Origin of the sequence: Leucobacter sp. G161, from assembly GCF_001482305.1 — a bacterium.
Taxonomy (GTDB): Bacteria; Actinomycetota; Actinomycetes; order Actinomycetales; family Microbacteriaceae; genus Leucobacter.
Map to the genome: position 1 here is coordinate 57672 of NZ_LOHP01000046.1, position 57671 is coordinate 115342.

The following is a 57671-nucleotide window of genomic DNA, read 5'->3' on the forward strand; positions in this document are numbered from 1 at the left end:
GGCTGCGCGGCATGCGTGAGAGGATCGGCGCGGTCGGCGGCAGCGTGTCAGCCGGACGGCGCGAACGCGAAGGATTTATGGTGCGCGCCCGGGTCCCGCTCGCCGAGCGCGCGGAACCCCCAACACCCCCACGAGCAGAACGGACTCAGCCGTGACAATTCGCGTGCTCCTCGCAGACGACCAGGCGCTCGTGCGCTCAGGGTTTCGCATCATCCTCGAGTCCGAGCCCGACATCGAGGTGGTCGGAGAGGCCGAGAACGGCGCGCAGGCGGTCGAGCTTGCGGCACAGCTCAGCCCAGACGTCATCTGCATGGACGTCGAGATGCCCGAGATGAACGGCATCGAGGCTTCCAGGCGGATCCTCACAGCCCCCACCCCGGGTACAGCGATTCTCGTGCTCACAACGTTTGGACACGACGCGTACCTCTTCGATGCCCTCGCAGCCGGCGTCAGCGGGTTTCTGCTGAAAACCTCGCGGGCGGAGCAACTCATCGACGCTGTCCGGGTGATCGCGCGCGGCGGATCACTGCTCGGCCCAGAGGTCACCGGGGCGGTACTCAGCCGTGTCCGTGGCGCTGGAGCAGCAGCCGACACCGGCACCGACAGCGCTGCGGCCACCGGCGAGTCCCTCACGCAGCCAGGCGGCGCGCTCGATGAGGCTATCGATGCCGCCGGGCTCACCCCGCGCGAGCGCGCGGTGCTACTCATGCTCGCGAAGGGGCACACCAACGCGGAGATCGCCGGCAAGCTATTCCTCGGCGAGGCGACAGTCAAAACCCACGTCTCGAATGTGCTGCAGAAACTCGCCGTTCGTGATCGGCTGCAGGCCGTCGTGTGGGCGCACACCCGCGGCTAGGCGGGCGGGCGCTGGGCCGTTACGTTAGGCTGCGGCCTTCAGCTCGGCAAGATCCACGAACACCGCGGTGTTGAAGGCATACGCTGCGCGCACCTCTTCGATCATGCGCTGCTGCTCTCCCTCGTCGAGGGTTTCGCCGAGGGCATCGAGGCCGTCGCGGTAGTTCTCCTTGAACGCCTTCAGGTCGCCCAGTGACGCGAAGTCATAGAACGCGACCCCTGCGCCGTCGAAACCGTGCTGACGAGCAACGCGCCGCGCAATGATCTGCCCACCAGAGAGGTCACCGAGGTACCGGGTGTAGTGGTGCGCGATGATGCCAGGCAGCCAGCCCTCTGCAGCGACCTCGCGGATGCGGGCCGCGTACGCTGCCGATGCGGGAACGGGGCGAATCTCGTCGCGCCAGTTCGCGCCGAGGAGATGCTCAAGGTCGACCTCGAGCGTGCCGAGCCGCACGAGTGCTGCAGGGTGCAGGCCGGCGTACGCCGGGTCGGATGCAAGCTGCGTCGCCGCCTCCTCGAGCGCCTCGTACATGAAGAAATGCTGAGCGACGAGGTCGATGTAATCCTGCTTCGAGGCGACACCACGCATGATGTCTTCCATGAAGTTCGCGCCCTCGCTGCTCGAATGATCGGACCACGAGCTCTCGCGGACGACGCGGGAGAACGGCTTCGGGCCGTCCGCCGCTTCTTCGGCCGCGTGCGGGTTGTGGCCGTGCGGGCTGCTTCCGGCGTGCGGGTGTGCCTCGCCGTGCGCGTGGCCGTGGGCGGCGGCCTCGGCCGGCTCGTGTTCGTCGCGCGCGGGCACGCCAAGTGTCGCGCATGCCGCCTTGTACAGTTCGACGACCTGACGGCGAACCTGTGGCCGGTCAGCGATCGGCGCACCCGGCCAGTCGACCCGGAGCTCGTGCTCACCGGCTGCATCGGTGACTCGCCAGACGCCTGCCTGTTCGTCAAGGCCGGTCATGGTGCTCGCAGTTGCGTTGGGGTAGCCAAACGCCTTCGCGATGAGCAGATTGTCATCGAGATGGTCGTCGTTCATGTGGCCCGTAACGGCAGCGATCACTGCGGCATCAAAATTCATCACATCTTTCATTCTACGCTCCCGGCACGCTCAGCGACACTGGGAGTCGCACAGAGTATCATCGAGAGATTCGTGCTCCCGCGCGCCTGCGGGTCGAGATTGGCGGTTTCGTGTTTTCAAGAGTCAAACGAGTTGGACCCATTGCTGCGCTCAGCATGCTCGCAGTGGTCGGACTGACGCTCACTGCGTGCACCAGCAGCAGCTCCGGAACGGGCAACTCGGACCAGAACACCGTGGCCCCCGAGCTCGCAACCGCAATCGATGAGGCCGTAGCGAATGCGCTGAGCCTCAGCGGATCTACCGAAGCCGTGGTTGGGGTCTGGCAGGGCGACGACGCCGCGTACGTTCGGGGCTACGGTGAAGGCGTCACCGCTGGCACCACGTTCCGCGGCGCGCAGGCATCGCAGCCCGTGATGTGCGCGCTGCTGCTCGAACTCGTCGATCAGGGCCAGATCAAGCTCGGCCGTCAGGTGTCCAAGGATCTCCCCCGTCAGGCCGGGATCGCGGACATCACCTACGGACAGCTCTGTGACCAGACCTCGGGTCTCGCGGACTTCAAGGGCGGCTTCACCGAACGCTTCACGAACAATCCGTCCCGCCTTTGGCCCGAGCAGGAGCTCATCGCGAACGGGCTTGCCCGGTCGCCGCTTCCCTGGCCAGGGAAGAATGTCTACCTCTCGGATACGAATGCGGTGGTGCTCGACCGGGCGATCCGGCTGAACTCGCGGGGCGAGACCTACGAGCTCCTCGAGGCGAATGTGTTCCAGAAGGCTGGCATGTCGGCGAGCTCGTATCCCGACAGCTTCAGTGAGACCGAGATCCCCTCGGGGAGCATGCACCCCCTCACCTATCCGCTCGCCGGCGATGCAGCCGTATGCGAGGCTGGCGTCACCGAAATCGCGGAGCTCTCTCCCTCGATGATGCGCGGCGCCGGAGCCACGCTCACCACGGTGACCGACCTCAAGGACTTCTACACGACGTACCTCGCTGGCGGCTTCGGCGGCGAAGGCTCCAAGGAGCTCGTCGCGAGCTTCCAGCCCGCGAAAAACCCCGAGCGCGATGAAGCAGGCGAGCCGACCAGCGAGCCCGACACCGCCGGCAATCAGGTGGGATTCGGTATCGAACAGGTCGGCCCACTGCTGGGCAGGAGCGGCGCGATGCCAGGCTCGATCACCGCAGCATACGCTGACCCCGCTTCCGGTCTCACGGTCGTCGTGGCAATGAACAATTCGTCGGCAGGCGCCGGATTCGCCGGGGCACTCGCCTTCCAGCTGTCTGCACTCACGGGCGTCGAGCTTCCCTGGAGCGCTGAAGACCAGGCAGCACGACTCGCCGAGATGGCGGTCTGCCAGCCAGCAGCAGAAGGATAAGTTTCACCGGCGTGCCGTTCCCGTTCGGAGCGGCACGCCGGATTCTGCTACGCTCATACGGGTCGGGATGCATCCCGATCAGCCCCACCCGGGGCCGTCGTCTAATGGTAAGACATCAGCTTCCCAAGCTGAGAACGCGGGTTCGATTCCCGTCGGCCCCTCCATCTGCAGGCCTCGCACCTGCGCGGCCACTCCAGCTCGTCCCAGGAAGCGCGACGTTACACTTGTCGCCATGACCTCCCGCCACGGCACGTTCGAGACCTCCCTCGGTACACTGCTCTTCGTGGCGGAAGCCAGCGCACTCGTCGGTGTGTACTTTCCGGATCACCGCTACCCGCCCGATCCCAACGACATCGGCGATGATCTGGGACAGGAGCCCCGCGACGTGACGCTCTCGGCCGCCGCGGAACAACTCACCGAATACCTCGCCGGAGACCGAACCGAGTTCGACCTCGAACTCGCCCCACGCGGCGACGATTTCTCGCAACGGGTGTGGGACATGCTGCGCGCGATCCCGTTCGGCGCGACAACAACCTACGGCGCCCTCGCGGTCGGCCTCGGCAATCGCGCACTCGCGCAGCGCGTCGGTCAGGCCGTCGGGCACAACCCGATCAGTGTCATCATCCCCTGCCACCGGGTTGTGGGCGCAGACGGATCGCTCACCGGATACGCCGGCGGACTCGACCGTAAGCGGCAGCTCCTCCGGCTCGAGGAGCCCGATCCCTCGGCAGCCGGTCGGCTGTTCTAGTTCGCGGGTCCACCCACGCGCGGCACGAGGGGCGAGTGCTTCGTCACCCACGAGTACATGGCGACAGCCGCCGCTGCGGAGGCGTTGATGGACCGGGTCGAGCCGTACTGGGTGATCTCGACCACGGCCTCGGCGGCGTCAATCGCCTCAGCTGACAGCCCGGGCCCCTCCTGACCGAAGAGCATCACGCATCGTTCCGGCCAGTCAAACGTCTCCATCGGCACACACCCGGGCACGTTGTCGATAGCGATGATCGGGATCCCTTCCGCGCGCGCCCAGGCAACGAGCGATTCGACGTCCTCGCGGTGCTCAACGTGCTGGTAGCGGTCGGTGACCATCGCGCCTCGCTTGTTCCACCGGCGACGGCCAACGATCTGCACGGTATCGGCGGCGAAGGCGTTCGCGCTGCGCACGATCGACCCGATGTTCATGTCGTGCTGCCAGTTCTCGATGGCGACATGGAACGGGTGCCGCTGTTCGTCAAGGTCGGCGACGATCGCGTCCATGGTCCAGTACCGGTAGCGGTCGACGACGTTACGGCTGTCCCGTGCGCTAGGAGCTCGGGGTCGTAGTGCGCCTCGCTCGGCCACTCGTCTGGGCCGCCTGGCCACGGCCCAACGCCAGCCGTGGTGCGCTCGGGGTGCGTGTTGGTGTCGGGCTTAGGGGTGTCGCTCACTCGGCCATTCTTCCAGGCTTTCGGGGTCGCTATTCGCAGCCAACCCCATCACCGTCCCGGTCGAGGTGCCTACCGTAGCCAGGGTCGCCTGCGTACACCGGAGCTGCACCCGCGTTGCGAGCAGCGGTGCAGTTGTCGAAGTACGCCGCGGCAGGTTGCGGCGCCGGGGCGGCGGGCGCCTGCGCTTCGGGGGCGGCCTGCTTCGGGGCCGCAAACGGGATGGGCTCCGGGACAGCGGCTGCCTGAGCCTCAGCTGCTGCGGCTGCCGCTTCGAGGTCACGAACCTGCGCTTGAAGCTCCTCGACCTGGGCGGTGAGCGCTCGCACGTTCTCCTCCCGATCGCTGAGGGACTCAGTGCGTTCGTCGAGTGCACTCGTTGCCACCCGCAGGTCCTCCACCGTGGACGTGTGCTTGGCCTCGAGTGTGGCAACGTCGGTTGTCAGCGACTGCTCGGCGAGTCGGAGTTCGCTGATCTCAGTGTGAGCGCCGGTCGCGGAGGCCCCTGCTCCCAACGCGAGGCCGACAACCCCCGCAAGGATCGGGATCCCGAGGGTCTTCAGTGTGTTTCGCTTGCCGGGCCGATCTTCCGCCACATACGGCGTCCCATCGTGGAACTGCATGCGCCATACTCCTTCGCGAGCACGCCGCGCGAGATGCCCGGCAACCGAATCTCAGGCTCACAGTAGAGACATTGCAGAGAAAAAGCTAGCGAGCGTTGAAGGCCTGACCCATCCGTTCGATGGCTTCCCGCATCAGCGGCCGGGGCATCGCGAAGATAAACCTCGCGCATCCCTGCCCTGCGTCACCGCAAGCGGCCCCGTCGGTGAGGCCAACGCCAGCGTGCTCACGGAAGAACTCTCCGGGGCGTTCGATGCCGACGTCGCGGAAGTCGAGCCAGCCCACGTATGTCGCCTCGGGCACGGTGAAGTGCACGCCGGGGAGGTGTTCGGCGACAAGTTCGACGAGCTCGTCACGGTTGCCTTGCAGATAGGCAAGCGCCTCACCGAGCCACTCGTCCCCCTCGGCATAGGCAACCGTGCTCGCAATGATTCCGGGCGTTGCTGCCCCGCGACCTGCCCAGTGCGCGATCTCGTTCATGGTGCGGAGGTCCGCCTCGTTCGACACCACGAGCTGCGCGCACTTCAGCCCGGGGAGATTCCACGCTTTTGAGGCCGCCGTGCCCGTGATCGTGTGCCCAGCGGTCACCTCGTTGATGGTCGCGTAGGGCACCAGCTCTGTCCCCGGGTAGATGAGCGGCGCCCAGATCTCATCGGAGAACACCCGCCCGTTGTTACGCTCGACGACCTCGCTCACAGCGAGGAGTTCTTCCTCGGTGAACACGCGCCCGAGCGGGTTGTAGGGATTACACAGCATGAGAATGTTTCCGCCAGCATCGAATGCCGCTTGCAGGCCGTCGAGATCGTACTGCCAGACGCCATCTATGCGCAGCATCGGCACCTCGATCACCTCACGCCCGAGCGCTCCCGGCACCGTCAAGAACGGCATATAGGAGGGCGTGGGCACGATGATCTTCGAGTCCGGGGTGGAGAAGTGTTGGATCGAGACCTCGAGCGCGGTAATGACGTCTGGGACCTGGAACACCTGCTCTGCTGTCACGTTCCAGCCGTGATGGCTGCGGAGCCTGGTCGCAGTCGCTTCTTTGAGTGCAGCGGTGAACCGGGGCGGCGTATACCCAAAGGCCCCTTCTGCGACTGCCGCGTGCAGTGCCTCCGTGATGACCGGCGCGACCCCGAAATCCATTTCAGCGATGAACGCACCCATGACGTCTGGGTCTGCCCACTTCGTGCCGCCGAGCGCGCGTAGGTCTTCGGCTGTTGTTGCGTCGATGCGCGAGGCAAATGACTCGATACTCATGAGCGTTGTGTCCTTCCACAGAGCTGGAGCGTTCGACCCATTCTCGCGGATGAGTGAGCAAAACGCTCGATCGTGTTACGCCACGTTGAGCGGGACCGACGCGCCTGCGATCTCTGCATATGCTCTCGTCCACCTGGCGCCCCGCTTGACAGCCGGGCGCGGTCACCGTAACTTAGCGTTATGCATACTTTCGTTCGCACCCAGTCCGCCTCCGAGGTGAACTTTGGGATGACCGGCATGATGATGGCCGGTCGCGACGGTATGCGCTGCCGAATGTGCAACTAACTGCCACACACGTTTCACCGTTTCTGGCACCCAGCACGATTGGGCTCGCGCGATCCACTGATCGCCTCTCTCGCCCTACCCCTGGGATTGCCGCAACTCATTCGCAGCAACGCTCCGCACGGAGCACCAAAGGACTTCATCATCATGGCTATCACCGCTACCCCTACCCAGCAGCGCTCGACCGAGAGCGAAGTTCGCGGCTTCGCCCTCTACGTTGGTCTCTCCGAGGAGAAGCTCAACTCGACTGACCCGTCCATCGGGGCCGTCGTCAACGAGATTAAGCGACTCGTCGCGCAGCTCGCCCCGAGCGCAGAGACCTACGCCGCCGTGGCGCTCGCCCCCGAGGGCACCGGCGGGCGCGACGTCGACGTTGTACGGCTCGCACTCGGCGACCCCGCTGCGGCGCACGCCCACCGCAAGCCCCAGGCCTCCGACCCTGATCGTGCCGCGAGCGGCGTCGTGCTGGATCTGTCCCGCAAGCGCGTGCTGCTCGACAACGTTCCCGCGAACCTCACGTTCCGCGAGTTCGAGCTCCTCCAGTTCCTGGTGCTCCGCGAGGGACGCACCGTCGGGCGCGACGAGATCATCGAGACGCTGTGGGCTGACGCTGAGGGCGAAGAGATCCCGAGCGCGCGCACGATCGACGTCCACGTTCGTCGCCTCCGGGTCAAGCTGGCCCACTACCAAGACATTGTGCGCACCGTGCGCGGCATCGGATATCGCTTCGACCGCCACGCAGACGTCTCGATCCTTCCCGCGTCTGCGCCGAGCCCAGACTTTATCTAGGACGCGCAAAGCACACGTTGTAGTCTCGGAGTATCGCACTGTCGATTCATCGACTGATGGGTCGCAGCCCAGCGTGCACGCAGCAACACAAAGGAGAAGGCTCCGATGACTACGCTTCCCCCCGAGGACAACGAGCAGCCGACAGGGCTGCCCGAGGATCCTTCGACTCCAGAGCCGGCGCAGGGAGCACCTGAGTCTCCCGAGGTCCCGCCCGCTCCTCCCGGCTACGCTCCGCCGGCACCGCCGTACGGGGCACCGCAGCAGTCCGGTCATGCCGGGCCGCCGCCGGGCTATGCTCCCCCGCAGCCGCCCCAGTTCGGCAGCCCGCAGCCGCCTCCCGGCTACGGCCCGCCACCCGGGTACGGCGCTCCGCAGCAGCCGGGCTACGGTCAGCCGCAGCAGCCAGGATACGGCCAGCCGCACGGCTACTACCAGCCGCAGGGCCGCCCCGCCGACCCGATGCCGAACCTCACCGCGAGCTACTGGCTGTCGGTGTTCTTCCTGTTCATCCCGGCGCTCATTTTCTACCTCATCGAGAGCCCACGCGCGACTCCGCAGGTGCGTGCGCTGCACGCAGCAAACCTGAACTTTACGCTCATGCGCACCGCACTGTTCGTCTTCGGGTGGGTGCTCACGGCGCTTCCGCTGATCGGCCCGACGATCCTGGGGCTCGCGCACCTCGCGGGCTTCATTTTCCACATCATGGCGGCCGCGAAGGTGAACGAGACGTACCGTCGCGGCGGCGGCGACCCGTTTATCTTCAACCTGCCGATGGTGAAATAGCCGCGGTTCAACCGTTGCTTACGGCGCGGGCGGGCTCTGGCCCTCCGCGCCGTTTCGCCGTGCTGCGCGCCGCGCACGCCAGGCGTTCCACCGTTCCCAGAACCTCGCGAGCGCACGCCGCAGCCAGCCAAGGATGCGGCGCGCCCAGTGATACTCGGAGCCGAGCACGGTGAGACCCAGAAAGACGACCAGCCAGCCGGGCCCGGGGAGCGGGACGAGGATCAACCCCACGATCGCGATGACCGCTCCCAGGACGGTAATGACCACCCGATAGAGCAGGTCAAGCCACGGCCGCCGGCGGATCGCGGCACGCCAGCGGGCCATGAACCGTGCAATGGGTCGCCCCAGCCGCCTGGCCCGATCTGCGTCGTCTTCTGGTCTCGTCACGTTGAAAGCGTACAGCGGCAGCGCTGGAAGAACCCCCGCGTTTCAGGGCTTCATCAGGGTCACATCAGGGTCGACTCAGGGCCGCGTGCCTCACCCTACGCAGCCGGCGCGACCAGGGCAAACGGGTAGCGCTGAGAGCGCACCAGCGTGACCGTTTCGTCGCCCGCAGCACCCGTTGCCGCATCGATGCCGCGGAAGCGATCCCCGGTTTCCCGGTCAGGGTCGGCGGACACAACAACGCGTCCATGCGCGTTCACGAGCGCCGCGCCATCGACCCCCCGAATGCTCGGCAACAGGCACTCCTCAATGCGCGAAATGAGCACGTCTGCGCAGGCAACTCCCCAGAATGCGCCGTCGACCATGACGGGCATCGATGAGGTGAGGGTGATCTCGTTCGAGCACAGGTAGTCTACGAACGGCCCGGCAACGTGCTGCGCGCCGGTGTGCTTCGGCACGCGAAACCACTCGAGGCGTTCGAGGTCGATCGCTGCCTGGCCGGGGCCAAAGGTCGAGGATGCCAGGAGGTGCCGGTCGGATCCCTGCCACCAGGCGAGCGGATTTCCCTCGCCCATCACCGCGTCACTTCCGCAGAATCCCGCGCCGTACAGCGGCCGATCCTCCGTGTCGAGCACCCGGAAGGCGCCGTCGCGTACGAGCGCCGTGAGTGCGGTTCCGGTGAGCGGAAGCTCGGCGGACCGAAGCTCCTGCGCTAGCTCGGGAACCCAAGCGCTCAGCGGCGCGAAGACCCCGTCGAAGAAGTCGTCGACGATCGCAATACCGTCTGCCAATTGATTCGCGTCACTGCTCATCTCGATTCTCCCGTTCGCGTCGTCTGCGTCGCGCCTCAAGTGTGCCACGAAGATCAGACTCTCGTGAACCCGCGAGCAGCTCTGCGCGGAAGGCGATGAGCCAGCGTACCGAACCCCGCACGCTTTCGCGCACCGCGGCACGCGCCAACTGAACGTCACCGGCTTGCGTCGCCTCCACCTGAGCGACGAGCGCCGCGTGGGTGAGCTCGCGCGCGGCGTCATCGAAATCCTGCAGCGCCAGGAGCGGCGTGAACTCCGTTTGTAGCCTGACGTGCTCGTTCGTGAGCCTGACCGATTGGCTGAGCGCAGCCAGCTCGAGTTGCAGCTCTGTGACGCGGCGACGCCACTGAAACGCCGGTGCCCGGCGAGATTCTGCCAGCACATCTGCGACGATCTGCAACTCTTCGCTCGTTGCGCGCAGGCACGCGTATTCGGCGCAGGCTGCGGACACTACTTCGTAGTGGACGCCAAGGTCGGCGAGGGCAACACGGGATTCGTCAGCGAGGGCTCGTGCGTTCACTTCCTCGACAGCGGCCTGGCTTGGGCGCACGAAGCTTCCCCCGTTGCGGCCGCGCTTGGTCTCGATGAGATCGCGATGCCGCAGCTCACTCAGGGCCTCACGCACTGTGACGACCGCAACGCCGAGCAGCGTCGAAAGCTCGTTCTCACTCGGCAACCGCTCGCCCTCCGTGAACGCCCCGACCGAGATCGCCTGCACAAGCCGCGACACGACCATGTCGGCGCGCCCCTCCTCGCCGATCGGCGCGAAGGCCGCGGTGCGGAGCCGGCTCGGGGTCGCACCTGGCACTGCTGTGGTCAAGGGCGCGCCTCCGTTTCAGGGGCCGAGAGTGGGCCCACACTCCTAAGCGTAATCAAAACGTGACGACGAAGATGGATTTGCGCTTAAAACATCTAATCCCCTATGTTAATGTTCTAACCGACCTGATCGACAACGACGTTGAGGAGCAGTGGCGACATGGCCCACACCCCAAGCACCGAGCACACGAGCGCAGTTTCCCTGCGCGGCGTAGAAAAAACCTTCGGCGAAGTCACCGCGGTGAAGGATCTCGACATCGAGATCCGCGCCGGTGAGTTCTTCTCCATGCTCGGCCCCTCCGGCTCCGGCAAGACCACCGTGCTCCGCATGATTGCGGGCTTCGAAGAGCCCACCGCGGGCGAGATCCTGCTCCACGGCAGCGACGTCACCCGTTCGGCCCCCTTCGACCGCGAGGTGAACACGGTCTTCCAGGACTACGCGCTCTTCCCGCACTACACGATCGCCGAAAACGTCGCTTACGGGCTGAAGGTCCGCGGCCTCGCAAAGGCTGAGCGTGAAAAGCTCGTCACCGAAGCCCTCGAGCAGGTGCAGCTCGGTCACGTCGCCGGCCGCCTCCCCTCGCAACTCTCCGGCGGCCAGCGCCAGCGCATCGCGCTCGCCCGCGCCCTGATCCTCCGCCCGAAGGTGCTGTTGCTCGACGAGCCGCTCGGCGCGCTCGACAAGCAGCTCCGCGAGCACATGCAGGTCGAGCTCAAGCAGATCCAGCGCGACGTCGGGATCACCTTCATCTTCGTCACCCACGATCAGGAGGAGGCGCTCACGCTCTCCGACCGCGTCGCGGTGTTCAACAACGGCAAGATCGAGCAGGTCGGCTCGCCCCGCGAGGTCTACGAATTCCCCCAGACCGAGTTCGTTGCCGGCTTCCTCGGCGTCACGAACCTGCTACCCGCAGAGCTCTCCGCTCGCCTCCTCGGCACGTCGGCGACGCACAGCCTCCGCCCCGAGCGCGTCCACATCGCCGATGCAACCGCGCCCGTCGAACCCGGCGTCATCGCGCTGCCCGCCACCGTCGCAGAGACCGTCTACGCCGGCGCGCACACCCGATACCTGCTCGACACCGCAGACGGCACGCGCATCATCTCGGAGAAGCAGAACTCGCACACCCCGCGCACCGAGGCGAGCATTCGCCGCGGCGACGCCGTGAGCGTGCGCTTCGAGGCGAGCCACGCAACCGCGATTCCCACGGCAGCCGCGAAGGCTCCGCAGCACGCGTAGCTCAGCTCCGCGCTGCCTCCCGCTCCACGTCCAACCCCGCTTCACCCTCACCACTCATCCCCTTACAAAGGAGTACCGATGAACAAGAAACTGCTCGCAGCACCGATCGCCATGGCGGCGGTGCTCGGCCTCGCCCTCACCGGCTGCTCGTCAGACAGCGGCGCACCGGCCGGCGACGGCGGCCTGCAGATCGATGTCCCCGAGATCCCGGCTATCGAAAAGCTCGGCGAGAACGAAAAAGAACTGAACATCGTCGCGTGGTCGGGCTTCGTTGAGCCTGCCTGGGCTGACCAGTTCACCGCCGACACCGGGTGCGTCGTCAACCGTAAGGTGGCAGCGACCTCAGACGAGATGGTGCAGCTCATGCGCACCGGCGAGTACGACCTCGTCTCCGCCTCGGGCGACGCGAGCCTCCGGCTCATCGTCGACGGCAACGTGCAGCCGCTCACCACCGATCTCATCCCGAACTTCTCCGACGACATCGTCGAGGGCATGAAGGGCCAGCTCTACGACACGCTCAACGGCAACGTCTACGGCATCCCGATCGGTCGCGGCGCGAACGTGCTCCAGTACAACAGCGAGGCCGTCACCGAGGCACCCGACAGCTGGGACGTGGTGTGGGAGAAGGACAGCCCGTACGCCGGCAAGATTGCGGCCTACGACAGCCCGATCTACATCGCTGACGCAGCGATCTACCTCATGGAGCACCAGCCAGACCTCGGCATCACGAACCCCTACGCGCTCGACCAGGAGCAGCTGCAGGCCGCCACCGAGCTGCTCAAGCAGCAGAACGAGATGGTGTCCGAGTACTGGTCGCCCGCGACCAACGTGACCTCCTTCACCGGCGGCAACTCGGTGGTCGGCACCTCGTGGGAGGTGCTGCGCAAGGCGACGCAGGACGAGAAGTTCAAGAGCGTCCTCCCCAAGGAGGGCGCGACCGGCTGGTCTGACGCCTGGATGCTTGCAACCGACTCGAAGAGCCCGAACTGCGCGTACGCGTGGATGGACTACACCTCGGCACCCGATGTGAACGGCGCGATCGCCATGAACTTCGGCATGGGCCCCGCCAACGGCGCGTTCTGTGAACTCAACGATGAAGCGAAGGCGCACTGCGACTACTTCAACGCCACCGACGAGGAGTACTACAAGCAGGTGTGGTGGTGGACGACCCCCATCGACCAGTGCCTCGACGGCCGCACTGATGTGCAGTGCACGAACTACCAGGACTGGACCAACGCCTGGGCCACCGTCAAGGGCTAACCACCCAACTGTGGGGCGCCCGCGGGCGCCCCACACCCCCTTCTCTCTTCCCACACTCTGTCAGCGAGGACACCCGTGAGCATTCAGTCAGCTCTTCAACGCAAGCCGCGGCCCATCTCGACCGCGCTCCACCGACACCCGAAGGGTCGACTCGCGTCGCTCCTCACGCTTCCGATGGTGTGGCTCGTCGGCGTCTACATTCTGTCGCTCGCGATCATGCTCGTGACAGCGTTCTGGACGACCGATCCCTTTACTTCCCGCGTGAAGCCCGGCTTCACGCTCGAGAACTTCACGCAGCTCGCCACCGTGCCCGCCTACGGCATGACCGCGCTGCGCACGCTCGGGATCGCGCTCGCGGTCACCCTCATCTGCGCGCTATTCTCGGTGCCGCTCGCGGTGTTCATGTCGCAGGTCGCTGGCCCGAAGCTCCGCGCCGTGCTCGCGGTGCTCGTCACACTCCCGCTCTGGGCCGGCTACCTCGTGAAGGTCATCGGCATGCGCCTCGTGTGGACAGAAAACGGCTTCTTCAACTGGGCGCTTGAGCCGCTCGGCATCTCCGGCCCAGGCCTCGGCGTGGCCACCGTAACGCTCACCCTCGTCTACCTCTGGTTCCCATACATGGCGATCCCGGTCTACACGGCCGTCGCCCAGATTCCGCCGAACCTCTTCGATGCGGCTTCCGACCTGGGTGCCCGCGGCTTCCGCACGATCCGCACCGTCGTCGCACCGCTCCTGCTGCCTTCGCTCATCGCAGGATCCATCTTCACGTTCTCACTCAGCCTCGGCGACTACCTCTCGGCGATGTACGTCGGTGGATCCACGCAGATGATCGGCAGCATCATCGCGCAGAACATCAACCTCAACCCGCCGCTCGCCGCCGCGTTCTCGTTCGTGCCGATCGTGCTGGTCATCGTCTACCTGGGGGCCGTCCGTCGCACCGGCGCCCTGAACAACCTCTAAGCGCAGGAGCCTGCAATGCTACGACTGAATCGCGGAACCAAGATCGCGCTCGGCGGCGTCGCCGTCGTCGTCCTCGGGTTCCTGTACATTCCGATGTTCGTGATCATCATGAACTCCTTCAACTCGGGCCGGGTCTCCGGCTGGCCGATCCCCGGCTTCTCGCTCGAATGGTGGGGCAAGGCCCTCACGAACCCGGCAATGCACGCCGCCTTCATGAACTCGGTGATCGTCGCCTCGATCGCCACCGCGTTCGCCCTCGTGCTCGGCACGCTCGCGGCCTTCGCGCTGCAGCGCTTCAAGTTCTTCGGGCAGCACACCGTGAACCTGCTCATCGTGCTCCCGATCACCCTCCCCGGCATCGTCACCGGTGTCGCGCTCTCGAACACCTACCACCAGGTGCTCAAGCCGATGGGGATCCACGTCGGCTACTGGGGCATGATCATCGCGCACGCGACGTTCTGCGTCGTGATGGTGTTCAACAACGTCATCGCCCGCCTGCGCCGCATGAACCCGAACCTCGAGGAGGCCTCGGCAGACCTGGGTGCTGGCATCTGGCAGACCTTCCGGCTCGTCACCTTTCCGCAGTTCCGGCCCGCCTTCATCGCGGGTGGCCTGCTCGCCTTCGCGCTCTCGTTTGACGAGATCGTCGTGACGATCTTTACGGCGCCACCCGGCACGGAGACACTGCCGCTCTGGATCATGAACCAAATGGGCAGACCCAACGAGGTCAACCAGGTGAACGTCGTCGCGACGCTCATGATCCTGCTCTCGCTGATCCCCGTCTACTTCTCGCAGCGGGCGCAGCGCGCGGACACGTAGGCTCGCGAAGCACGGGAGCGGGCGGTGTGAGTTTTCGGACTCACACCGCCCGCTCCCGTCGTTAGTTGACTTGAATCAACCATCCCTTATATAGTTGACCGTCATCAACTTTCGTAAGGACCCCGTCACTCAATGAGCCGCACCACCCCCGCCGCCACAGCAGCAGACCCGACAGAGCCACTCGCCGGTCGGGCAAAGAACCTCGCCCTAGCAGGCATCTTCCTCGCGAACTTCGTATCCATGCTCGCGATGAACGTCGTTGGCACCTCAATGCCGATCATCATCGCCGACATCGGCGGCACACAGGCCTCCTTCACCTGGGTTGTCACCGCCACCATGCTCGCGAGCGCGATCGCCACCCCCATCTGGGGCAAACTCGCCGACCTGACGAGCAAGAAGGTGCTGCTGCAGCTCTCGCTCGTGATCTTCATCGTCGCTTCCGCGATGGCGGGCTTTGCTCAGGATCCGACCTGGCTCATCACCTTCCGCGTGCTCCAGGGCATCGGCGTCGGCGGCCTCGGCGCCCTCGGCCAGATCGTGCTCGCCGAAATCGTCAGCCCGCGCGAGCGCGGCAAGTACATGGGCATCCTCGGCGCGATCATGGCGGTCGCCACGGTCGGCGGCCCGCTCCTCGGCGGGCTCCTCACCGACACGATCGGCTGGCGCTGGAACTTCTACGTCGCAGCCCCCATCGCGATCGTCGCGATCGTCATGCTGCAGCGCACGCTGCACCTGCCGACACTCAAGCGCAAGATCAAGATCGACTACTGGGGCGCAGCCCTCATCTCGCTCGGCTTCTCAAGCATCCTCATCTGGGTCACCCTCGGCGGCCAGAACTTCCCCTGGTGGTCCTGGCAGACGGCCGTCATGGTCGGCGGCGGCGTCATCGCACTCGTCATCGCGGTGTTTGTCGAACTCAAGGTTGAAGAACCCCTCATCCCAATGACCCTCTTCCAGAACCGCACGTTCACGATGGCGGCAATCGCGTCGATCGCGGTCGGGCTCGCCATGATGGGCACCGCCGTGTTCCTCGGCCAGTACATGCAGCTCGCGCGCGGCCGCTCGGTCATCGAGTCGAGCCTGCTCACGCTCCCGATGATGGCCGGCGTGCTCATCTCGTCCACGATCGTCGGGCAGATCATCACCCGCACCGGCAAGTGGAAGCGCTACATGGTCGTCGGCGCGGTCGCCCTGCTCGCCGGCCTGCTGCTCATGGGCCAGCTCCGCCACGACACCAACTACTGGTACGTCGGCATCTCGATGGCGATTCTCGGCGCGGGCGTCGGCATGACCATGCAGAACCTCGTGCTCGTCGTGCAGAACACCTCGTCCCCCACCCAGATGGGTGCCGCGAGCTCCGCCGTCACGTTCTTCCGCACCGTCGGTGGCACGGCGGGCATCTCGGGCATGGGAGCGCTGCTCTCGTACCAGGTCACCGAGTACATGAAGGAGGGCCTCGCGAAGCTCCCGCCGAAGGATCTCGCGGGAGCCGAAGCGCTCGTCGGCGGCACGCTGCCGAAGATCTCGGACCTCACCGAGCCGATCCGGAACGTCGTCGAGTCGGCCTACGGCCACGCGATCGGCAACATCTTCCTCGCTGCGTCACCGGTCGCGGTCATCGCCCTCATCGCGATCATCTTCCTGCCGAACATTCCGCTCGACACGAAGAGCAACGCCGAACGGATCGCCGATCTGCAGGACGCCGAGGCTGATGTGGCTACAGTAGACGGGGCCGCTTCAACCGGGGCAGCTGCCAGCCGGGAGCACACCAAGCCCGTCGATCGTGTGCTCGTCGACACGACGGGACCGATCCTGCTCCCGAATCATCGCCCCGGCACCGACCGCGGAACCGAACGATAGGACGAACGATGGCTTCCTCACCATCCGACGAAGACATTATTTCCGGAATCATCTCGGAATTCTCCGAAGCGTTCGCGTTCTCGCGCACCCGCTGGACCCGCTACGCAAGCGAGGTGAGCCATGAGCTCAGCGGCATGAGCATGATCGTGCTGCAGATTGTGTACCGCCGCGGCCCTATCACCGCGACGGGCATCGGGCACTGGCTCGAGATGGACAAGTCGCTCGTCAGTCGCCACGTCGCGAAGCTGCGTGAACTCGACCTCATCGAGGCGAACGAGTCACCCGAGGATCGCCGCGTGCAGCTCCTCACCACGAGCCCGCATGCCGGAGGGCTCCTGGGTGGGGTTCGCGAGCGCTGGTCGAACGCTTATCGGGAACGGCTCGCAGACTGGAGCGACGCAGAGCTTGAGTCGCTCCGTGCCGGGCTGCATCGCTTCAACGCCTCCGCCGAGAACACCCCAGCAGACGGCCCGGCCGCCCGCTGCTCCCGGCAGGCAAGCGAGGAATCTCAGGGCGAGTAATCCCGCGTCCGGCGTTCCCGATTTGCCACGTATTGCCGTTGAGCGCCGCCCGCAAGCGGCAATACGAAGCAAATCGACAGGGCCGCGGTCACCTCAGCGAAGCTGGGAGAACCGCGGCCCTGTTGCGTGTGCGAGCTACTTCTGCAGTCGCTTGCGGATCCAGCCCGAGGCGAGATCCACCGCGACGATGACGAGCAGAATGATGATGAGGTACGTGAGCATCTCGTCGAACTGGAACGTCTTGATCGCCTTGTTGATGAGCAGGCCGATGCCGCCGGCACCGACGAGGCCGAGCACGAGCGACGAGCGCACGTTCACGTCGAAGCGGTAGAGCAGGAGGCCGGTGAGCTGCGGCAGCACGTTCGGGATCGTCGCGTTCGCGACCACCTGCCAGCGCGAGGCACCGGCGGTGCGGAGCGCCTGCTCGGGGCCCGGATCGATGTCCTCCATCGCCTCGGCCCACAGCTTGCCCATGACGCCGGTGTTGTGGCAGATGAGGGCGAGCACACCCGCGAACGGGCCAAGCCCGACTGCGGTGACGAAGATCAACGCGAACACGATATCGGGCACCGCGCGGAAGAACGACAGGATGCCGCGGGCGATCTGGTACACGAACGCGTTCGGCGTCGTCGTACGGGCCGCGAACACGGCGAGCAGCAGCGCCGTCGGAACCGACACCGTCGTGCCGAGCAGGCCGACCCAGAGCGTCGTGAGCGCGCCCTCGAGGCCGCGGGCGAGTACGTCGGAGCTGAGGTCAGGCGGGAACGCCTCGGAGATGAAGTTCATCATGCCCTTGGCGCCGGTGACGAGCGCGTCGGGGCGGAAATCGGTGGCCTGGAAGGCAAGCAGGTGCAGCAGCACGAGGACGACGATGATCGTGCTCCACGAGCCGATCCGCGTGATCGTCTTCGGGTCGCTCGGCACGGGGAGGCGTGCTGGGGCCGGGGCGAAGTCGTCCACCGGGTCGGCTGCGTGTTCGGGAGTGCGCGCGGGCGCAGAGGTGGGGGTCACTGATCGTCCTAGAGGTAGAGGGCCGCGAGTTCGGTGTCGTCGAGCTCTGCCGTCGGGCAGTCAAAGACGAGGTGACCGTCGCGGAGGCCGATGACACGGTCTGCGTAGAGCCGAGCGAGCTGCGGCTGGTGCAGCACGGCTGCGACCCCGAGCCCCTCTTCGACGGCGAGCTGCCGCAGCAGCCGCATGACATCGTCGGCGGCGCGCGGGTCGAGCGCCGACACTGGCTCGTCGGCGAGGATCATGCGGGGGCGCTGGCACAGGGCGCGTGCGATGGCGACGCGCTGCTGCTGGCCGCCCGAGAGGCTGCCGGCCTTGTCGTGGGCGCGGTCTGCGAGCCCCACGCGCTCGAGGCAGGCCATGGCTTCTTCCTTGAGCTCGTCGCCGAACAGGGGCGGGATCGAGCGCCAGGCCGGAAGCCGGGAGAAGCCGCCGGCGCACACGTTCTGCAGCGCGGTCCGGCGGGGCACGAGGTGGATCTTTTGGAACACGGTGGCGGCCGCCCGGCGGGCCTCCGCCTTGCGTGCCGAGCTCGCCTCGTTGAGGCGAACCCCGGTGATCTCAATGTCTCCGGAGTCCGCCTCAATGAGGCCGTTCACCGCGCGCAGCGTTGTCGATTTACCCGAGCCGTTCGCTCCGAGGAACGCAACGACCTCGCCTGCGTGGACACGCATGCTCATGTCATTGAGAACGACTCGGCCGCCGAAACTCTTGGATATCGCGCGGACGTCGAGGAGTACTTCTGGCTCGACGCGCTCGGTCTCGGGGGCGCTCGTGCTGGTCGCGGTGATCGTCATGAGGTTTAGACGTCCTTCTCGGTGAGGCCCATGGTCTCTGCGAGGTCGAAGAGGGGCTGGTAGGTCTCGTTCGTGACCGGGATCAGGGGCCCGGCGGGGTCGACACCGAGGAAGCCGCTGACGGTCTCGACGTCCTTCTTGTCGAGGCTGAGCAGCGCCTCCTTGACGGCATCCTTGAACTCCTGCGGCATGTTGCCGCGGACGGTGATCGGGTCGTTCGGGATCGGCTCCGACTCCCAGATCTGACGGAACTTCGACTGATCGAAGGTGCCCTCTGCGGTCGCGGTGGCGAGCGTCTGCGAGTTAATCTGCGCGGCGTCGACGGTGCCGTTGACGAGTGCGAGCAGCGCCTCCGGGTGACCGCCGGCGTAGTCCGCGGTCACATCGTCGGTGATGCCGGCGTCAGCGAGCGCCGAGCTCGGGATCGCGTCACCCGAGGTCGAGCCAGGGCTGCCGAGCGCGAGAGTCTTGCCCTTGAGATCCTCGATCGTCTGCACGCTCGAATCCTTCGGCACCCAGATGCCGCCAGTGTAGGTCGTCGGCTTGCCCTCTGCGTCACCGAACGACACCAAGGCGTTGGCGTCAGCACGCTCGTTCGCGAATACGAACCCGAGCGGGCCGAACTGCGCGATCTCGAGCTGGTCGTTCTCCATTGCGAGAACCTCTGCTGCGTAGTCCTCGGTGATGGACACCTCGACCTCGCAGTCGAGCTTCTCCGAAAGCGCCGCCGCCAGGGTCTGGTAGGCGGGCTCAAGGCGATCCGGATCCTCGTAGGGGAGGATGCCGAAGCGAATCTTGCCGTCCGGGCAGGTGACGCTAGCCGCGTCACCCTCGGGTGCAGCAGAATCGCCGGCGGTCGAACAGCCTGCGAGGCCGAGGCCGAGCAGGATCGCCGCTGAGGCGGCGAGGGTAGTGGTCTTCTTCACGATGCTCCTTGGATGTGTGGGGTAGTGAACGTCGATAAGCGGGTGGATTAGAGGTCAGCGATCGTGCGCGCGCCGAGTGCGGGCCCGATCGTCATGCCGACGCCGGTCGTGACGCTCACGACCGAGACGCCAGGCAGCGGGGTCTCGCGCAGCAGGTCACGATCCGCGCTGGTGGCGTAGATCCCCTGCCAGCGCTCCAGCACCTCGAGCCGTTCGGTGCCGAGCAGCGAGGCGACCTCGCCCAGCAGCAGCTCGGACCAGCGTTCGTCGAGGAACGGGGGTGCGGCATCAAAGGTGCGGTGCGAGTCGCCGACGAGCAGGGTGCCGTCGGGCTGCTGCGTGAACATCACGTTCGCGTCGATCTCAAGCAGATCCGGGCGGATAGCCTGCATTTCGGTGCGGAGCGCCTCCTGCGCCGGGCCCTCGAAGGCGCCGTAGCGCAGCATCGACGTGCCGGTGAGCACAGCCGGGCCGAGACCCATGACGTGCGGCGTCTTCACCCGCGCCATCTGCAGCACGCACTCGCGCACGTCGCCCGCGAGCTCCGGGAAGAGCCGGCCGACGAGGTGGCCAGTGGCGATCACGATGTGATCCACAGCGACATCGCCCCGGTTCGTTTCAAGCGTGAGCCTGGGCTCCTCGCTCACCCCGCGCACGGTGGTGTTGAACCGCACCTCTCCGCGCTCGTGCGCATCAACCCAGGCCGCGATCTTCGCGACGGCCGTGCGCGGGTTCGCGGTGATGTCGCCCGCGAGCCGCAGCCCCGAGCGGATCCCGGTGGGTGCGGTGACACCGAGCATCGCCGCAGCCGTCTTCCCGTCGAGCATCTCGCTGCCGGCCGGCGCCCTGAGTGCGGCGAGCTCCTCGAGCACGCCCTCCTCCGCCTCGGTGCGCGCCACCGCGAGCGTGCCGGAGACGCGCGCTTCAACGCCCACTCGTTCGGCGAGCGAGCGCCAGATCGGGTTCGCCTCGCGAGCAAGTTCGCCAAGCTCACCCGCCTGCACCGAGGTACAGACGTGACCGAAGTTGCGGATGCTCGAAAGCACGGCGGCAGCGTCCTGTTCGACGACCGTAACTCGGTAGCCGGCGTCGAGCGCTGCGACCGCGTGGGAGAGGCCCACGATGCCGGCGCCGACGATTGCGATGTGCGTTGTCATGGTTCAAGCATGCAAAGCCGAAAGAAGTCATGACAACTTTTTTGACGCCTGTTCGCGGAGCGTTCACCTTCGAAACCAAGCCACCCACAACGCTTACCGAACGTTCACCTTTCGGGCACCGTGCGGCCGCCAAAGCTGTATTGACAACTTGTACGCTGTCGAGCATGAGCCCAAACCAACCGCTGCACGTGCAGCTCTACGACGAGATGGCGAAGCGCATCCGGACGGGTGAGTGGGAGACCGGCGACCGCGTTCCGAGCGAGAAATCACTCATTGCAGAGTTCGGTACCTCTCGCGGCCCGGTGCGCCAGGCGCTCGCCGCGCTCCGCGCAGAGGGCGTCATCACCGGCGGCCGCGGCGCACCCCCGCGCGTCCAGCGGGCCGTCCCGACCCAGTCGTTCAGCACGTTCCTCTCCTTTACCGAGTGGGCCAAGAGCGCTGGCTTCACACCCGGGCAGCACGTCGTCGAGGTCGCGAAGCGCCCCGCGAGCGAGCAGGTCGCCAGGCAGCTTCGAGTGAACCCAGATGACACCGTCGTCGAGATCGTCCGCTTGCGCACACTCGACGGCGAACCCGCCCTGTTTGAGCGCACGAGCCTCGCCTACCCGATTGGCGTGCACCTCCTCACTGCAAACTTTGACGACGGCAGCATCTACCAGTCGCTCGCGCAGCACGGCATCGTGCCAACCCGAGCACGCCACCTCATCGACGCGGTCGCCGCTCACCCGCTGGACGCCGAATGGCTGCGGGTGTCACCCGGGTACCCGCTGCTCCGCGACCGTCGCCGTTCGACCGCCGAGGACGGCACAGTCATCGAGTACGCCGACGACAGGCATCTGCCGAGCATGACCACCTTCGCCATCGAAAACACCGCAGCACATCGTTCATCCCTCACCCGCGGGTTCGCGGGCGAGATCAACTCCGCAAAGGACACAGCATGATTACTCTCGCCGCATTCGACATGGCAGGCACTACCGTGAACGACGGCGGCGCCGTCTACGACGCCCTCGAGAACGCCGTCACCGAGACCGGCGTCACCGTCACCCCCGAAAATCTGCAAATCTGGATGGGTGTCGAGAAGCGCGAGGCCATCACCGCGCTCATTGAGCTCGGTGGCGGTGTCGCCGACGACGCAACGGTTGCGGAGACATTCGATCGCTTCCGCGCGCTCCTCGACGAGTACTACACAGCCCAGCCGCCGACCCCGATCGACGGTGTTCCTGAGGCAATCGCTCAGCTCCAGGCCGCCGGCATCAAGGTAGCGCTCACCACCGGGTTCTCCCGCGATGTCGCCGAGAGCATTCTCGCCGGGATGGGCTGGACTGTGTCGGCCGACCCAACGGCTGCCCCCGGTGGCGTGCGCGTCGACGCCCTCTCATGCGGCGACGATGTTGCGGCAGGGCGCCCGGCGCCGTACATGGTCCACCGCGTGATGGAGGCGACCGGCGTCATCAACGTCGCCGATGTGCTCGTCGCCGGCGACACCGCCGTCGACGTCCAGTCCGGTCTGAACTCGGGCGCAGCGATTTCGATCGGCGTGCTCAGCGGCAAGCTCGATCGCGCGAGCTTGGAGAAGGAGTCGCCGACCGCGGTGCTCGACTCGGTCGCCGCGATCCCCACCTACCTGGGTCTGTAACCCGACAGTCTGGCGCGCCCCGGCGCAGCCGGCCCGCCCGGTGCGTGGCGGCGCCGACCGCGCGCCGCACCCCGGCGTCGACCGCCGAAAGGACATGTCCTCAGCGAGGTGGGGTCTTATCTGCTGCAGAGAAGACCCCACCTCGCTGAGGGCATGTCTTGTGAGCGGAGACGGGGAAAGGCAGCCGCCGACCACTTACTCAGTCGTTGGGGGCGGCTCGCGACAAGACAGCGCCCACGAGCAAGCCTGCGCCTACGAAACCGAACACGGAAGCCGCCCCTCCTGCTGATGAGATCCCCGCTGCAATCAGCGGAATTCCGGTTTGCCCGATACGGTTTCCGAGCAAACGGAGCGACGCCGCCATACTCCGCTCATCGACGGAAGTAATGAGCGTCATCCATGACATCGTCAGTGGCTGCACCGTACCAGCGGCCAGTCCGTAAAGGACACAAACTGCCAAGATCGCAGTTGCAGGAAGGGGGAACATCAGACTCAACAGCGCGATTCCGGCAAGCGCACCACCAGCAACGAGCACGAATCTACGCCCAAATCGTCTCGTCATCGGAGAAAGCGTCAGACGGGACACCATGGTTGCGGCACCGCGAGCAACCAGCATCGCGCTCACCCATCCAGCAGAGATACCGAGCCCCTCAGCGAGCAACGGCAGATACACAATCGCCATATCAAGCGAGGTGAGCACGATTGAACTCGCAAAGAGCGCGGCAGGCACCCCTGGGCTGCGCAAGAGCGAGAGCACTCCCCCGGTCGATCGAGAGTTATGCCCAGCGCCACTCGCGGGGATACAGGCTGAAAGAACCAGAATCACCACTGACACCAGCAGGCTCAGCAGAGCAATCGCCAGCATCTCCGGTGAGGAGTCGCCCGTGGTCTCTGCGACAGCCGGCGAGCGGATGAGGAGCATGAGCGGGCCGAGCATTTGCCCTGTCGAAGTCGCAAGAGTGTAAATTCCGAATGCGAAGTCGAGTCGACGGCCTGGCACGACGCTCATCACCCAGCTCTGCTCACCGATGACAGAGAACAGCACTCCGCAGCCTAGGAACGCAGAAGCCACGATGAGACCCACCGGGTTCGTGCCGAATCTCAACACCGCGATCACCGAGAGCAGAAACGCCGCCGCCCCGATGAGCATCGACACCCGTTCACCAAATCGGTGGACAAGTCTGCCGGAAGGTAGCGCAAGCAAAAGTGGCGGTAGCGCGAACGCGGCAGCCGAGTACCCAAGCCACACGCCGTCTTTGCCGAGCGCGAGTAGCTCATACGCGATCGCAGCGCGGAGGCCGTAACTCACTACTTGCACCAGCGTCGCGTGCACGAGCAGTAGGCCGTGTGCGGACTTGCGAGCTGGACGAGACGCCAGATTCACGCGCTTCCCCTTTCACCACGAATACGGGCCGTGGGTGGCTACCGAATTTCGGTTTCCGCCCACGGCCCGGGTATCGCATCTGTCTTCGCTCCGCGTTAGCCTGTGTAGTCGAAGATCTGCATCCAGAGTTTCGCATCTGCCTCGAGGTTCTCAAGCGATTCCTCAAGAGTTGACCGGTACAAGAAGCCCGAATCGAGCGAGGGGAGCTCTACATCACCAATCGTCGGGCTCGGTGCGAGCTCATTGACTGGGTAGTCCCCAATCGATGCTGCGAGCGACTGACCGTTAGCTGACAGCAGCCAGTTCACGAAGACAGTCGCCGCGTTTGATCGCGAAGTGGACTTGGTCTGGCCGAGATAGAACGGGTAAGCCGCTGCACCCTCCTCAGGCATTGCAATGGTGATGGGAGCACCGGCGAGGATTGCCGAGTAAGCGGTCCCAATTGGCACCATACCTACGCCGATCTCGCCACGAGCCAAAGCATCCGTGAGGTTAGCCGATGAGTCGAACACTCGAGGATCGTTTGCTGCGAGATCCTTCATCCACTGCTCGCCAAGCTCGTCAAACTGGAAGCGAGTGAGGGCCGCCGTGCTTCCGCCCGCGCCGACCTGCACAAGACCAACCTTGCCGCTGTACTCCGCTTCCGTCAGGTCAGCCCAGTTCTTTGGAGCATCAGCATCTGGGATTACCTGATTGTTGTAGCCAAAGCTGTATACCCGGTCGAAACTGTTGTAGTACAAACCGTCATCGAAAACTGCACCGTCGATGAGGGAACCCGAGACATCATCGGTCAGCTCTGTTGGCTGAAACACTTCGTCTTCTGCGAGTGCCACGATGAGGTCTTCACCCGAGATTCGAACGAGGTCGGCACCTAGCTTTCCTGCCGCGTTCTCACTGAGAATACGTTCCTGAAGCTTGTTGGGCGCAAGTCGGACGATTTCAACAGGGATATCGGTGAGTGCAGTGAACGCGTCGGTAACTTCCTTCTCTGAAACTTCGCTTGCCCCGGTGTAGAACACAAGGGTCCCTTCTTGCTTTGCGGCTTCAAACATTTCCGCGGTTGCGACGAGTTCCCCCTCGATCACAAGATCTCCTCCAGATGCAGGATCGGCGGGTGCAGTGTCGTTACCTCCGTTCGAGCAGCCTACGAGCATCAGGCCAACGGCTGTGGCAACAGCCAAGCCTCTAATCATTCGTGCTTTCATTGCATTTCCTCTCTGAAATGTGGTCTGAGATTGGAGAGTTGTTGGTGGGGTCATACTTTTCGCTGCCGATCTTCGCCGAAACGTCTCGCGAGCCATGCGAGCAAGAAGATCAGGACGCAATACAGCACGCTCGTGGCGGCGCTTGCTTGGAGAATTCCGTTCTCGTAGTTGTCGAAAATCAGAATCGAGAGCAGCCGTGTATCGGTCGTGAATAGGAAGAGCGGCACTGTCAACTCACGCATCGACAGCATGAGGAGCAGCAGGAACGTCGAGGTGAGAGGCACCCGCAGTAGCGGAACAGTGATCCGCCAGATTGCGCGGATCCGATTAGCTCCGTGCATCACCGCACTATCCTCAAGATCTTGGTGGATCTGCAGAATGCCTGAGCTCGCGCCTTGGAAGCCCTGGGGCATCTGAGCAGCAGTGAACGCAATCACCATGACAACCAGGGTTCCGTACACCGGGAGCGGAATGAGCAGCCAAGTCCAGAGCAGCCCCAGGCCGAGAACAATTGCGGGCACGGCAAGAGGGATCATACTGATGTAGCCGAGGCCTGCTCGGCCAGGAATGCGACTTCGGTTGACGACATAAGACACGATGAAAGCGAGCACGGTTCCGATGAGCGCCGCCGAGATCGACACCACAAGCGAGTTCATAGTCGCCTTGTGCGCAGTCGGATTCGTGAGCACCTCGACGAATGCGTCAAGGTTCAATGCGCCGGCTTGAATGGAGCCGATCACACTGCCCACGTATGGCGAGTCGTGCATAGCAACAAATAGAAGCGCCCCTATGGGCAGCACAGCCGTGATCACGAAGTAAGTGATGCCGAGTACCAGTGAGGGGATCCGGAACCATCCCAGATACACCTTCGCAGGCTTCAGCCCCTTACCTGAGACGGTCGTGAAGGTGCGCTTTGAAACAACTCGACGCTGGATCGCGGTGACGATGAGCACCACCAAGACGAGAGCGATAGCTACCGCGGCTGCTTCATTGCCACGCGACGGTGCCGAGTTCATGAGCCGGAAGATGTAGGTCGGGAGGGTATCAAGCCCGCCGGCGGATCCAATCATCTGCGCCACAGGAAAGTTCTCCACTGTGAGTGTGAAGATCAGAATCGCCGACCCGAGGATGGCCGGAGTTGCGAGCGGAAACGTAACGCGACGAAGCACTTGACCGGGCGTTGCACCGTGAACGCGCGCGGATTCTTCGAGGTCGGGGTTCATGAGGCTAAAGGAAGCATGGATGAGCAGAAATGCGTACGGTGCATAGTAGATGCCGAGCAGCATGATGAGGCCGGGCAGTGTGTAGATGTTCATAAAGGGCGCGAAGCCGAGATCGCGGGCGAGAATGTTGAGCAGTCCCGCGTTGGGTCCGCCCAGCAGACCCCAGGCCAACGCTCCAACGAAGCTGGGTAGGAACATCGGCACCAGTCCCGCGAAGTACAAGAAGCGACGAGCGGGAGCATTGGTACGCGCCGTCACAAAGGCGAGGAACCCGCCGCAAAGCAACGCCACCACGGAGCCGCCAATTCCAACAATCAACGAGTTTCCCGCAGCGCGCATTGCGCCAGGTCCGAATACCGTTGCAAAGTTCGACAGCGTGAAATTTGAGAGTGAAATGTTTCCGGGTCGCGGCGTCTCAGTCGTGAAAGCCGAGAGCACGACCAGTGCGACTGGAAGCAGAATAAGAATGCCGAGCACCCCGTAGAGCGCGATGACTCCCGCGATTTTGCGCGGTTGTGCCTGGGCCGATGAGGCTGGGCGACGGCGGGATCCCCTGCGAGTGGTGATCACGCCGGTCGCATCCGACGGCGTTGTCTGGCTGCTCATCGGACCGTCTCCCGATCCGTGTTCGCGAGCTCCGGCACCTCGGTGGGAAGCACCTGTACGGCTTCCACGGGGAGATGGACTCGCACGAGCTCTCCCTCACGAGTGCGGTTCGCCTGCTGCTTCGTGCCGAGCACGTCGAGTTCGACCCCCGGAGCAAGACGCACGCGGAACGTCGCAGTTGCCCCAAGAAACTCGCGGGCTACGATCTCCCCTTCAAGGGTGTTTGGAGCCGCCGCAGGGGCATCGTCTCCGATAAGGACGTCTTCAGCGCGGATGCAAGCGCGAAGCTCCCCGGCGCTGGCATCATAGGGCCCGACCTTGATTGCGAGATCGCTACCTGCAAAACCGACGCTTTCGGGGTCGATCGCGCGTACAGGAATGATGTTTGACACACCAAGGAAGTCCGCAATGGAGGCACTCAAGGGGCGGCCGTAGATTTCGTCAGGCCGGCCAATCTGCACGATTCGACCAAACTGCATCATCGCAATGTGATCCGCGAGCGCGAGAGCCTCTTCTTGATCGTGAGTCACGTACACGGCAGTAAGGCCGAGTCGATGTTGCAGTTCGCGGAGATCGGTACGAAGCCGATGACGGAGGCGGGCATCGAGGTTTGAGAGAGGCTCATCAAGCAGCATCACTGATGGCTCCATGACGATCGACCTCGCCAGTGCAACCCGCTGCATCTGGCCGCCCGAGAGCATGCTCGCGCCTCGATCAGCAAAACCGTCAAGACCTACCACGGTGATTGCTTCGTCAACACGACGGGCAATTTCTGCCTTAGATACCCTCTTCATGCGAAGCGGGAACGCAACGTTCTCAAACACACTCATGTGCGGCCAGATCGCGTACGACTGGAACACCATTCCGATGTTGCGCTTGTGTGAAGCCTTGTTGATACCCCGTTCAGAGTCGAAGAGCACCTCGCCATCGACTGAGATTCGTCCTTCATCTGGCGTCTCCAGACCTGCAATGCACCGCATCGTGCTGGTCTTGCCACAACCAGACTGTCCGAGCAGAACCAACGCCTCACCCTGCTCGATTTCAAGACTTAGGTTGCGGACCGCTACAGAATCGCCGTAGCTGAGGGTGAGGTTTTCGATCTTGATAGTCATGCGTGAGCTCCTTCGCTGCTGTGCGCTGGGTCTGCCTCGTGGAGCAGTTGTGCGAACCACTGGATGGTAGCGGCACTCATCCAGGTGGGTTGACCGAGTTCGTCGAGATAAGCCTGTGCATCTTCGACCTCGTGCGCCCTCCGCTCTGCATGCAACCGTGAGCCGTCGATCAGCCTCTGGATAAGCACGTTCGCATCGCCCGACAGCTCCAACACGATCTGCTCACGCAACCACGTGTCTGCACCAGCACGCTCCGCCGCCCCAACGCTCTCAATAACGACGGCAGCAAGGCCCTTCATGAACACGCTCCGAAGCAGTTTCCGGGCTGCCGCGTCCCCTGCGGCTCCACCGATAGCATCGACGGGCGTGCCCGCCGACATCACGAGTTCGCGGAATCGCTCAGCGCCCTTACCGCTTGCCATGAGCGGCGTGCGCACTCCCGCACGAGGAACTGGTGCCAGCACAGCGACATCAGCGAACAATACGTTTGCCGAAGCTGCCCCTTCTTCAAGCTGAGCTTTCAACGCGGGGCTACCTGTGTTGAGGTCGGCATACACCGTTCCTGCGTCCAGCAACGGAAACGCATCGTTGGCGACCGCAGCTGCCGCGCGAGCCCCAACAAGGCTGATCACCAGTTCAGCGCCGCCGACAGTCGCCGCGAGATCTGCCTCCTGGCGAATGTCACGGTCACCAAGCGTCGTGAACGGGTCGTACCCGGCCACTTCATACCCCGCGTCGCGGAAGCCGCGGGCGTAGAGTGCCCCAGCTTCTCCTAGACCGAGAACTGCAACGATTTTCATCTTTGACTCCTGAAAAGCGTGATGTGCATCGACGCTAGTTGATGGTTTCAATATCGGCAAGCATTTCGTTAACAATTTAGATAACACAATTGTCACGCTTGCTTTTTGCGAGAGGTTAGCTACCAGTCGGCCCGGGAAACACGCGCCCTTCAAAGAGCTTTCGTGTGGTGCGTGTGGCGATCGAGCTTCCCAGCCACCCTCGCACCGCGTCTTCTCGGGTCCGCACCCGTGACGTGAAAGCCCCAGCTGGATACTCCAGAACTACGGCTTCCCCTTCACCGCCCCACTCACTGGCAACAGTTCCTGGTATCCGTGTTGCCGCAGCCACGCCAGCCGCCATAAGGACCCCCACAGAGCGGTGCACACGGTGGGGTATGAGCGCCCGTACTGTGACATCCCCCTCCGCCTGGGGTGCCGAGATGAGCATCATCTTTGGCACTGAGAGCCGCGATACGTCGCCCATACCGAAGAGTTCACCGGCAGCGATCCTGAGCTCTTCTACGCGCCCGAGAAACGCCCGGTTCGCCTCAAGCTCCTCTGGACCCTCATCACCGACTATCCCGACTTCACTCGCACGCACCACGACGACTGGCATCCCGTTATTGACCAATGTCACCGGAACCCCATCAATGTCATCGATCTGGCGTCCGCTCGGAAGCAGCGCTCCGCCCCCGCTACTGACCTCAATCTCAATCGGGTTGCCCGCGCCAGGCACTCCTGGCAACACGCAATCACCGGAGTAATCGAGGACACCGCCCGGAGAGGCGAAACTCACCGACGCTTGATCTCCAGTGTTCACGAGGTGAACCGTCGCTGTGGTGCGCTCTGCCCCGGCTTGCAACAAGCCACGTTCAATCGCAAACGGAACGACGCCAGCAAGTAGGTTGCCGCACGTCTGTGCGCGGGTGACATCCCCCGTGTCAACGGCCACCTGCAAGAACTCGTACTCGAGATCCACTCCAGCTTTGCGCCCTGGCCCAACAATGGCAATTTTGCTTGTGAGTGGGTGCCCACCACCAATGCCGTCGATTTGCTGGGGATCCGGACTCCCAAGGATACGCCGCGCGAGATCGTCGCGCTCCTGCGCACCCTGCGGCATATCAGACTCAAGGAAAAACGCTCCCTTTGAGGTACCACCTCGCATCCAAAGACAGGGAATGCCCTCGCCACTTACATCAGTCACCAATTGTGCTCTCCTGCTGCCGAACATACGAAACGCCAAGCTCGGCGAGCAGAGGCCGCAAGCCGTTATGGTCAAGGCTCAACACACCCTCCTGATAGCGTGCGCGCGCGATCTCTTCTTTGGCAATCCGAGCCCGCGACTTCTCGAGCACCTCGGTGACCCGTTCGCGCGGCACACAGACAACACCATCATCGTCTGCGACGACAACATCGCCCGGCTGGATCTGCGCACCGCCCAGGACGATCGGGACGTTCACGCTACCCCCGGTCGCTTTGACGGTTCCTTGAGCGTTTTGGGCACCTGCCCATGCGTGGAAGTTCATTTCACGAAGCTCGGCAACGTCCCGGACCCCGCCCGACGTGACGATGCCCCGCCCTCCGCGATGCTGCAATGCTGTTGCAAACAGTTCACCAAAGGACCCATCAAGCGAAGGCGAGACGGTGGTCACTACAAGCACGTCTCCCGGTTCGCACTGATCGACTGCCGCGTGGATCATGAGGTTATCTCCGGGCCAGCAGAGCACCGTCACCGCGCTCCCCGCAATCTTTGCGCCGGCCTGTACCGGCACGACCCCAGTTCCAACCAGTCCCGTGCGGCCCATCGCTTCGTGCACCGTGGCCACCCCGAGCGCTTCGAGCTCCGCGATCGAGGCAGAATCGGCCCGAGTTATGTCCGTAACGATTACATGGCTCACGACAGCTCCCCCGTTACCTGCGGAAGGAAACGCACGTAGGCCTCACCCTTTGTCTCGTGAGGGAGTCCAAGGTTCGGTCCAGCATTCCGCCTGACCTGCACACCGCGACGGACTGCGAGGTCGGTGTAGTAGCTCCACATGTGCTTCTGAGCGGGCATGCACTCCATTGCACGCTGCTTGCGTTCAAAAGCCTCAGTAATGTCGAGTAGCAAGTTCGGCTTGAAGTCGCACTGCTCGGATTGGTGGGGCTCAAAGAAGAACACGGGAGGCGCGCCAATAATCTCGTCTTGCGACGGGAACGATCCGTCGGAATTCTGCACACCGATCGCCTGCGCAAGCACGCGAGCACGGAGCGCCATCCGCGCAGCAGCGGGGTGGTCTTCGTTATATGGATCAGCAAGCGCGTGCGTGAGCACCACAGTCGGCTGAGTACGCCGGAACACGTCTACGAGCTTGGAGATCGCTTCTTGTGATTCAAGCAGCGGGTAATCCCCCATGTCCATAAACTCAATGTCTGCGCCCAAAGCAGCGGCTGCCGCCTCGGCTTCGGAACGGCGCATTGCCTTGATCTCTTCGAGGTCCTTACCCGCCAGCCACTGGCTGGCAGACTCACCGCGCTCACCATAGGAGAGGCAGACAACGGTGACCCTCTCGCCGCGGAGCGCCGCGGCAGCAATCGCGCCACCGGCGCGCCATACGAAATCGCCAGCGTGGGCGCTGATCACAAGCAGAGACGCTGATGTGTGTGACAAGTGTTGTTCCTCCTCGAACTCACGCCGGGTTTGCAGACGTTTACCGCAGCCACAGCGGGGGTGCTTTCGTGACAACTCAAACACACAACACAAAATTGGTCAAGAAATTGTTTACAATCTTGAGAGAAGGATATCCCTCGGCCCCTTGTGAGCGATAGGCTCGAACAAAACGCCGCACCTATAGCCGGAAGACCCCGGACAGTGAGGAATGCACGTGACGACCTCTGACACCGCACAGAAGCGACTAGGTACACTCGACGATGCCATTACCGCGATTCGCTCTTCCATTCTTGAGGGCGAGTTTGCACCCCACCAGCGTCTGGTCGAAGTAGATCTGTGCGAACAATTCGGGGTCTCCAGAGCTGTCGTCCGAAACGCACTGTTGAAGCTGACGTCCGAGGGCCTGGTCGAACACCTTCCCAACCGCGGGGCACGAGTTCGCGCCATCTCGCTCGACGAGGCTATCGAAATCGTCGAGGCTCGCGCCGCGCTTGAGGCCCTCTGCGCACGAAAGGCAGCGGAGCGGATGACCCCAGAAGCTCGCGAGTATCTGACGGAGCTGCGCGCCGCAATCGTCGACGCGCTTGAATCAGGTGACCTCGCCGAGTACTCCATGCTCCACCAGCGACTCGACCACTACATCCGCGACCTTAGCGCCCACCACACTTCCACCCAGATCCTCGAACGCCTGCAGGCACAGGGTGCTCGTCACCAGTTCCGGCTGAGCTTCAGACCCGGGCGCGCAGCCCGTTCGGGCCCCGAGCATCTCGAGATCATCGATGCTCTGCTTGCCGAAGATGCCGATGCCGTTGAAGAGGCAACCATCTCCCACCTCAAGGGAGTCATTACAGCGATGCGCGAAAGCTAAAACCCAGCAAGGTGCTTCCGCCGAACCATATTGGGCGGCTCACGTTGAGCGCGGCAGCGGGAGCCTCCGGGGGCACTCGTTTCAGCAATCTGCCAGCACGAGCGGGAGTGCCTCACCCATTTGCGGAGTGAGGCCGCCCCGTCAGCGCGGGCGCGGCGCAGCGCGTGCTACGCCGCGAGCGGTAGCTGGTCGCGCAGCAGCGCGCCGTGGCGGGCAGCTGTCACAAGGATCGGCAGATGGTCCGAGGAGCCGCGACCGAGCGTCTGCACGCGGTCGATCTCGAAGCCTGTCGAGGTGACGAAGTCATAGTGTCCGCGGAAGAGGAAGTACCTGTTGTAGGTCCGCTTGTCGGAGTAGTTCGTGTCGTAGCCCGACTCGAGCATGGTCGCGGTCAGGCGATTCTGGAACACCGGGTAGTTGAAGTCACCGACCATGATCGTCGGCAGCCCGGGGCCGATGCCGCCGAGCTCGTCGATCGCGGTGCGGATCTGGATGCGCCGCAACGAGTTCAGTGCGGTGAGCGGGGCAGCGTGGAACGAGGCCGCGATGAAGTCAGAGCCGGTCTCGCGGTCGTGGATGCGGGCGCCAAGTAGCCGCTCGTGCGCGGGCGACAGGAGCCGGTCGTGCAGCGACTTCTTGAGCTGGAACGCGTGCGCCGAGCGCACCGCGAACCGTTCGGAGTCGACGTACATGGCGAGCCCGAGCCGGTTCTTCTCGGTCGCGTGCACGAGCGAGAGTGAACCAATGCGCGACGGCAGGTTCACGGTCTCCGCTTCTTGGAGGCACGGCAGCTCGGCTCCGTGAGTGTCGACGAGGTCGGCAAGCTCACCGATGGCTCGGTTCTTTCGCAGGTTGTAACTAATCGTCTTCACCCGGCCAAGCATACGTCGCAATTCCTATGGTTCAACCGTGACCGTGTTTTCTGCAGTTTTTGCCAGGGAAGCCGCCTCAATCGCAAGGGTCTCTCGTACGGCAAGCACAGCTGGGGCCTCGGCGTTAGAGATCCTCGCCGCCGTGAAGATGGATCGCTGCGGGTCACCAGGCAGATCCACCATGCGCAGCCGCGACTCCGCGCGCACGAGTCCAGGCAACAGCGCGACCGCGTTGCCAGATTCGATGAGTCGCACGTGCGCCTGCAGGTCGGCCGTTTCATAGCGCACATCGGGCTCGAAGCCAGCGCTCCTGCAGGCCTGTTCTGCCCAGTGCCGCGAGGCGGCGCCGCGCGGCTCCATCACCCACGGCAGCCCGGCCGCGTCTGCCAAGCTCTCAACGAGATCGAACTCGGCATCACCGGCCCCGACGCGAGGCAGCGCGAGCTGGATCGAGTCGTAGGTCAGGGGAGCATGATCGAGCCCGTCGAACTGCGCGGTCGCATGGCCCGGATACTGCTCGGCGACGACGAGGTCGAAGCCGCGCACGCGGGTCTCGTGCAGCGCGGTTTCGGGCTCGTGCTGCACCATCTCGACACGGAGGTTCGGGTACTCCGTGCGGAGCCTGCGGAGCGCCTGCGGCATGAAGGCCAACACGGCGGTCTGAAACACCGCCACTCGGACACGCCCGGCGACCTCTCCGCGCACCCGGTGAGCCGCGGTTTCTGCTCGCTCGAGCCCGGCCAACAGTTCCTCGGTTTCAGCGACGAGCGCCTCCGCAGCGGCGGTGAGTTCGAGGGTGCGACCGACGCGTCTGAGGAGCGGAGTCCCGACCTCTTTTTCGAGCAGCGCGAGCTGCTGCGACACCGCAGAGGGGCTGTAATTCAGCGCCTCTGCGACCTGCACGACCGTGCCCCGGGCCGACAGCTCCCAGAGCAGTCGCAGCCGTTTCATTTCGAGCATTCCAGCCCCCGATCAATCGTTTAGCTTTACTTCACATTATCGCTCAGAAAGCATCGCTTTACTTCAAGCTTGCGAACGCTCACACTTAGCTCATCGGGCAAAGGGCCGCCGCATCCGCGCGCGCCCGCACCCATGTACGAAAGGAACGCCGTTGTCTCAGGCAACCCCACGCCCCCAGGACCTCGCAGAAGAGTCCATCGCGCTCGCACGCAAGTGGATCACCGAAGCCGCCAGTATCCCGACTGACGCCTCAGCAGCACGCCTCGCAGGTGTGCTTCGCGACCCCAACGGCCTCGACTTCACGGTTGGATTCGTCGACGGCGTCGTGCGCCCCGAGGACCTCAGCGTCGCAGCAAAGAAGCTCAAGGAGCTCGTGCCCCTCACCCCCGGGTTCCTCCCCGGCGTGATGCGCGGCGCCATCGGCATGGGCGGCGCGTTCGCCAAGCCACTGCCCGGCGTTGTCGTGCCGATCGCACGCAAGGTGCTCCGCCAGATGGTGAGCCACCTCATCATTGACGCGACCGACTCGAAGCTCGGCCCCGCGATCTCGAAGATCCAGACCGAGGGTGTTCGCCTGAACATGAACCTGCTCGGCGAGGCCATCCTCGGCCAGGGCGAGGCAGAGCGTCGCCTCGCAGGCACGCACAAGCTGCTCGCGCGCCCTGACGTCGACTACGTGTCGATCAAGGTCTCCTCGACCGTCGCGCCGCACAACCACTGGGCGTTTGACGAGGCGATCGAGCACATCGAGAGCCAGCTCATTCCGCTGTTCGAGCGCGCGGCCGCAGCATCGCCGCAGAAGTTCATCAACCTCGACATGGAGGAGTACAAGGATCTCGACCTCACCCTTGAGGTCTTCATGCGGATCCTCGACCGCCCAGAGTTCCTGAACCTCGAGGCCGGCATCGTGCTGCAGGCGTACCTCCCCGACGCTCTCGGTGCCATGATGCGCCTCCAGGAGTGGTCGGCGAAGCGCGTCGCTCGTGGCGGTGCCTCGATCAAGGTCCGTCTCGTCAAGGGCGCGAACCTCCCGATGGAGCTCGTCGATGCGGCCGTGCACGGCTGGCCGGCAGCGACCTGGGGCACCAAGCAGGATTCGGACACGAGTTACAAGGCTGTCCTCGACTACTCGCTCACCCCTGAGCACGTGAAGAACGTGCGCATCGGTGTCGCAGGCCACAACCTCTTCGATCTCGCCCTCGCCTGGCTGCTCGCCAAGGGCCGCGGCGCAGAGTCGGGCCTCGAGGTCGAGATGCTCCTCGGCATGGCCACCGGCCAGGCTGAGGCAGTGCGCCGCGATGTCGGTTCGCTGCTGCTGTACGTTCCCGTCGTGCACCCCGACGAGTTCGACGTCGCGATCTCCTACCTCATTCGCCGCCTCGAAGAGGGCGCGAGCCAGGAGAACTTCATGTCGGCCGTATTCGAGGTCCACGAGAACAAGGAGCTCTTCGACCGCGAGAAGAACCGCTTCCTCGCATCGCTCGACGATCTGGCCGCGATCACCGCTGACGGAGACCCCGCAAACTACTCGGTACCGCCGTCGAACCGCGTGCAGGATCGCCGCGCGTACGACGCAGCAGGCGCCGAGGCGCGCGTCGAGGCGCTCGTTGCCAAGGGCCGCAAGGGCGAGTTCGACAACGCCCCCGACAGCGACCCGGATCTCCCGGGCAACCACGTGTGGGGTCGCGAGATCGCTGACCGCATGGTCTCCTCAACGCTCGGCGACAACCTCGTCGCGGAGGCGCTCGTGGAGTCCGCGCAGGATCTCGACGAGATCGTCGCCCGTGGCGTCGCCGCCGCTGACGGCTGGCAGGCACTCGGTGCCGACGAGCGCGCACGCATCCTCTACCGCGCCGGCGAGGCCCTCGAGGCGCGCCGCGGGGCCCTCCTCGAGGTCATGGGCTCCGAGTGTGGCAAGACGCTCGACCAGGGTGACCCCGAGGTCTCCGAGGCGATCGACTTCGCGAACTACTACGCGATGCTCGGCCAGGTCATCGGTCAGGTTGATGGCGCGACGTACAAGCAGCAGAAGCTCACCGCGGTGATCCCGCCGTGGAACTTCCCCGTCGCGATCCCCGCAGGCGGCGCGCTCTCCGCACTGGCGGCTGGCTCGGCCGTCATCATCAAGCCAGCTTCGAACTCGGCGCGCTCCGGTGCCGTCATGATCGAGGCGCTGTGGGAGGCCGGCGTTCCCCGCGACGTCCTGCAGTTCGTGCAGTTCGCTGACCGCGCGCTCGGCTCGAAGCTCGTCGCTGACCCGCGCGTCGACCGCCTCATCCTCACCGGTGCCTACGAGACCGCGGTGAACTTCCGCGAGCTCCGCCAGGATCTCCCGATCCTCGCCGAGACCAGCGGCAAGAACGCGATCATTGTCACCCCGAACGCTGATCTCGATCTCGCTGCGAAGGACGTCGTGCAGTCGGCGTTCGGTCACGCCGGCCAGAAGTGCTCGGCGGCATCGCTCGTGATCCTCGTCGGCTCGGTCGCAACTTCGAAGCGATTCCGCGGCCAGCTGCTCGACGCGGCTCGCTCGCTGAAGATCGGCACCCCCGAGAACCTCGAGACCCAGATGGGCACCATCATCACGGCGCCCGACGGCAAGCTGCTCCGCGGCCTCACCACGCTCAGCGCTGGCGAGAAGTGGCTCATCGAGCCGAAGCCCCTCAAGAGCGACAGCCCGCTGGCTGCCGACAAGAAGGGCAACAACAAGCTCTGGAACCCGGGCGTTCGCGAGGGCGTCAAGCGCGGTTCCGAGTACCACCTCACGGAGTACTTCGGCCCGATTCTCGGCATCATGACCGCTGAGACCCTTGACGAGGCGATCGACATGGTCAACGAGATCGATTACGGCCTCACCAGCGGCCTGCACTCGCTCGATCGTGACGAGATGGCGCTGTGGCTGGATCGCATCCAGGCCGGCAACCTCTACATCAACCGCGGCATCACCGGCGCGATCGTACGCCGCCAGTCGTTCGGCGGCTGGAAGAAGTCGGCGATTGGCGCAGGCACGAAGGCCGGCGGTCCGAGCTACCTCTACGGTCTCGGCGCTTGGGAGGACGCACCGGTCACGGCTGCGCTCACCGCTCCGCGCCCCGCCGCTGCCCCCATTCTCACCGCTGCGCAGCAGGCCGGTGTGTCGGGCGCTGAGCTCGAGTGGCTGCGCGCTGCACTCGGCACCGACGCGACCGCGTGGAACGATGAGTTTGGGATCGCACGCGACGCCTCGGGTGTCGGCGTCGAGCGCAACCTCCTCCGCTACAAGCCCGTGCCGGTCACGGTGCGCGCGGCGGCTGACGCGCCGATCCACCACACGATTCGCGTCGTCGCAGCGGGCATCGCGGCGGGCAGCCGCCCGACCGTGAGCACGCCGGCCGCGCTTCCCGAGCCGATCAGCAAGGCGTTCAAGGCTGCTGGCGTCGAGATCCAGTTCGAGGACGACGCGGCCTGGGCCGCTCGCCTCGGCCGGATCGCGGCACAGGACGGCCCGAACGCGAGCGCACGCATCCGTCTCGTGGCTGGCGCCAGCCGCGCAGACGGCCTCGCCGCGATCACGGCAGCGACGGGTGGCAAGCCCGACATCGCCGTGTACGGTGGGGACATCGTGTCGGCAGGGCGCGTTGAGATGCTGCCCTTCATGCACGAGCAGGCGGTGTCCATTACGGCACACCGCTTCGGCACGCCGAACAAGCTGTCCGAGGGCCTGATCTAAGGTCCACAGACGTGTTGGGGCTGGGAGCCAAGTGGTTCCCAGCCCCTTCGCATTGGAGCCGCACGGCTCACACTCGAAAGGCGAACATCAATGACTGATCAGTTCTTCCTCTACCTCGCACTCGGCATCTACTTTGCCGTGATGCTGCTCATCGGCTGGATCGCGTTCCGCCGCACGAGCAGCCACGAGGGCTACATGCTCGCCGGACGCGGCCTGCCGCCGTGGGTCGCCGCACTCTCCGCAGGTGCCTCGGACATGTCCGGCTGGCTCATTATGGGACTTCCCGGCGCGATCTTCGCGACCGGTCTCATCGAGGGCTGGATCGCCGTTGGCCTCCTCCTCGGCTCCTACCTCAACTGGCGGCTGGTCGCCCCGCGCCTGCGCGCCTACTCCGAGGTTTCGAAGAATTCGATCACGGTGCCGAGCTTCTTCGAGAACCGCACCCGCGACAAGTCGCACCTGCTGCGCTCAGTGTCGAGCATCATCATTCTCGTGTTCTTCACGCTGTACGCTTCCTCCGGCATGGTCGCCGGCGGCAAATTCTTTGAGAGCGCATTCGGCGGCGACTACTTTGTCGGCATGCTGCTCGTCACCGCAGTCACCCTCGGCTACACGCTCTTCGGCGGCTTCCTGGGCGCGTCACTCACTGACGTCGTGCAGGGCCTCATGATGGTCGTCGCGCTCATCGTCGTTCCCGTCGTCGCGATCATCACGATCGGCGGCTTCGGTGAGACAGTGTCGATCGTCGAGACCGTCGGTGCCGCGAACCTCTCGATCTTCGGTGGCCCCGAGCTGACGACGGGCGCGGTCGTGCTTGTCGTGATCTCGGGCCTTGCCTGGGGTCTCGGCTACTTCGGTCAGCCGCACATCATCGTGCGCTTCATGGCGCTGCGCACCCCCGGGGAGGCGAAGTCCGCACGCCGCATCGCGACGTCGTGGCAGTTCCTCTCGCTGCTCGGCGCGGTCGCCGCGGGCCTCGTCGGTATCGCGTACTTTGACAAGTTCGGCGGCGCCCCGAGCGACCCCGAGACGATCGTGCTGCTCCTCTCGCAGGTGCTGCTGCACCCGCTCGTCGCCGGCCTCGTGCTCGCGGCCGTGCTCGCAGCGATCATGAGCACGCTCTCGAGCCAGCTCATCGTGTGCTCTTCGGCACTCGTCGAGGACCTCTACCGGATCATGCGCAAGACCCCACCTGCCGAGAAGACCCTCGTGATCCTCGGCCGCCTCGGTGTGCTCGCGGTCGCCGTCGTGGCTGCGCGCCTCGCAATCAGCCCGAACGACTCGATCCTCGGCCTCGTGAGCTTCGCATGGGCCGGCTTCGGTGCTGCCTTCGGCCCCGTGGTGTTGCTCAGCCTGTACTGGCGGAGGCTCACGAACTGGGGTGCGCTCGCCGGTATGCTCGTCGGCGCGATCACCGTGTTCGTGTGGAAGGCGTTCGACACCGGGCTGTACGAGCTGCTCCCCGGCTTCGTGCTCGCACTCATCACTGCGATGGTCGTCAGCCGCTTCACCTACGCAAAGAACGCGGAAATTGAGGGCGAGTTCACCACTACGATGAGCCTCATCCTCCCCGGCGCGAAGAGCGCTTCCCAGCAGTAACCCTGTCGGGGCGCCCCAACGGGCGCCTCGAATTTCCCCCACCCGTACACGAAAGACACGCAGCAATGACGCACGCACAGCACAACTGGATCCACACGACCGACTACCACACGGCGGGCGAGCCGTTCCGCATCGTCCACGAGGGCCTTCCCGAGCTTCCCGGCGCGACCGTCGGTGAGCGCCGGGTCGCGGCGATCGCAAACTCCGGAGGCATCGACGAGCTGCGGCAGCTGCTCTGCAACGAGCCGCGCGGCCACGCTGACATGTACGGCGGATTCATCACCCCGCCCGACGACGCGGGCGCAGCCTTCGGCGTGCTCTTCTGGCACAAGGACGGCTTCTCGACCGCCTGCGGGCACGGCACCATCGCGCTCGGCGTGTGGGCGACCGACACGGGGCTCGTCGAGAGCGATCCCGACGGGGTCACCGAGGTCGTGATTGACGTGCCATCGGGCCGCGTTGCCGCGCTCGTCGAGCGCCGCGGCGGCACGCTCGTGGGGGCGACGTTCCGCAACGTCGATTCGCACGTGATCGCCCGCGATGTGAGTGTCGCGACCTCGCGCGGCGACGTCGTTGTGGATCTCAGCTACTCCGGCGCGATCTACGCCTCGGTTCGCGCGGCGGATCTCGGCCTCACGGTCGGGCCCGAGCAGTACACGGAGCTCATCGCGCTCGGCCGCGAGATCAAGTGGGCGCTGAACGAGTCCGCTGAGGCCCAGTTCGCTGACGCTCCACGCCTGTCTGGCGTGTACGGGACGATCCTCTGGGACGACCTCGGACGGCACGAGAACGGGCCGATCCAGCGCAACGTCACCGTCTTCGCCGACGGCGAGGTGGATCGTTCGCCATGCGGTTCGGGCACCGGGGCACGCGTCGCGCTGCTCGCGGATTCGGGGGTGCTCGGGGCCACGGAGACGCTCGAACACCGCTCGATCGTCGACACGGTCTTCGCGGCGACCTGGGACGCAAGCACCGCACGGGCCGACGGCACCGCGACCGTCGTGCCACGCGTCACCGGCACGGCCTACCAGACCGGTGAACACCGTTTCATGCTCGACCAGGCAGACACGCTCGGGACCGGCTTCACGCTGCGCTAACCCGACAGCCCGACACGACAGCGGCCCCGCCCCCACAACTCTGTGGGTGCGGGGCCGCTGTCGTGTCGGCGCCCACGTGGGAACGCGAACGCCGAGGGCGATTCGCACCGTGTTTTCGGCGGATGTGCTCGCCGGTCCAGCCAAGATTCGGCCCAGTTCAACGATGCCGCGGGACATATCGAAACTGTCGCAATTCTCCTTAACGCCAGCGAAACACCCGTTCCGATTCACTGAGTGATGTCGCTGCGAGTTCGCAGGGCACCCAAACAAAGGAACACCATGTCGCGCAACTCTCTTTCCCTGCTCAAGCTCGCAGCCTGCTCGGCGGCACTCGTGCTCGCACTCGCGGGCTGCAGCGCCTCACCAGAGGCGGAAGGCGAGGCTGGCGGGGGTGGCGGCACCGATGCTCACGCCGCGGAATTCCAGGAGTGGGAGCTGAAGATGGCGCAGTGCTTCCGCGATAAGGGTCTCGACGTCGAAGACCCGACGCCGGAAGGCGGCTGGCCCGAGGTCACGCAGGAGATGCAGGAGGTCTCGCCGGAGTGCCAGTCGGAGGTTGGTGAGCCGCCGATCAAGGAGCTCAGTGAGGCCGAGAAGCGCGAAGCAGACAAGGCACGCTTCGAGTACGACAGCAAGTTCGGCGAGTGCATGCGCGACCTCGGCTACGACATCGAGGACGCGAAGCTCGGCGGCACCTCGCCGAAGACGCCGGACGGCGCAAGCAACACCGACCTCGACACCTGCAGCGAGAAGGCCATGCAGTAGGCGGATCCGCTGCTCCCCACAGACACCGTGAACCATCCCTGAACGAGTAGGCCATGACCCACACACCTCGCACTCCCGATACCGGGCAGCACGACGCAGCCGACCACGGGGCCGCTGCTCCACCGACGGGGTCGGCCACCGAGCTGCCGGCTCCACCCACCGGCGGTCGCGCGCGCAAGGTGCTGTGGGGATCCCTCGCCATCGCAGTGCTCGCCGGCAGCGGCTTTGGCGCCGCCGCGCTACTGCAACCCTCGGACACCGCCCCGCCCACCAAGCTCCCAGCGGTGGACACCGCGACGGTCGCAGCCGGCGACCTCACCTCGGAGACCACCGCACGCGGCAAGCTCCAGTACGCGCTCCAGGTCGACATCGCCGCTACCACGAGCGGGATGCTCACCGAGGTTCCCGCCACCGGTACGCAGCTCGCTGCGGGATCGGTGGCGTACCGGGTCGACGAGAAGCCGGTATTCATGTTGTCCGGCGCGATGCCGGCCTGGCGGGACTTCACCGCTGGTATGGAGCCCGGAGTCGACATTGAACAGCTCGAGCGCAATCTGCAATCGTTCGGGTACCTCAGCGTCGACCCCTCGCAGGAGTTCAATTGGTACACGAAGTGGGCGTTGCACGCCTGGACGGATTCGCTCGGCTTGAAGCCACAGCAGTCACTGAGCAAGGACCAGGTGCTGTTCTCGAGCCAGCCGCTGCAGGTCACCAAGGCAGCGAAGCGGCCCGGCGATCGGGTCGCAGCCGGCGACACGCTCTTCAGCGCCTCCGGCGCAGCACAGGAGGTGCTCGCGCTCCTCACACCTGCTCAGGCGGAGCTCTCCCCCGTTGGCACGGCCGTCACGATCGAACTGCCGAACGGCACATCGACGACCGGCAAGGTCGCAGGCATCGGCGCGGCGGAGGAGGCGCCATCTGAAGACCCGAATGCGGCCGCTGAGCTGCTGCTGCCCGTGCAGATCTCGCTCGACGACCAGGCCGCAGTAGCGTCGCTCTCGCTCGTCAGCGTGAAGCTCAGCTTCGGGAAGGTGCTCCGGGAGGGCGTGCTGACCGTTCCGGTCGACGCGCTCGTTCCTGTCGACCAGGAGACGTTCGCGCTCGAGCTGCCACGGAGCTCCCCCGAAGCAGAACGCGAGTTCCTGTCGGTCGAGGTCGGCGCGTTCGCCTCGGGTTCGGTCGAGGTGTCTGGAAAGGGAGTCCGCGAGGGGCTCGAGGTGACGGTGCCCAAGCGATGAGCTCCGTGATTCGGCTCAGCGGGGTCACCCGTGCATACGGTCATCCGCCGGTGACCGCGCTGGGCGGGGTGAGCATCGAGGTAGATTCGGGCGAGTACGTTGCGATCGTCGGGGCGAGCGGCTCCGGGAAGTCGACGCTGCTCAATGTTATGGGCACGCTCGATAGGCCGAGCGCGGGCACGGTCGAGCTCGTCGGGATCGATACGACGACGCTCACCGACGTCGAGCTCTCGGCGCTCCGCTCGCAGCACATCGGCTTCGTGTTCCAGCAATTCCATCTCCGGGAGGGGGTGAGCGCCGAGGAGAACGTCGCCGATGGGCTGCTCTACTCAGGGGTGCCACGCCGCGAGCGCATGCAGCGTGCGCAGACGATCCTCAGCAGGGTGGGTCTCGGCGAACGCATGCACCATAAGCCGCATCCGATGTCTGGCGGCGAGCGCCAGCGCGTCGCGATCGCTCGCGCTGTCGTGGGTGACCCGCCGATCCTGCTCGCAGACGAGCCGACGGGCAATCTCGACTCGCGCGCGAGCGCGAGCATCATCGAGCTCCTCGACCAGCTCCATCAGGCGGGCACGAGCATCGTGATCATCACCCACGACCCGAAGATTGCCGCCAAACTCCCGCGGCAGATCACCATCAGCGATGGCGCGGTCACCAGCGATTCGCGAACGCAGGTGGCGGCGTGAGCGCCGGCACCGAGCGCGCGCCGCTGCGCCGCTCCCGGTTGCGCCCCGGCGATCTCTTCGGCCTCGGCACCGCAGGCATTCGCGCGCGACCGCTGCGCGCGGTGCTCTCAGCGCTCGGTATCGCAATCGGCGTCGCCGCGATGGTCGCCGTGCTCGGGATTTCGGCGTCGAGCCAGGCCAAGCTTGAGGCGCAACTCTCCAGCCTCGGCACGAACCTGCTCAGCGCAGTCGCCGCTGACGGGGGAAACGCAGCCGGGCCGCTGCCGAAAAACGCGGCGGATCGACTCGCACGACTCCCAGGAGTGACTGCGACCGCCGCGATCGGCACGCTCGCTGACACCTCCGTCTACCGGAACCAGTATGTGGATCCGCAGCGCACCGGCGGCGTGACCGTGGCCGCCGTCGACACCGCGTTTCTCGAGGTCGTCGCCGGCGACATGCTGTCGGGATCCTGGTTCAACGCCACCACGTCAGCGTTCCCCGCCGCTGTGCTCGGATTCGAGGCTGCGTCCCGGCTCGGCACGGTCGAACCGGGCTCGAACGTCTGGCTCGGCGACACCCTCGTCACGGTCATCGGCATCCTGGAACCGCTGAGCCTCGCCCCCGAATACGACAGCGCAGCGCTCATCGGTTCTCGGGTGGCGGAGGCAGAGTTCGGGTGGGACGGGCACCCGTCGGTGGTGATGCAGCGCGCCGCCGAGAGCGAGTTGGAGACCGTGCGCTGGCTCACGCCAGCCGCGATCCAGCCGCAGCAGCCCGGCTCGGTCAGCGTCTCTCGCCCGTCCGACGCGCTCGCGGCGCAGCAGGCGGTCGATGACGTATTCACGAGCATGCTTGTCGGGCTCGGCTCAATTTCACTGCTCGTCGGGGCCATCGGCGTCGCAAACACCATGGTGATCTCGGTCATCGAGCGCCGCAAGGAGATCGGTTTGAGACGCGCCCTCGGGGCCACCCGACGGCATATTCGTCTGCAGTTCGTCACCGAGGCGCTCGTGCTCTCGGGCCTTGGCGGGCTCGCCGGGGTGGTGATCGGTGCGGGCGTCACGCTCGGTGTCGCGCTCGCCAACGGCTGGACACCAGTCGTGTCGCTCACGGTCTCCGGCGTCGCCGTGATCGCAACGCTGCTCGTCGGTGCGATCGCCGGGCTCTACCCTGCGGTGCGTGCGTCGCGCACCCCGCCGACGGCCGCACTCAGCGGGTAGGCGCGGCCGGCGATCGGGCTGCGGCCCGGTCGCCGGCAGGTCGCGCGTTGGGCTACCGGAACTCGGCCACAGGCGTCAGCGCCGACTCGTCGACGGTGGTGCCGAGGCCCGGACCTGTCAGCGCCCTTCCCCGCCCCGCACTCGAGCGCGGCTCGTAGCCCGCGACGTGCTCGTTCGTCCAGTCGTTCATGAACGACACATTGAAGAGCGTCTCCGGCGCGGTGGTCGCAGCGAGGTGACTCACCGCTGCCGAGGTAATGTCGCCGCCCCATGTGTCCTCCATCGACACCTTCAACCCGAGGCTCTGCGCGGCGTCGCGCAGCTGGAGCGTGCGGCTGAACCCGCCGATACGCGAATACTTCAGGTTGATTGCCGAAATACCGGCGTCGTACTTCGCCCGGTAGAGGTCGTCGAGTGTGACGATGCACTCGTCAAGGACCAGCTGCTGCGGGATCTGCCTCGCGACAAGCACGTTGTTGTCGAGGCCACGGCAGGGCTCCTCGATGTACACCGGAATGTCACCAATCAGGCGCGCGGCTTTGATGGCATCGTGCACGTCCCAGCCCCCGTTCGCGTCGGCGATCACGATGACATCGTCGGGCACCGCCTCGACCACAGCGCGGGTGCGCGCCGCGTCAAGTTCTGGCTCGTTGCCAACCTTGAGCTGGAACCGTCGAATGCCCTCAGCCATGCGCGCTTCAACAAACCCGACCATGCGCTCAGGGGCTTCCAGTGGCACCGCCTCATAGAGCGGAAACTCAGGTGTCTGGATACCGCCAGTGAGCTGCGCGATCGGTTGCCCGGTTGCCTGCCCCAGAACGTCCCAGAGCGCAATGTCGATGGGGCTCTTGGCGGCTCGCTGCTCAAGCAACACCTCGTCCATTAGCCGTAACGCGCCACGGATGTTGAGTGCGTCATGCCCGATGAGCGCCGGCGCGAGTTCAGCGATCCCGGCGCGCACCCCAGCCGCAAACGCCGGAAGATAGGTGCTGCCGAGCGTGCACACTTCACCCCACCCGGTGATCCCCGAGTCCGTCGTGATCGCGACGAGCGTTGACTGCTGCGCAGCCGCAGCTCGGCCGCCGGACATCACATACGTCCCGTGCCGATAGGTCAGTTCGTAGCCGAACACCTGCACTCCGGTGATGTTCATGGGTGAGTCCTCCATGTCAGTTCAGCGCGGACGGAACACCTGCGTTCCACGGACCGCAACAGCAAGGCCCTCGTTCGATCTAAGCACCGAACCCACTGCGAACGCCAGCGCCCCCTCCGCTGAGTACCGCGGGCAGATCACGCCGCTGCCGGGCTTCTCCAGAGGGATGAGCAGATAGAGTTTCTTCCATTACCGAGCAGAGAGGGGAACGCCCAGTGATCGAAATGCTGCGGATGCCGCCGACGACGCTGCGGGAGCAAGCCCTCGCGCAGCTCCGCGCGCTGCTCGTCTCCGGAGACCTCAAACCGGGCGAGGTGTACTCGGCATCGGCAATTGCAGCAGAGCTGGGCGTCTCGCACGGTCCCGTCCGTGAAGCAATGCTTGCACTCGTCAATGACGGCATGATGGAGGCCGTACGCGGTCGCGGATACAGGGTCGTCACCATTAGCCGCCGAGACCGGGAGAACATCGCCGAGATCCGCACGCTCCTCGAGGTGCCATCGATGGTGAAGCTCGCCGGTTCACCCCGGGTGCGCGAGCGGGAGGCTGCGTTCTCCGCGATCATCGATAAGTTCTTCGCGGCAGCCGAGCAGGAAGACATCATCGCGTTCTTCGACGCAGACCGGGAATTTCACCTCGGGCTGCTGGCGCTCCTCGATAACGACCGCCTGACCGAGTTCATCGGAACGCTGCGCGATCAGACCCGCCAGTACGGCATCTACGAGCTCGCCGTGCGCGGAGAGCTCACTGACTCGGCGCAGGATCACCGCGACATCCTTGACGCGCTGCTCGCCGGCGACCGACCAGCCGTCGAGCGGCTCATGCAGGAGCACCTGGAGTATCTCCGCTGGAGCAGGTGGAGCTCGCTCGATCTCAAAGCGGCGCCGATCGCTGAGCCCGAGGTGCCCGCGACCGACGCCACCGACGCACTCGCTACCGAATAACGCGGCCGGCCTGCACGACTGCGAGCCGCGCGGCGGGCTCGGACAGTGCACCTGCGAGTTCGAGCGGGTTTTCCGAGAGCAGGAGCGCGTCTCCGTAGCTCCCGATGGCGAGTGAGCCGGCACGGGGATCCCCGATGAGTTGGGCGTTCACTGCCGTGAGCGAGTGGATCGTCGCCGCCGCCCCGCTCGCGTCAGCCTGCAGCCGGACCCCGCGCAGTTGATCGTCTTCGAGATCACCCATGAGGTCGCTGCCGAAGCCAACGCTCACGCCTGCGGCGAGCGCGATCTGCACCGCTTCCTGCCCCTTCGATAGCACCTCGGAGTTCTTCGCGAGGGAGATCTCGTTGAGTCCGATCTCGGCTCCTCGGCGATCCATGGCATCGTATGCGGCGAGAGTCGGCACCAGGAACGCACCGCGATCCGCCATCGCAGTTGCCGTGGCGGCGTCGATGAGGTTGCCGTGTTCGATCGAGCGGACACCGTTCTCGATGGAGTGCATCACGGCCTCGGACGAGTAGGCGTGGGCCGCAACGTAGCTGCCGCGGCGGCCCGCTTCCTCGGTGACGACACGCACCTCCTCCGGTGAGTATTGCGGGATCGGTAGCGGATCGGCGAGCGAGAACACGCCACCGCTCGTCATGATCTTGATCGCGTGCGCGCCGGTGCGCAGCCGGTTGCGCACCGCGAGGCGCAGCGCCTCGACGCCGTCAACGACCTCGCACATGTGCCCGTGGGAGAAGCAGATGTCGACGTGCTCGGATCGTGGATCGCCGTGCCCACCGGTCTGGCTGAGCGCAGGCCCCGTGAACAGGTATCGGGGCGAGTCGAACAGCGAGGCGTTGATCGCGCGGGCGAGCCCGATGTCCCCTCCGGCGACATCACGAACGGTCGTGAAGCCGCGGCGCAGCGCCTTCTCAAGGCGGCGCGTGCCGTTGATCGCGGCGTAACTCAGTGGGCCACGCTCGTTCTCGAGCCCGTCCATGCTCGTCGCATACGCCTGGAAGTGTGCGTCGATGAACCCGGGGAGGAGCCAGCCGCCGCTGCCGTCGAGTGTCTCTGCGTCTGGTGCCGGTTCGGCTGACACGAGCCCGTCAACAATGTGCAGGTCCTGCGGGGAGAAATCGGTCCCGTTCCAGACCTGTGCCCCAAGAATCGAAAGCGATTGCGATTTCACCCGTGTCCTCCTCGTACGTACAGTTCGTGCGCTGTGTTCAGCGCTACATGCATTGTGGCAGTTTGCCGCTCCTGGCAGGCATGCGAACCACTGTCTCCCTTGATGTGCACCGTGCACAGGCGGCCACGTTCGCCCCACCATAGTGTGGATCGGTGACCCGGAAGTGGGCCGAAAGGAACGAACAATGGCGATCATCCAATCCACAGCCACATCGGTGACCCCCACAGTCGCGCCAGCAGCACACTCGGGGCGCGACCGGAATGCGCCGTGGCACCTCCCACCGATCCCGACAGGCAATGCCAGCCGCGAATGCCTGAGTAGCTGGGGCGAACGGGCAGGGGAGCTTCTGCGCGCACAGGGCGGCGAGTCAGGCCCCCTGCCCACCCTAACCCTCACCGGCAGCTCCCTCACCACAGCCGAGTTTCGCCAAATCCTCGCCGGGCTGCTCGCGGCGATCAGTGGGCCGTCCGGAGATGAAACGTTCGATTTGCCTGTAGAGATCGACATTCCCGCAGCAGAGTTCACGCGAGCAGTGGTTGAAGAACACCGGCTGCACCGCGCTGAAACTCTGGCAAAGTCCCTGACGGACGCGCGGTCGAACCAGCTGACCCCCGCAATGTTTGCCGAGCGAGCCAGCGAAGTGGCTGTCGCGAACGGCCTTGGCTTCCGGCTGACGACCGCGCCGAGTTTGCGAGCGGAAGGCTTTGGCGGGATCACTGCAATCGGGCAGGGATCCGTGAAACCGCCCGTGCTAGTCGAACTCTGGTTTTCGGGGACGCTGCCCCCGGGAGATGAGCCTCCTGCAGACGCTATTGGTCTGGCTGGGAAAGGCGTGACATTCGATGCGGGCGGTCTCTCGCTCAAGCCACCCTCTGCTATGTACTCAATGCACACTGACTGCGCCGGAGCCGCGACCGTACTGGCAACGCTATCTGTGCTGCGAGACTTCGGCGTGACCCAGCCTGTCTACGCCGCGCTGCCCCTGGTTGAAAACATCCCCGGCCCCGCATCGATACGCCCGGGAGACGTCGTGCACACTCGTAGCGGGGTGGGAGTAGAAATCATCGATACGGACTTCGAGGGCCGGGTGGTTCTCGCGGACGCCATCGCGAGGTTATCCGAGGCGGCACCTCGCGCGGTCATCAGCGTCGCAACACTCACCTACCAAATCGAGGTCGCGCTTGGTCCAGAGATCGCGGGGCTCTTCGCCCGCGACCACGCGCTCGGAGGGCGCCTCCTCCGTGCGGCAGACCAGTCGGCAGAAGCGCTCTGGGAGATGCCCTGGGCGACGCGCTACGCGTCGCAGCTCCGCTCGACCGCGCCGGGAGCCACGCTGAGAAACCATCCGCTCAGTGACACCGGAAGGGCGATAACGGCAGCTCTTTTCCTCGGAGAATTTGCCCCCGCTGACGTTCCGTTCGCGCACATCGATTGTTCGGGCCCTGCGGTGCGTGCTACCCCGGACGGGCCGCTCGCAACGGGGTACGGTGTGCGCACCCTCGTGGAGCTGCTCCGCCAGTGGGACTGATGTGGCAACCGTCGGGCACGCACTCCGCCTGTTACACGACCCGTCCCGCCTGGATGACTGCTTGGCGCGCGCCCATAGCTCCCAGCACGAAGGGATCTTCAAGAGGGTTACCCGAGAGTAGGACTGCATCGCCGTAGGAACCGACCTCCATGCTCCCCAAGCGCGCGTCACCGAGAACCGCTGCGTTCCCCGCCGTCATCGAGTGCAGGGCCTCAGGCACACCGAGCGCCTCCACCTGCAAGGCAACCCCGCGGAGTTGTTCGTCCTCCATATCTCCCATCAGGTCGGTGCCAAATCCGACGCGAACGCCAGCTCGTACCGCCATGTTCGCTGCCTCCTGCCCCTTCGAGAGCACCTCAGCGTTCTTCGCAAGCGACACCTCGTTCAGGCCGAGTCCGGGACCCCGACGCCCCATGGCATCGTAGGTCGCGAGCGTCGGGACGAGGAAGGTGCCCCGCCGCGCCATCTCCGTAGCAGTGGCGGCGTCGATGAGGTTTCCGTGTTCGATGCAATCGACGCCGTTCTCGATGGAATGCATGACTGACTCCGACGAATACGAATGCGCAGTGACGTACGTTCCACGGCGGTGTGCTTCGTCGGCAACCGCCTGAAGCTCCTCTGCCGAGTATTGGGGAATGCGCACCGGATCCGTGAGGGAAAACACCCCGCCCGATGTCATCACTTTGATGGCGTGGGCGCCGGTGCGCAGCCGCTCGCGCACTGCGACCCTGAGCGCGTCGATCCCGTCAACAACCTCGCACATGTGCCCGTGTCCAAAACACACATCGACATGCTGCGAGCGCGGGTCACCGTGCCCACCGGTCTGGCTCAGTGCAGGGCCAGTGAACAGGTATCTCGGCGCGGCAAGTAGGCCTCCTTCGACGGCACGTTGCAGCCCGATGTCGCCGCCTGCGGCGTCGCGTACGGTCGTAAACCCGCGCTCAAGCGCAGCCCTCAGCCGATGAGTGGCGTTGAGCGCCGCGTAGCTCAGCTGGCCGCGCTCGTTCTCGAGCCCGTCCATGCTGAGCGCGTAGGCATGAAAGTGCGCATCGATGAGACCGGGAATCACCCACTGGCCTCGTCCGTCGATCTCAGTTGCATCGGCGTCGGCGCGCTCCGCAATCATTCCGCCCGAAATGATGAGATCACCCGGTTCAAAGCCACGCGCTTTTCCCCGCCAGATCTGCGTATCAACGATCACCATTGACCCTTGGCCAGTCATGTATTTCCCCTTCGAAATGTTCATCATTTTGCACCGTCGACTGCGTACAGGAAAGGCCCGCTGCGCACTACAGCGGACCCGTCCTGTCCCCCGGCTAACGCGACGCTGCGCGCAGCTCCGCGGTTGCCGCTTCGTCGATACCGAGGTCATCAGTCAGCACGACCAGGTAGTCACGCGCGGCGGCTTCAGGCGAGACGAAGCCGTTTCGGAGGTCCTTCGCAATCGCGGCGAAATCGCGTTCGAGCGGATCTCCGTAACCACCGCCGCCACCGGTCGCGTTGACGAGCACTTCTCCAGCTTCGAGCAGATTGTAGCTGCCGCCCTGCCAGACCTCGCGCTCGGTTCCGGGGTTCAGGATCACCGCATTCGGTGTACCCTCGTTGCCGCCGGCAATGCTCCACGGGTTCGTTTGTGTCTTGTACACAAGCATGATGCCGGTTCCCGGGGCCGTATAGCGGTACGAACGGCTAATGCCGACGCCCCCACGGTGTTTACCTGCCCCAGAGCTGTCCTGCCGGTACCCGTAGTGCTCAAGAAACAGCGGAGTGCGCATCTCAAACACCTCGACCGGAGTGTTGCGACAGCCGGGCTCCGAGAGGTGCATGATGCCATCTTCGCCGTCGTGGGTTGCGGTGCCGCCAAACCCGACCGCTTCGTTACTACCGTCCTGCCACAATTCGCCGGTTCGCGGGTTCGTGCCGAGGCCAATAAACGCGCATACGTCTCCGCCCGACGCAGCAGGAATCTTGTCTGGCATCCCCTTGGCGAGCGCCTTCAAGATGACCTCGCCTGCGAGAATTCCAGTCCACAGCGTAAACGTCGGCATTGGGTGCACCGCGTGGACGACAGAGCCTTCCTCAGTGACCACACGCATCGGAGCAAAGTTCCCGGCAACAACGGGTGAATCCGGCGTCGTAATTGACTTGAAGATGAGGCACGATGCGGCCTCAGTGAGCCCGAGCGGCACGTTCACCGGGCCCTTAACGTTCTTTGCGCTTCCGGTCCAGTCGATCACCATCTCCTCGTCGGTGATCGTGACCGTGCACTGCAGCTTCACGAGCTGCCCGACGTCGACGCCGTCCTCGTCAACGTAGTCGACCGCGGTCCACGTGCCCTTTGGAAGCTTCGCGAGGGCCAGACGGGAGAGCTTCTCACCGTGCTCATTGATAGCGCGCATAGCGTCGCCGAGCGTGTCCGCACCGTACTTCGCTGCGAGCTCCTGTGTGCGCTTCACACCCGTAAAGCACGCAGAGACCTGCGACTGGATATCACCGACGGTATGACGCGGCCTCCGGCTGTTGAACTTGATGATGTTGAACACGTCTTCGTTCCGCACACCACGTCGGTACAGTTTCGAGGCGGGCAGCATGAGCCCCTCCTGCGCGAGGTCCGTCGAGTCCATCACGTACCCGGGATCCTTCTGGTTCAGATCAGTGACGTGCACGCGGCAGGTCGCGAAGCCGAGCAGCTCGTCCTCGAAGTGGATCGGAGCAAAGACCAGCGGGTCAAGCGCATGCGCACTCGACCAGTACGGGTAGTTGAGGATGAAGACATCGCCGGGCTCCATCGCGTCTTTCCCGAGGAAATTGATGGCGTGCTTGACGCCAGCATCGTTGCCGCGGGTGAATACTGCGACACCTGGGGTGTCAGCGACGACGTCGCCGTTCGCGTCGTGGAGCCCAATGCCATAGTCATGCACCTCGTACACGACCGTGTTGTATGCCGTGCGGCAGAGATTACGAGCGATCTCCTCAGCGGCTGCAAGCAGACCGTGTCGAATAATCTCGGTGGTGATTGCGTCTACCATTTCAGGCACCCTTCTGCGCGTGGTGAATAGCGATAGTGAGTTCGCCGTAGGCGCCGACCTCAAGCCGGTCACCCTCGTGCAACACTGTCGTCGCTGTATGTTCGGTGACCACAGCGGGGCCATCCAGCACATCGCCGGCAAGCAGTGACTCGCGAGCCACGAGCGCGTAGTCGACGGTGATATCTCCCGGGAGCACGACCTGACGAATGCCTCGTTCGAAACTCTCACCCGGTGCGCGCCGTGCTGCACGAGGCAAATCTGGCTTATCGACGACGCCAACGGCCATCAGCCGCAGTGTCGTGAGCTCGATCGGATCGTCCATGACATGGCCGTACTGCCGCTCGTGCAGGTCGTTGAACTGGGCTGAGATCTCGGTGCGCGGATCACTGCTGTCTGCCGGCAGCTCGACCGACACGGAGTGCTCTTGTCCGAGGTAACGCACATTGACGGATCGGTGGAAGCGGCGTGCCTCAGGTCCGAAACCTTCTGAGCCGAGCAGCTCGGCCGCTTCACGCTCCATATCCGCGAAAAAGGCGTCAGCACGCGCCGGGTCGAGTTCGTCGAGCAGTTCGACGCAGGTACGCGAGAGGTCGTGCTGCACGTCAGCCATAAGCATGCCGAGCGCCGAAAAGGCGCCCTGGCCGGGTGGCACAATCACCTCTGGAATGCCGAGTTCACGTGCGACATCAACGGCGACCAGTCCACCACCGCCGCCAAACGAGAGCAGCGAGAAGTCCTTCGGATCGTGCCCGAGTTCGATCGAGATCGCACGCACGGCACCCATGATTTTGGTGTTCGAGATACGGACCATGCCGCGGGCCAACTCGGTCTCGGTAATCCCCATCTCTGCCGCAATTGCGCGCAGCGATGCCAGCGCCCTCTCGCGGTCGAGGGTGAGTTCACCACCGAGCGGTGTGTCAGTGCCGAGGTATCCAATGGCGAGGGCTGCATCGGTGAACGTCGGCTCGGTCCCGCCGCGACCGTACGCCGCCGGACCGGGCACCGCTCCTGCACTCTTCGGCCCCACCTGCAAGCCGCCAGCGTCATCGAGGTAGCCGAGCGAACCGCCCCCGGCTCCGATCGTGTGGATGTAGAGCGACGGAGTGTTAATGGGGAGGCCCTCAAACTCAGCGCCGTGGTACAGCACCGGGCTCCCGTCGAGCACGAGTGACGCGTCCAGGCTCGTGCCACCCATGTCGATCGTGATGAGGTTCGGTCGGTCAATGAGCTTCGAGAAGCCGGCCGCTCCGACCACGCCTCCAGCCGGGCCGGAAAGGATGAGGTTCACAGGCTGCTCGCGGGCCGTCGATGCGGTCATCGCACCGCCACCAGAGCGGGACATCAGGAATCGGCCGTCAAAACCACGCTCTGCGAGCTCGCCCTCGAGCGTACGCAGGTAGTTGTGCATGATCGGCTTGATGTACGCATCAAGCACGGCAGTGCTCGTGCGCTCGCATTCGCGGTATTCACGGGAGAGCTCGTGCGAGATGGTCACCTGCACCTCGGGCGCCTCCTCGCGGAGGATCTCACGCATCCGTTGCTCGTGCTGCGGCGCGACGTAGGAGTGCAGGAAGGTCACAGCAACCGCGTCGTACCCGCGCCTCGCGATCTCACGGGCAAGCTCGCGCGCCTCCGCTTCATCGAGCGGCACCGCAACCGAGCCGTCAAACAGACTCCGCTCGGTGACCTCGAACGTGTCGAAACGCTCGAGCAGCGCCGCCGGCTTGCGGTAGGCGATGTCGTACATCGGTACACGGTCGGTGCGGCCCAGCAGGTACACGTCGCGGAAACCGCGAGTGGCAATCGTCGCGATCCGGGCACCGGTGCGGGTGAGCAGCGCGTTCAGGCCGAGCGTGCTGCCGTGATTGAACATTTCGACGCCCGCGCGGTCTGCTTCGGCCTTGCTGAACGCTGCGAGCACGCCCTCTGCGGGCGCATTCGGGGTCGTCGGCACCTTCTCAAATCGCAGTTCACCGGTCTCGGGGACGAGCTTCACGACATCGGTGAACGTTCCCCCCACATCGATGGCTACGCGGACACGTTCGTTCATTCGGTTTCTCCTTTTGGATCTGCCGACATCTAGATGACGGTGCTACGACGCGCGTTCGACACGGTGGTCGACGCGGAACAGTCGTCCCACACCGACTTCAGCACCCTCGAGCAGTTCTTGCAGTTCGGGCGCGGTGCGCAAGCGCTGGGGATGGTCGAGCCACTCCTGATACCCAGCCTCATCAGGCCATTCGGCGCTCACAATGATCTCGCCCGACCCATCTGCGGCGAGCGCGATGTCCGATGAAAGCTGTCGGGTGAGGTCGAGGGACTCTTGGAGAATCAACTCGCGCCGGTAGAGCTCGAGGATACGCTCGGCCTTCTCCGGTGTGGTGCGCAGGGTAAGAACTGAACGGATCATGCGGGTGCTCCTCCTCGAGACAACGTGCGGAAATGTTCCAGCAACAGCGAGAGTACTTCCGGGGGCGCCCACACCCTTGGGCATACTGCACAGCCCGAGCGCTAACTCGTGTGAGTTTCGCAAGGAGGGTCGGGAAATCAGCCGTTTCGGAGCACGCTGGCGAGCAGCATGTGCACGGACAGCACCTCAGTGGGATCAGCGAGGGGGACGCCGAGCTCGTCTGCTCGCCGGAGCCTCGTCTGCAGCGTGTTCCGGTGCACCCCGAGCATCTCGGCCGCGCGCGAGACTGATCCGCGTGCCGACAGGAACGGCACGGCGGCCGCAATAATCTCGCCCGAGGCCGCATCTCCCATGAGGTCTGGGAAAATCCGCGCCGCCAGCTTGTCCGCGAGTTCCGCCGGGACAAGCCGGTCGAGTAGGCGCGACGGTATCTCTGCGAACTCGATGACGTTGGTTTCTCGCGCCCTCTCAGGCCAAGCCATTCGCGCGGCAAGCCACGCTTCACGCACACTCTCGAGTAGTTCCGTCGGGCTGCTCCGCTGCTCAGCGACGCCCACGCCAGCCCCCAGCGGACCGACTTCCCCGAACCCTGCGCGAACATCGTTGACGATGGTATCTCGTGCCACTCTTCCCGCCGTCGGCACGAATGCAAGCCAGCCATCGGCGATGGCCGTCAGGGGCACCTCGGGATAGAAGCGCTGCCAGATGTGGTGCACGACAGCACCAACGCTCGCTGGCTCGGCAGCGAGGATGCACACGGTGCGGTATCGCTCTCCCAGCGTGTGCGCTCCACGCAGCGCCGCTTCCCGACTCGGCGCATCGAGCAAACCGAGTTCTGCCGACCCGATCAGAGATGCAATCGACATCGCTGGCAACGAGTCAAGGATCGAATTCAGTCGCGACTCGAACAGCAGCGAACGGAAAATTGGCACCGCGGCACGCAACGCCTGCTCGGCGTACTCTCGGGTACGACGCCCCGTCCCGATGAGGACGAGCTCAGCAGATGTCACGCCCTGAGGTATCTCGACGACAATAGGGTCGCCGTCGCCCCCGTCTCCGGTGAACACGTCGGAGCTGGGTGCTGACTCTGCGAAGTCGAGCGTGACAGTTCCTGACACACGAATTTGCACTCGGGCGCCGCCGAACTCCCGCGAAATCTGCGCCGCGAGCGCTGTCGGCGTCGCGGCCTGCGTGATCTCATCGACAAACGCCTGCACCCGCGCCATGACGCCGGCACGCGCGATACCGAGCTGAATGGCAAGGGCAATACTCAGTTGCGTCACATCTCGGGTTGTCGTGAGCAGGGCCACGTTGAGTCGACGAGCCAGTTCCACGGTCGCCTCAGTTACAGCCTGTTCTGGCGCAAGCACCGCGCAGGCTCTCCGCTCCCAGGCGTACCGCAGTGCGGCGGAAACCATCCAGCCACCAGCGGAGACGTGATTGCTGAGCAGGACGATCGTGTCTGGAGCAACTTCGGTAATTTCTTCGATGTCACTAATCAGCGCTAGATCTTGCACGAGCGTCGGCTCTGAGGGCTGAAAGCGAGCGGTGAGGTCTTGAGCGAGTTTCGACTCGGTCAAATCCTGTAGCTCGACGGCATAGCTTCCACGGGCAGTCGACCCAATCATTGTTGCACTCCCAGCGCGCTAAAGGCTCCCGGTCCCGCGAGCCGCAACCCAGCTTCCGTGTACCAGGCTGCGTCAGCTGACATGACGAGAATATCGATTGTGTTCCCCACCCAGAGGTCCTCCAACGTCGCGGGGTTACCGTCGTGTGCATCGAGGATAGTAATGATGTCGGGCACGGCGGCACGGACGACACCGTCGACCATGAGCAGCAGCACTTCATCTTGAATCTCAAGTTGCACGATGCGGCCGTTGGGCTCCCCGATGAGGGTGACGCTCGATGGCCGCGCCGTCTGGCCGGGTTGTGTTGCGCTGGCAAGCCAGCCGACGTTACTCACTCTGGCCCTGATGCGCAGTTTCAGGCCTCCCATGCGTTCGAGGCCCTCGTACTTTTCGCGGATCGAGGTGTCAGCGGCGAGAATCTCGCCGATCCGCAACAGCCGTGTTGTGCTTCCCTGGACACCGGTTGCTGCGAGCACCGCAGCGGTCATCGGATAACTTACGGTCGCAGCCCAGCCACCGTACACACCTGCGAGTGCGCGCAGCAAACGGTCGACGCGTACGGGGTCTTGCACCTGCACCATCGCGGATTCGCCGGTGGCGCCCGTCGCTGCAACTGGGCCGGCCGGGAGCCCTGCGACGGCAAACACGCTCTGACTCACGAGGGGAAACACGCGCCCCATCGGATCCGCGTCAACCAGGGGAACTCCGGCTTGAAGGGCGACCAATGGAGCCACCATGCCATTCAACCCGCCCGCGGCAAGGGGCATGACGCCAACGACGGGCTGCTCAAGTTCCTGCTCTATCAACGCGATACACCGCAAGAATTCGTCTCCCACAGGGCGCAATTCAGCGGGAGGTAGCCCGTTGCTGACAAACCCGACAGCGACGACGAGCCCCTCGGGTTCGAGTTCCCCAGGGTCGCACAGCACCGGCCGGTCATCAGTTTCCCGGAACAACGCGAGGACTTTGTCCGCTTGTTCCCCGGCCCAGTCGGGGTCGATCATGCAGGCAGCAAACACCGATCCTGTGTACAGGTGGCGGATATGTGCCTCGTTCAGCCGGATCATCCGCTGGTCTCCTCGAAGATCTCTCGCGGACTCGGCCCCGCGGCGCCTCGCACCCGGACGGTCACTACGTTCGGATTCTGGTACGAGGCCCCGATCACGCGACAATCAAGGATCCGCACCTGAGAGGG

Annotated in this window: 53 protein-coding genes, 1 tRNA gene and 1 pseudogene (2 of these 55 cut by a window edge); 25 read left to right on the forward strand and 30 right to left on the reverse strand. The window is 64.9% G+C overall.

Annotation, left to right across the window (positions count from 1 at the left end; all coding sequences use genetic code 11):
- Positions 1-155, forward strand: the end of a protein-coding gene (locus tag AUL38_RS04045) for a sensor histidine kinase (RefSeq protein WP_083506567.1). It extends 1189 nt beyond the left edge of the window; the window shows 155 of its 1344 coding nt (coding positions 1190-1344); its start codon lies off the left edge, out of view; it ends in the stop codon at positions 153-155.
- Positions 152-856 (forward strand): response regulator transcription factor, encoded by a 705-nt coding sequence (locus AUL38_RS04050; RefSeq protein WP_059059409.1) that lies wholly within the window; start codon positions 152-154, stop codon positions 854-856. Before AUL38_RS04045 ends, AUL38_RS04050 begins: the two co-directional genes overlap by 4 nt.
- Before the next feature lie 24 nt (positions 857-880).
- Here AUL38_RS04050 and AUL38_RS04055 read toward each other — a convergent pair whose 3' ends face one another.
- Entirely contained in the window at positions 881-1936 is a 1056-nt protein-coding gene (locus tag AUL38_RS04055; protein WP_235590604.1) for a biliverdin-producing heme oxygenase, read from the reverse strand.
- A gap of 110 nt (positions 1937-2046) precedes the next feature.
- Between AUL38_RS04055 and AUL38_RS04060 the strand changes: the two genes are divergently transcribed.
- The 3 genes from AUL38_RS04060 (at position 2047) to AUL38_RS04070 (ending at position 4054) form a co-directional block, all read left to right on the forward strand.
- Positions 2047-3306 (forward strand): serine hydrolase, encoded by a 1260-nt coding sequence (locus AUL38_RS04060; protein WP_235590596.1) that lies wholly within the window; start codon positions 2047-2049, stop codon positions 3304-3306.
- A gap of 90 nt (positions 3307-3396) precedes the next feature.
- Positions 3397-3470 (forward strand) — tRNA-Gly (locus AUL38_RS04065).
- A 68-nt stretch (positions 3471-3538) separates the two neighbouring features.
- A complete protein-coding gene (locus AUL38_RS04070) occupies positions 3539-4054 on the forward strand; it encodes a methylated-DNA--[protein]-cysteine S-methyltransferase (RefSeq protein ID WP_059059411.1) in 516 nt (171 codons plus the stop codon).
- On the opposite strand, the pseudogene AUL38_RS04075 reads toward AUL38_RS04070, so the two are convergent.
- The 3 genes and pseudogenes from AUL38_RS04075 to AUL38_RS04085 all read right to left on the reverse strand — a co-directional run bounded on the left by AUL38_RS04075 (position 4051) and on the right by AUL38_RS04085 (position 6605).
- A pseudogene (locus AUL38_RS04075) lies at positions 4051-4730 on the reverse strand (TrmH family RNA methyltransferase). The gene AUL38_RS04070 and the pseudogene AUL38_RS04075 sit on opposite strands and share 4 nt — an antisense overlap.
- A 29-nt stretch (positions 4731-4759) precedes the next feature.
- Positions 4760-5350 carry an excalibur calcium-binding domain-containing protein gene (locus AUL38_RS17670; protein WP_235590597.1) on the reverse strand — a complete coding sequence of 197 codons (591 nt, stop codon included), beginning with the start codon at positions 5348-5350 and terminating at the stop codon, positions 4760-4762.
- An 85-nt stretch (positions 5351-5435) separates the two neighbouring features.
- Positions 5436-6605 carry a MalY/PatB family protein gene (locus AUL38_RS04085; protein ID WP_059059412.1) on the reverse strand — a complete coding sequence of 390 codons (1170 nt, stop codon included), beginning with the start codon at positions 6603-6605 and terminating at the stop codon, positions 5436-5438.
- A 429-nt stretch (positions 6606-7034) separates the two neighbouring features.
- Here AUL38_RS04085 and AUL38_RS04090 point away from each other — a divergent pair, with 429 nt between their 5' ends.
- The gene (locus AUL38_RS04090; protein ID WP_059059413.1) at positions 7035-7676 is read left to right on the forward strand and encodes a winged helix-turn-helix domain-containing protein; all 642 of its coding nucleotides are present in this window, start codon (positions 7035-7037) and stop codon (positions 7674-7676) included.
- A gap of 105 nt (positions 7677-7781) precedes the next feature.
- Positions 7782-8459, forward strand: a complete 678-nt coding sequence (locus AUL38_RS17935; RefSeq protein ID WP_059059414.1) for a DUF4870 domain-containing protein — start codon at positions 7782-7784, stop codon at positions 8457-8459.
- Between the two features lie 18 nt (positions 8460-8477).
- Here AUL38_RS17935 and AUL38_RS04100 read toward each other — a convergent pair whose 3' ends face one another.
- From AUL38_RS04100 to AUL38_RS04110, 3 genes are all read right to left on the reverse strand, one after another.
- Entirely contained in the window at positions 8478-8846 is a 369-nt protein-coding gene (locus AUL38_RS04100; RefSeq protein WP_059059415.1) for a TIGR02611 family protein, read from the reverse strand.
- 95 nt (positions 8847-8941) lie between these two features.
- Positions 8942-9655 (reverse strand): hypothetical protein, encoded by a 714-nt coding sequence (locus tag AUL38_RS04105; RefSeq protein WP_059059416.1) that lies wholly within the window; start codon positions 9653-9655, stop codon positions 8942-8944.
- Positions 9645-10475, reverse strand: coding sequence for a FadR/GntR family transcriptional regulator (locus AUL38_RS04110; protein ID WP_059059417.1), 831 nt, complete (start codon positions 10473-10475; stop codon positions 9645-9647). The genes AUL38_RS04105 and AUL38_RS04110 overlap by 11 nt, the downstream gene beginning before the upstream one ends.
- Before the next feature lie 156 nt (positions 10476-10631).
- Here AUL38_RS04110 and AUL38_RS04115 point away from each other — a divergent pair, with 156 nt between their 5' ends.
- The 6 genes from AUL38_RS04115 to AUL38_RS04140 all read left to right on the forward strand — a co-directional run bounded on the left by AUL38_RS04115 (position 10632) and on the right by AUL38_RS04140 (position 17128).
- Positions 10632-11708, forward strand: coding sequence for an ABC transporter ATP-binding protein (locus AUL38_RS04115; RefSeq protein WP_059059418.1), 1077 nt, complete (start codon positions 10632-10634; stop codon positions 11706-11708).
- Between the two features lie 78 nt (positions 11709-11786).
- Positions 11787-12968 carry an ABC transporter substrate-binding protein gene (locus tag AUL38_RS04120; protein ID WP_059059419.1) on the forward strand — a complete coding sequence of 394 codons (1182 nt, stop codon included), beginning with the start codon at positions 11787-11789 and terminating at the stop codon, positions 12966-12968.
- 75 nt (positions 12969-13043) lie between these two features.
- The gene (locus tag AUL38_RS04125) at positions 13044-13928 is read left to right on the forward strand and encodes an ABC transporter permease (RefSeq protein WP_059059420.1); all 885 of its coding nucleotides are present in this window, start codon (positions 13044-13046) and stop codon (positions 13926-13928) included.
- A 15-nt stretch (positions 13929-13943) separates the two neighbouring features.
- The gene (locus AUL38_RS04130) at positions 13944-14747 is read left to right on the forward strand and encodes an ABC transporter permease (RefSeq protein WP_059059421.1); all 804 of its coding nucleotides are present in this window, start codon (positions 13944-13946) and stop codon (positions 14745-14747) included.
- A 132-nt stretch (positions 14748-14879) separates the two neighbouring features.
- Positions 14880-16607 (forward strand): DHA2 family efflux MFS transporter permease subunit, encoded by a 1728-nt coding sequence (locus AUL38_RS04135; RefSeq protein WP_083506569.1) that lies wholly within the window; start codon positions 14880-14882, stop codon positions 16605-16607.
- An 8-nt stretch (positions 16608-16615) separates the two neighbouring features.
- The gene (locus AUL38_RS04140; RefSeq protein WP_059059422.1) at positions 16616-17128 is read left to right on the forward strand and encodes a MarR family winged helix-turn-helix transcriptional regulator; all 513 of its coding nucleotides are present in this window, start codon (positions 16616-16618) and stop codon (positions 17126-17128) included.
- Positions 17129-17263: 135 nt separating this feature from the next.
- On the opposite strand, the gene phnE is transcribed toward AUL38_RS04140, so the two are convergent.
- From phnE to AUL38_RS04160, 4 genes are read right to left on the reverse strand one after another with little or no spacing between them, the layout of a single operon-like run.
- Positions 17264-18139 carry a phosphonate ABC transporter, permease protein PhnE gene (gene phnE / locus AUL38_RS04145; protein ID WP_235590598.1) on the reverse strand — a complete coding sequence of 292 codons (876 nt, stop codon included), beginning with the start codon at positions 18137-18139 and terminating at the stop codon, positions 17264-17266.
- A gap of 8 nt (positions 18140-18147) precedes the next feature.
- Positions 18148-18936, reverse strand: coding sequence for a phosphonate ABC transporter ATP-binding protein (locus AUL38_RS04150; protein ID WP_059059424.1), 789 nt, complete (start codon positions 18934-18936; stop codon positions 18148-18150).
- 5 nt (positions 18937-18941) lie between these two features.
- Positions 18942-19862, reverse strand: coding sequence for a phosphate/phosphite/phosphonate ABC transporter substrate-binding protein (locus AUL38_RS04155; RefSeq protein WP_059059425.1), 921 nt, complete (start codon positions 19860-19862; stop codon positions 18942-18944).
- Positions 19863-19909: 47 nt separating this feature from the next.
- A complete protein-coding gene (locus AUL38_RS04160) occupies positions 19910-21019 on the reverse strand; it encodes a TIGR03364 family FAD-dependent oxidoreductase (RefSeq protein WP_059059426.1) in 1110 nt (369 codons plus the stop codon).
- Positions 21020-21183: 164 nt separating this feature from the next.
- Here AUL38_RS04160 and AUL38_RS04165 point away from each other — a divergent pair, with 164 nt between their 5' ends.
- Together AUL38_RS04165 and AUL38_RS04170 are read left to right on the forward strand one after the other, a co-directional pair.
- Positions 21184-21960, forward strand: coding sequence for a GntR family transcriptional regulator (locus tag AUL38_RS04165; protein ID WP_059059427.1), 777 nt, complete (start codon positions 21184-21186; stop codon positions 21958-21960).
- Positions 21957-22655: a phosphonatase-like hydrolase gene (locus AUL38_RS04170; protein WP_059059428.1), complete on the forward strand. Its 699-nt coding sequence runs from the start codon at positions 21957-21959 to the stop codon at positions 22653-22655. The genes AUL38_RS04165 and AUL38_RS04170 overlap by 4 nt, the downstream gene beginning before the upstream one ends.
- A 199-nt stretch (positions 22656-22854) precedes the next feature.
- Here AUL38_RS04170 and AUL38_RS04175 read toward each other — a convergent pair whose 3' ends face one another.
- From AUL38_RS04175 to AUL38_RS04210, 8 genes are all read right to left on the reverse strand, one after another.
- On the reverse strand, positions 22855-24039 hold the full coding sequence (locus AUL38_RS04175) for an MFS transporter (protein WP_059059429.1): 1185 nt from the start codon (positions 24037-24039) through the stop codon (positions 22855-22857).
- Positions 24040-24134: 95 nt separating this feature from the next.
- Positions 24135-25244 carry an ABC transporter substrate-binding protein gene (locus AUL38_RS04180; RefSeq protein ID WP_161937403.1) on the reverse strand — a complete coding sequence of 370 codons (1110 nt, stop codon included), beginning with the start codon at positions 25242-25244 and terminating at the stop codon, positions 24135-24137.
- Between the two features lie 50 nt (positions 25245-25294).
- Positions 25295-27073, reverse strand: a complete 1779-nt coding sequence (locus tag AUL38_RS04185) for an iron ABC transporter permease (protein ID WP_059059431.1) — start codon at positions 27071-27073, stop codon at positions 25295-25297.
- Entirely contained in the window at positions 27070-28185 is a 1116-nt protein-coding gene (locus tag AUL38_RS04190; RefSeq protein WP_059059432.1) for an ABC transporter ATP-binding protein, read from the reverse strand. The genes AUL38_RS04185 and AUL38_RS04190 overlap by 4 nt, the downstream gene beginning before the upstream one ends.
- On the reverse strand, positions 28182-28985 hold the full coding sequence (locus AUL38_RS04195) for a DUF1932 domain-containing protein (protein ID WP_059059433.1): 804 nt from the start codon (positions 28983-28985) through the stop codon (positions 28182-28184). Before AUL38_RS04195 ends, AUL38_RS04190 begins: the two co-directional genes overlap by 4 nt.
- Before the next feature lie 115 nt (positions 28986-29100).
- A complete protein-coding gene (locus AUL38_RS04200) occupies positions 29101-30168 on the reverse strand; it encodes a PrpF domain-containing protein (protein WP_161937404.1) in 1068 nt (355 codons plus the stop codon).
- On the reverse strand, positions 30161-30862 hold the full coding sequence (locus tag AUL38_RS04205; RefSeq protein WP_059059435.1) for a 4-carboxy-4-hydroxy-2-oxoadipate aldolase/oxaloacetate decarboxylase: 702 nt from the start codon (positions 30860-30862) through the stop codon (positions 30161-30163). The genes AUL38_RS04200 and AUL38_RS04205 overlap by 8 nt, the downstream gene beginning before the upstream one ends.
- Positions 30859-31614, reverse strand: a complete 756-nt coding sequence (locus AUL38_RS04210) for a PIG-L deacetylase family protein (RefSeq protein ID WP_059059436.1) — start codon at positions 31612-31614, stop codon at positions 30859-30861. The genes AUL38_RS04205 and AUL38_RS04210 overlap by 4 nt, the downstream gene beginning before the upstream one ends.
- 214 nt (positions 31615-31828) lie before the next feature.
- On the opposite strand from AUL38_RS04210, the gene AUL38_RS04215 reads away from it, so the two are divergent.
- Positions 31829-32482, forward strand: a complete 654-nt coding sequence (locus tag AUL38_RS04215) for a GntR family transcriptional regulator (RefSeq protein WP_235590599.1) — start codon at positions 31829-31831, stop codon at positions 32480-32482.
- A gap of 167 nt (positions 32483-32649) precedes the next feature.
- On the opposite strand, the gene AUL38_RS04220 is transcribed toward AUL38_RS04215, so the two are convergent.
- Both AUL38_RS04220 and AUL38_RS04225 read right to left on the reverse strand, forming a co-directional pair.
- Positions 32650-33354, reverse strand: a complete 705-nt coding sequence (locus tag AUL38_RS04220; protein WP_083506586.1) for an exonuclease — start codon at positions 33352-33354, stop codon at positions 32650-32652.
- Between the two features lie 24 nt (positions 33355-33378).
- The gene (locus tag AUL38_RS04225; RefSeq protein ID WP_059059439.1) at positions 33379-34314 is read right to left on the reverse strand and encodes a LysR family transcriptional regulator; all 936 of its coding nucleotides are present in this window, start codon (positions 34312-34314) and stop codon (positions 33379-33381) included.
- A gap of 151 nt (positions 34315-34465) precedes the next feature.
- Between AUL38_RS04225 and AUL38_RS04230 the strand changes: the two genes are divergently transcribed.
- From AUL38_RS04230 to AUL38_RS04260, 7 genes are all read left to right on the forward strand, one after another.
- Positions 34466-38023, forward strand: a complete 3558-nt coding sequence (locus tag AUL38_RS04230; RefSeq protein WP_059059440.1) for a bifunctional proline dehydrogenase/L-glutamate gamma-semialdehyde dehydrogenase — start codon at positions 34466-34468, stop codon at positions 38021-38023.
- 90 nt (positions 38024-38113) lie between these two features.
- Positions 38114-39622: a sodium/proline symporter PutP gene (gene putP, locus AUL38_RS04235; RefSeq protein ID WP_059059441.1), complete on the forward strand. Its 1509-nt coding sequence runs from the start codon at positions 38114-38116 to the stop codon at positions 39620-39622.
- 65 nt (positions 39623-39687) lie between these two features.
- Positions 39688-40719, forward strand: a complete 1032-nt coding sequence (locus AUL38_RS04240) for a proline racemase family protein (protein ID WP_059059442.1) — start codon at positions 39688-39690, stop codon at positions 40717-40719.
- 279 nt (positions 40720-40998) lie between these two features.
- A complete protein-coding gene (locus AUL38_RS04245) occupies positions 40999-41484 on the forward strand; it encodes a hypothetical protein (RefSeq protein ID WP_059059443.1) in 486 nt (161 codons plus the stop codon).
- Between the two features lie 53 nt (positions 41485-41537).
- A complete protein-coding gene (locus tag AUL38_RS04250) occupies positions 41538-42722 on the forward strand; it encodes an efflux RND transporter periplasmic adaptor subunit (RefSeq protein ID WP_059059444.1) in 1185 nt (394 codons plus the stop codon).
- Positions 42719-43408: an ABC transporter ATP-binding protein gene (locus AUL38_RS04255; RefSeq protein WP_059059445.1), complete on the forward strand. Its 690-nt coding sequence runs from the start codon at positions 42719-42721 to the stop codon at positions 43406-43408. The genes AUL38_RS04250 and AUL38_RS04255 overlap by 4 nt, the downstream gene beginning before the upstream one ends.
- Positions 43405-44610: an ABC transporter permease gene (locus AUL38_RS04260; RefSeq protein WP_059059446.1), complete on the forward strand. Its 1206-nt coding sequence runs from the start codon at positions 43405-43407 to the stop codon at positions 44608-44610. Before AUL38_RS04255 ends, AUL38_RS04260 begins: the two co-directional genes overlap by 4 nt.
- Positions 44611-44662: 52 nt before the next feature.
- Here AUL38_RS04260 and AUL38_RS04265 read toward each other — a convergent pair whose 3' ends face one another.
- Positions 44663-45763, reverse strand: a complete 1101-nt coding sequence (locus AUL38_RS04265; protein WP_059059447.1) for a mandelate racemase/muconate lactonizing enzyme family protein — start codon at positions 45761-45763, stop codon at positions 44663-44665.
- A 224-nt stretch (positions 45764-45987) separates the two neighbouring features.
- Between AUL38_RS04265 and AUL38_RS04270 the strand changes: the two genes are divergently transcribed.
- Positions 45988-46707, forward strand: coding sequence for a GntR family transcriptional regulator (locus AUL38_RS04270; RefSeq protein ID WP_083506587.1), 720 nt, complete (start codon positions 45988-45990; stop codon positions 46705-46707).
- On the opposite strand, the gene AUL38_RS04275 is transcribed toward AUL38_RS04270, so the two are convergent.
- Positions 46697-47881 carry an amidohydrolase family protein gene (locus AUL38_RS04275; RefSeq protein ID WP_059059448.1) on the reverse strand — a complete coding sequence of 395 codons (1185 nt, stop codon included), beginning with the start codon at positions 47879-47881 and terminating at the stop codon, positions 46697-46699. The genes AUL38_RS04270 and AUL38_RS04275 overlap by 11 nt on opposite strands.
- Positions 47882-48065: 184 nt before the next feature.
- On the opposite strand from AUL38_RS04275, the gene AUL38_RS04280 reads away from it, so the two are divergent.
- A complete protein-coding gene (locus AUL38_RS04280; RefSeq protein WP_059059449.1) occupies positions 48066-49409 on the forward strand; it encodes a leucyl aminopeptidase family protein in 1344 nt (447 codons plus the stop codon).
- A 31-nt stretch (positions 49410-49440) separates the two neighbouring features.
- On the opposite strand, the gene AUL38_RS04285 is transcribed toward AUL38_RS04280, so the two are convergent.
- The 7 genes from AUL38_RS04285 to AUL38_RS04315 all read right to left on the reverse strand — a co-directional run.
- Positions 49441-50631 (reverse strand): amidohydrolase family protein, encoded by a 1191-nt coding sequence (locus AUL38_RS04285; protein ID WP_059059450.1) that lies wholly within the window; start codon positions 50629-50631, stop codon positions 49441-49443.
- A gap of 94 nt (positions 50632-50725) precedes the next feature.
- Positions 50726-52438, reverse strand: coding sequence for a hydantoinase B/oxoprolinase family protein (locus AUL38_RS04290; protein WP_059059451.1), 1713 nt, complete (start codon positions 52436-52438; stop codon positions 50726-50728).
- Between the two features lies 1 nt (position 52439).
- Positions 52440-54488: a hydantoinase/oxoprolinase family protein gene (locus AUL38_RS04295; RefSeq protein WP_059059452.1), complete on the reverse strand. Its 2049-nt coding sequence runs from the start codon at positions 54486-54488 to the stop codon at positions 52440-52442.
- Between the two features lie 42 nt (positions 54489-54530).
- Positions 54531-54848 (reverse strand): hypothetical protein, encoded by a 318-nt coding sequence (locus AUL38_RS04300; RefSeq protein WP_059059453.1) that lies wholly within the window; start codon positions 54846-54848, stop codon positions 54531-54533.
- Between the two features lie 137 nt (positions 54849-54985).
- Positions 54986-56476 carry a helix-turn-helix domain-containing protein gene (locus AUL38_RS04305; RefSeq protein ID WP_059059454.1) on the reverse strand — a complete coding sequence of 497 codons (1491 nt, stop codon included), beginning with the start codon at positions 56474-56476 and terminating at the stop codon, positions 54986-54988.
- Positions 56473-57543, reverse strand: coding sequence for a DUF917 domain-containing protein (locus AUL38_RS04310; RefSeq protein ID WP_059059455.1), 1071 nt, complete (start codon positions 57541-57543; stop codon positions 56473-56475). The genes AUL38_RS04305 and AUL38_RS04310 overlap by 4 nt, the downstream gene beginning before the upstream one ends.
- Positions 57540-57671, reverse strand: partial view of a hypothetical protein gene (locus AUL38_RS04315; protein WP_153006460.1) — the 3' end only. The gene runs 1182 nt beyond the window's last position; the window shows 132 of its 1314 coding nt (coding positions 1183-1314); the start codon falls outside the window, past its right edge; its stop codon occupies positions 57540-57542. Before AUL38_RS04315 ends, AUL38_RS04310 begins: the two co-directional genes overlap by 4 nt.

Bases quoted from the DNA above. Each gene is read 5' to 3' on its own strand.
- AUL38_RS04055 (WP_235590604.1), bottom strand. From the start codon at position 1,936: ATGAATTTTGATGCCGCAGTGATCGCTGCCGTTACGGGCCACATGAAC.
- AUL38_RS04070 (WP_059059411.1), top strand. From the start codon at position 3,539: ATGACCTCCCGCCACGGCACGTTCGAGACCTCCCTCGGTACACTGCTC.
- AUL38_RS17670 (WP_235590597.1), bottom strand. From the start codon at position 5,350: ATGCAGTTCCACGATGGGACGCCGTATGTGGCGGAAGATCGGCCCGGC.
- AUL38_RS04085 (WP_059059412.1), bottom strand. From the start codon at position 6,605: ATGAGTATCGAGTCATTTGCCTCGCGCATCGACGCAACAACAGCCGAA.
- AUL38_RS04090 (WP_059059413.1), top strand. From the start codon at position 7,035: ATGGCTATCACCGCTACCCCTACCCAGCAGCGCTCGACCGAGAGCGAA.
- AUL38_RS17935 (WP_059059414.1), top strand. From the start codon at position 7,782: ATGACTACGCTTCCCCCCGAGGACAACGAGCAGCCGACAGGGCTGCCC.
- AUL38_RS04105 (WP_059059416.1), bottom strand. From the start codon at position 9,655: ATGAGCAGTGACGCGAATCAATTGGCAGACGGTATTGCGATCGTCGAC.
- AUL38_RS04115 (WP_059059418.1), top strand. From the start codon at position 10,632: ATGGCCCACACCCCAAGCACCGAGCACACGAGCGCAGTTTCCCTGCGC.
- AUL38_RS04120 (WP_059059419.1), top strand. From the start codon at position 11,787: ATGAACAAGAAACTGCTCGCAGCACCGATCGCCATGGCGGCGGTGCTC.
- AUL38_RS04130 (WP_059059421.1), top strand. From the start codon at position 13,944: ATGCTACGACTGAATCGCGGAACCAAGATCGCGCTCGGCGGCGTCGCC.
- AUL38_RS04135 (WP_083506569.1), top strand. From the start codon at position 14,880: ATGAGCCGCACCACCCCCGCCGCCACAGCAGCAGACCCGACAGAGCCA.
- AUL38_RS04140 (WP_059059422.1), top strand. From the start codon at position 16,616: ATGGCTTCCTCACCATCCGACGAAGACATTATTTCCGGAATCATCTCG.
- AUL38_RS04150 (WP_059059424.1), bottom strand. From the start codon at position 18,936: ATGACGATCACCGCGACCAGCACGAGCGCCCCCGAGACCGAGCGCGTC.
- AUL38_RS04160 (WP_059059426.1), bottom strand. From the start codon at position 21,019: ATGACAACGCACATCGCAATCGTCGGCGCCGGCATCGTGGGCCTCTCC.
- AUL38_RS04165 (WP_059059427.1), top strand. From the start codon at position 21,184: ATGAGCCCAAACCAACCGCTGCACGTGCAGCTCTACGACGAGATGGCG.
- AUL38_RS04170 (WP_059059428.1), top strand. From the start codon at position 21,957: ATGATTACTCTCGCCGCATTCGACATGGCAGGCACTACCGTGAACGAC.
- AUL38_RS04180 (WP_161937403.1), bottom strand. From the start codon at position 25,244: ATGAAAGCACGAATGATTAGAGGCTTGGCTGTTGCCACAGCCGTTGGC.
- AUL38_RS04185 (WP_059059431.1), bottom strand. From the start codon at position 27,073: ATGAGCAGCCAGACAACGCCGTCGGATGCGACCGGCGTGATCACCACT.
- AUL38_RS04190 (WP_059059432.1), bottom strand. From the start codon at position 28,185: ATGACTATCAAGATCGAAAACCTCACCCTCAGCTACGGCGATTCTGTA.
- AUL38_RS04195 (WP_059059433.1), bottom strand. From the start codon at position 28,985: ATGAAAATCGTTGCAGTTCTCGGTCTAGGAGAAGCTGGGGCACTCTAC.
- AUL38_RS04225 (WP_059059439.1), bottom strand. From the start codon at position 34,314: ATGCTCGAAATGAAACGGCTGCGACTGCTCTGGGAGCTGTCGGCCCGG.
- putP (WP_059059441.1), top strand. From the start codon at position 38,114: ATGACTGATCAGTTCTTCCTCTACCTCGCACTCGGCATCTACTTTGCC.
- AUL38_RS04240 (WP_059059442.1), top strand. From the start codon at position 39,688: ATGACGCACGCACAGCACAACTGGATCCACACGACCGACTACCACACG.
- AUL38_RS04245 (WP_059059443.1), top strand. From the start codon at position 40,999: ATGTCGCGCAACTCTCTTTCCCTGCTCAAGCTCGCAGCCTGCTCGGCG.
- AUL38_RS04250 (WP_059059444.1), top strand. From the start codon at position 41,538: ATGACCCACACACCTCGCACTCCCGATACCGGGCAGCACGACGCAGCC.
- AUL38_RS04255 (WP_059059445.1), top strand. From the start codon at position 42,719: ATGAGCTCCGTGATTCGGCTCAGCGGGGTCACCCGTGCATACGGTCAT.
- AUL38_RS04265 (WP_059059447.1), bottom strand. From the start codon at position 45,763: ATGAACATCACCGGAGTGCAGGTGTTCGGCTACGAACTGACCTATCGG.
- AUL38_RS04270 (WP_083506587.1), top strand. From the start codon at position 45,988: ATGCTGCGGATGCCGCCGACGACGCTGCGGGAGCAAGCCCTCGCGCAG.
- AUL38_RS04280 (WP_059059449.1), top strand. From the start codon at position 48,066: ATGGCGATCATCCAATCCACAGCCACATCGGTGACCCCCACAGTCGCG.
- AUL38_RS04285 (WP_059059450.1), bottom strand. From the start codon at position 50,631: ATGACTGGCCAAGGGTCAATGGTGATCGTTGATACGCAGATCTGGCGG.
- AUL38_RS04290 (WP_059059451.1), bottom strand. From the start codon at position 52,438: ATGGTAGACGCAATCACCACCGAGATTATTCGACACGGTCTGCTTGCA.
- AUL38_RS04295 (WP_059059452.1), bottom strand. From the start codon at position 54,488: ATGAACGAACGTGTCCGCGTAGCCATCGATGTGGGGGGAACGTTCACC.
- AUL38_RS04300 (WP_059059453.1), bottom strand. From the start codon at position 54,848: ATGATCCGTTCAGTTCTTACCCTGCGCACCACACCGGAGAAGGCCGAG.
- AUL38_RS04305 (WP_059059454.1), bottom strand. From the start codon at position 56,476: ATGATTGGGTCGACTGCCCGTGGAAGCTATGCCGTCGAGCTACAGGAT.
- AUL38_RS04310 (WP_059059455.1), bottom strand. From the start codon at position 57,543: ATGATCCGGCTGAACGAGGCACATATCCGCCACCTGTACACAGGATCG.